We start from the raw sequence: 57112 nt of genomic DNA, 5'->3' as shown, positions 1-57112 counted from the left end.
CGCCATTCACCCTGGCAGTGGTTCGCTGGTTTCGCTATTGCGGGAAGGCCGTGTGCGCAGTGACTGCGCTGTCAGGCATCGCTATCAGCAGTGGCGGCCGGTTCTTTCGGCTTCTGCTGAGCTCGACGCATCTGGCTGCGCTGGCGTCTGGCCTGCTGCTTGGCATGCAGTGCCTGGGCCGCCGTCACCGTGCCAGCTGCCTGGCCATCCAAGTCCAGGCGCGGGGCATCTTCGATCATGCTAGCCCAGTAGCGACCGCCCCGGCACCAGGATGCCAAGCCAAGCTTGAGCTGCTCCTGGGATATGCCCAGCTTCTCCAGGTGCTGCTCGGCATCCTTGAGAATGCCTTCCTTGAGCGGAACCTTGGGGGCGGGATTGACCGGGAAGGCCAGCGGGAAGTGCTTCTGCAAACGCCAGATCGCCTCCAGCGCAGGGTCCTGCTCCTGAGTCTTTTTTGGCGAGGCAGGCTGGCGCTTGCGCGGCTTGGCAGGCTCGGTTTTCACCTGCTGCTTTTCAGCTCGCAGGCGGTCGCGTAGATCAGCTAATTGCTCAAAACCCATCGTTCAGTTAACAACTTCGTGGTTGATTGTCGGCGCAAGCTTATCCCATGCCGTCTTACAAGACAGCCTGCTGCGCACTTTGATTTTCAGCACCTCACATCTTGCATGGCACCCTGGGAATAAATTCCGTTAAGGTCGCCCGCTTGATCTGGTTTCGGAAGCCCCTTCATGAAGTCGCTGTTTCGCTTAGAGGATTTGGAATTCAGCCAGGCACAACTGCGCCTGGTGGTGGTTTTCGTCGTATCGCTCTATGCCCTGATCATGTATCCGCTGGGGCTGCTCGATGCCGAACTGCTGAAGGCGGTTCTGGTTAGCGGAACGGTGTTCACGCTGCTGTCGCTGCTAATGCTCGCCCACCTCTGGTTCTTGCCACAGCCCATGGTGTGGCGCAGGGTTGCCGCCATGCTGCTGGACAATCTGGGCGCCTGCGCGGTGATGATTCTCGGGCAGGAAACCTTGCTACCCACGTTCTGCGTCCTTTTGAGCATGACGGTTGGCAATGGCGTGCGCTTTGGCCGGCCCTATCTGATTCTCGCTACAACCTTCGGCCTTGCCTCTATCGCGCTGATTGCGGCCTTCATGCCCTTCCTGCAGGAGCACCCGGCGGTTCTGGTGATGATGGTGCTGAGCATGCTGGTGCTGCCCACCTTCAGCTACTTCCTGCTGGGGCGTTTGCAGGAGGCCATGGCGGCCGCCAAGCGTGCCGACCAGGACAAGTCGCGCTTTCTGGCGCAGGCCAGCCATGACCTGCGCCAACCCATTCACGCGATCGGCTTGTTCACCACGTGCCTGCGGGGCACCCCGCTCAATGCCGAGCAACATCAGTTGATCGATAGCGTCGACCGCTCCCTGCTAAGCGTCGAGCAGCTTTTCCGCTCGCTGCTCGACATCTACACGCTCGATCAGCAGCAGGTCTTGCCGCGCAATCAGCCGCTGGATCTGCATCGACTGTTAGCCGACCTGAAGAAGCAGAACAGCGAAGCCGCGCGCTGGGCCGGGGTGGATATCCGCATACGTGGCGCCGCCACGCTGACCTACAGCGACCCGGCGCTACTCAGCACCCTGCTGCAAAACCTGATCTCCAATGCGATCAAATACGCGCCGGGTAGCCCGTTACTCATTGCCTGCCGCCGGCGTGGTTCGACCCTCACCCTGCAACTGCATGATCGTGGCCCGGGCATTGCCCCGGAGCATCTGCCGCACCTGTTCGAAGAGTTCTATCGCGTACGCCAGGAGCGAGATCGGGATGTCGAAGGCATTGGCCTGGGCTTGAGCATCGTCAAACGCATCGCCACCCTCCTCGACTTGCGCATCAGTGTCGCCTCGCGAGTCGGCCATGGCACCTCGATCACCCTGGAAGGCCTGCCGGAAGTCATGCCTCACGGGGCGACCGCTGCGCTGCCAGCAGCCGAGCCTGTCGCCCACCTAGAAGGCATTCATGTGCTGCTCATCGAGGATGACCGTAGCGTGCTGGAGGCAATGGCTAAATTGCTGCGCTCCTGGGGATGCAAGGTGACCGCTATCGACAGCCCGCCCACTGAAGCGTTGCCCTGCGATGTGGTGGTAACGGATTTCGATTTGGGCCGTGAAGCCACAGGCGTTGAGTGCCTGGCGCAGCTCGAAAAGTGGCATGGCCGCTCGTTACCGGCGTTGATCCTCACGGGTCACGCCCCGGAAAAGATCAGATCAGCGTTACCGGACCCGAGCATACCGCTGCTGTCGAAACCAGTGCGCTCAACCGAGTTGCAGCGCGTTATCGCCGAACTGGCTGAGCGCTAGGCCACCGCACCTGACCTAGGCACCTCGATTCTGCGCACCTAGCCCATGCCGGGCGCCCAGCGCCGCGGCGGCCGCACGCGAGCTCACGCCAAGCGCACTCAGCAGCGCAGAGACATGAATGCGCACGGTAAAGGGGGAGATACGCAGCACCTGTGCGATCTCCTTGTTGCTCAGCCCAGCCGTGATGAGCTGCAGCACCTCGAATTGCCGTGCAGTGAGCGACGAGAAATGGTCGGCGGTGGCAGGTGGCTCATAGGCGGTGAAACGGCCCTGGGGCGCGCAGCGAACCACACGCTCGCCATTCAACGCGGCCGTCAACGCCTCGGCGACCTCGTGGGGAGGCAGCGATTTGCCGATAAAGGCGCTGGCCCCCTGGCTCATGATGCGCTCGACCACCAGCGGGTCTTCGCACATCGACACCACCAGCAGTAGCGAAGTGGGGAACTCCTGGCGCCAGTCCGCGATAGAGGCCCACTGGTTATCGCTCGAATACATCAGGTCCAGAAAAATGCCCGTAGGAAGCTGCGACCGAGCCAGCGTCAAGGCCTCATCCAGCGTCGCCGCCTCTTTGATCGAGGCGTCCGGTCGTGCCTGTGCTAGCAGCCGCACCAGTCCATCACGAAAAAGCGGGTGATCGTCAGCGACGATGAAAAGATCATGGGGCATCTGCGGTGAACATCCGGGTGTCTGTGATCGACACGATACCGCATCGCTCCCTGCATCGCAGCCTGGCCGTAGCTGGCGCAATGGTGCAGCGCAATACCTTAGATGCTCAGGATTTCGCTAGCAGGGAGCCGATTGGTGGTCTTCATTTCCCGCAGGGAGAGGTTGGAGCGAATACTGGAGACACCTGGCAGTGCCCTCAGCACTTTCTCGACGAACCGGCTGTAACTATCCAGATCGCGTGCCACCACCTGAAGCAGGAAGTCGGCCTCGCCAGTAGTGTTGTGGCAACTGAGCACCTGCGGCGCGGAGGCGATGATGCTTTCAAACTTGGCGGTCGCCTCTTCGCTGTGATCGGTGCAGGAAATCTGCACGAAGGCCATGACTCCAAGCCCTAATTTTTTACGGTTGAGAATGGCTTGGTATCCCTCGATAACGCCACATTCCTCAAGGCGCTTTTGTCTGCGCCAACAGGAGGCTTCGCTAAGGGCAACTTGTTGCGCGAGCTTCACGTTCGACAACCTGCCGTCACGCTGCAGCCGATCACAGATTGCAATGTCTACTTTATCAATGCCAGTCGGCATGGAAATTCCTTTCATATAAAAACGTATTAATGAAGGATCATTTCAATAACCGCGAATTGTCAATCTTATTCTGAAAGGTAATTTCAGGGCGTTTATTCATAATGAATGCAAGTTTCCATCACGCAACAATGCGGCGCAGTAGTCCGTACCGGTAATAAGCCGGTGTCCTTCCTAGCTATTGCGTACCAAGTGGTGCCGAACTGAAGTCCTAGCGATTGTTCAATCAGAGGTGCTCCATGAAAGCCGTTGTCTACGAAGCCTTTTCTCAGCCGCCGCGCGTAATGACGGTCGCTGATCCCAGCGCAGAACGCCACGGCGTGGTCATTCAGGTCAAAGGCACGGGCGTGTGCCGCAGCGACTGGCATGGCTGGAAAGGCCATGACCCGGATATCCAGTTGCCGCACGTGCCGGGGCACGAGCTGGCCGGCGTCGTGGCGGAAGTCGGCCGTGATGTGACCAAGTGGAAAGTAGGCGACCGGGTAACCGTGCCTTTCGTAGGTGGTTGCGGCGCCTGCCCCGAGTGCAACAGCGGTAATCAACAGGTCTGCCACACGCAGTTCCAGCCAGGTTTTACCCATTGGGGTTCGTTCGCGGAGTATGTGGGCATCCACCAGGCCGACCTGAATCTGGTCGCACTGCCCGAGCACATGGACTACGCAACCGCCGCCAGCCTGGGTTGCCGTTTCGTCACCTCATTTCGCGCGGTCGTCGACCAAGGCAAAGTCAGCGCCGGCCAGTGGGTAGCGGTGCACGGGTGCGGCGGTGTGGGCCTATCGGCCGTGATGATCGCCCAAGCCATTGGCGCCAATGTCATCGCTATCGACATCGCCGACGACAAGCTGGCACTGGCTCGTGCCCTAGGGGCCGTGGCGACGGTGAACGCGACCCAGGTGGCGGACGTAACCGAGGCAGTCATGGAGATTACCCACGGGGGCGCCCACGTATCGCTCGATGCGTTGGGGCACCCAACCACCTGCTTCAACTCCATCAACAACTTGCGCCGTCGTGGCAGGCACGTCCAGGTCGGCCTGATGCTCGCTGACCACGCCACGCCGGCGATCCCGATGAGCAAGGTCATCGCCCACGAGCTGGAGATTTACGGCAGCCACGGCATGCAAGCGCACCGCTATGACGCCATGTTCGAGATGATTGCGTCCGGCAAACTGGCGCCCGAGAAGCTGGTCGGCAAAACCATCAGCCTGGAGCAGTCCATCGACGCGCTGGTGAATATGGATCGCTTCGAGACCACTGGCGTTACAGTGGTGACGCAGTTCTAGAGTTTGCTGTGGCCTTCCAGCTGACACCCTAACGAAAAAGGGACGGATTTATTTAATCCGTCCCTTTTCAATTAACGCCTTTTTAGGTCACTGGTGCCACTACTACCCTCGACCGCCACGCAAACCCCAACACCATCAACAACCCCAGCCCTGCCATCGCCGCTCCGGCCAGCGAGATAGCCGGATAACCGAGCCCGGCGTTGATCACTACGCCACCGACAGCGGCACCTACGGCATTGCCCAGGTTGAAGGCGCCGATATTCACCGCCGAAGCAAGATTGGGCGCCGCCTTAGCCGCCTCCATCACGCGCATCTGCAGTGGCGGCACGATGGCGAAGCTAGCGATGCCCCAGATGAGAATGGCCACCGCGGCTGGCAGCGGCCAACGCATCAGCACGGTAAAGGCCAGCAGCACCAGGATCAGCGCACTCAGCGAGGCGATCAGGGTGCGGTCGATGGAGCGATCCGCCGCCTTGCCGCCCCACATGTTGCCAAGCGTCAGGCCCACACCGTAGAGCACCAGCATGGCGGTGATAAAGCCGGTGGACGCGTGGGTCTGTGTGCTGAGAATCGGCGCGATGTAGGTGAACACGGTGAACATCGCACTGGAGCCGACCACGGTCAGGGCCAGCGCGGCGAGCACCGGGCCACGGCCGAGCACGCGGATTTCAGCGAGTACGCCATCGCTCTTCGGCAGCTCGACGTTCGGCAAGGCGAACCACAGCGCGAGCATGGTGATCACGCCCAGGCCGGAGATGCCCCAGAACGCCGTGCGCCAGCCAAGCAACTCACCGAACCAGGCAGCCAGCGGCACGCCGCCGATGGTCGCCAGGGTCAAGCCCATGAACATCGCCGCGACCGCGCCGGCCCGTTTGTCCGGCGCAACCAGGCTGGCAGCTACCACCGAGCCAACGCCAAAGAAGGCGCCGTGGTTGAGCGAGGTGACCACACGGGCGATCAGCAGGCTGGTGTAGTCGGTGGCCAGGGCGGACATCAGGTTGCCGAGGGTGAAGATGGCCATCAGCCCGATCAGCAGGTAGCGCCGGGGAATCTTGCCGGTGGTAAGAGTCATCAGCGGCGCGCCGATCAGCACACCGATGGCATAGGCGCTGACCAGCAGGCCGGCGGCGGGAATCGACACGCCAAGATCACTGGCGATGCCGGGCAACATGCCCATGGGGGCGAACTCGGTAACGCCGATGCCGAACGCACCGGTGGCGAGCGCGACGAGGGGTGGATTGATACGCATGAGAGGCTCCTTATCTATGCCGCAAATGCTACGATCCCGACCCCAATGGCGGTAGACCGCATTTCTGGCAAACACCTTTGCTGCAGAGGCACAAATGGACGTAGGCGGCCGATCAGGCGAGATGGAAGTGCTGGTGCGCGTGGCGCAGGAAGGCAGCCTGTCGGCAGCGGCGCGTACGCTGGGCATGACGCCCTCGGCGGTCAGCCGCATCATCGCCCGCACCGAACTGCGCCTGGGCACCCGCCTGCTGCTGCGCACCACCCGGGCAATCACCTTCACGGCTGAAGGCGAGGCGTATCTGCGTGGCGCCCGGCGCATTCTCGCGGACCTGGCGGAAGTCGAAGACGCCATCGCCGACCAGAGCGTGCCCAAGGGCCGCCTGCGGGTCAGCGCTGCGCTCGGTCATGGTCGGCAGGCCATCGTGCCGCTGGTGGCGGCCTTCAGCGCGCGCTATCCGAACATCGTCGTCGACCTGACTCTCGGCGATGAGGTGGTGGACATTCTTGGCGGCCAGGCCGACGTAGCAGTGCGTTTCGGCCCCCTGCCGGACAGCCCACTGACCGCTCGCAAGATCGGCGACACCGGCCAAGTGGTGGTGGCCTCGCCCGACTACCTGGCGCGTCACGGCACGCCCCAGGCGCCGGAAGACCTGCTGCAGCACAACTGCCTGCGCTTCAACTTCCGCCGCGCCGAGCCCAACTGGCCCTTCGTGCGCGACGGCGAGGTGTTCTCCCTGAAGGTATGCGGCAACATCGAATGCAGCAGCGGCGAAGCACTGGCGCAGTTGGCCCGCGTCGGTGCCGGCATCGCCCGTATCGGCGCCTTCACGGTCAACGAGGACATCGGGCGCGGCGATCTGGTGCAACTGCTCGAAGCCTACAACCCCGGCGAGCGGGAACCGATCCACGCGGTATTCGTCGGCGGCCCGACGATGCCGGCGCGGGTGCGGCTGTTCGTGGATTTTCTGATCGAGCATCACCGCCTATAAGGGGTTCATGAGGGCTCTTCGGCGGGTGCTGGTGAAGCCAGCAGCAAACCGGGCTTGGCAGGTAAACCAAGCTGATATGATCGCCCCCATTAGTCTCATGCACACACCATCCGTGCCTGCCATGGAACCCGGAACGAAGCGCTGAACAATGAAAGATCTCGACAACTACAAAGCCATTGCCGACAGCATCGCCACGCTGCTTTTTCCTCATGCGGAAGTGGTCATTCACGACCTGGCCAGCCAGACGGTTGTGCACATCGCCAACAATATCTCCAAGCGCACACTCGGCGACGATTCGGCCCTTGAGGACATCGCGGGCGACCTCGCCTCAGCGTCCAATCTCGGCCCATACGAGAAGCTGAACTGGAACGGCCAGAAAATCCGCTCGATCAGCAGTGTGCTGCGCAACGACCAAGGCCAGCCCAAAGCGCTAATGTGCATCAACCTCAACCTGTCGGTACTCGAGCAGGCGCGTGAAGCACTCGATGCGTTCTTCCAGGTGAGCCGCATCATTGCCCAACCGGACACCCTCTTCCGGGATGACTGGCAGGAGCGGATCAACACCTTTCTTCACAGCTGGCTGCGCGACAGGCAACTGGCCCTCGGCACACTGAGCCAGAAGCACAAGAAGGAGCTGATCGAGGCGCTTTTCAACGAAGGTGCTTTTGATGGGCGTAGCGCAACGGACTACATCGCCAACGTACTGAACATGGGCCGGGCGACGGTCTACAAATACCTCAAGGCCCTGCGCGCCACCTGAGGCGGGCGAGTCATGGCAGAGACTGCAGCGCACAGCGCGCGATTTGCGCGTCCTGAATGGCGACCCCGGTCAGGTCGACGAGGGTTATTTCATCGTCATTCGCACGTCCGCTAATTCGCCCATCCAGCAAGGCGCCGATTTCACTCAACCTTCCTTCCTCGATCAGCCCGGCCTTCAAGGCATGGGACACCTCGCCGTACTGCCGGCATTGAACGATCGAGTCGACGATGATGCGATCTGCACGCGCGACCAGCAGCGGGTCGAGCTCCTGCTTACCGGGCGCATCCGCGCCGACTGCAGTGATATGCGTGCCCGGCCTGACCCACTTGTTGTCGATAAGCGCTTGTCGCGATGGCGTTGCACACACGATCAGGTTGGCACCTTGCGCCACCTCTCGCGGATCGACGGTGGTGTGAACCTCGAATCCGAGCGCGCTTGCGAAGGCTTTATAAGACGCCAGAGCAACCTCGCTGCGCCCCCAGACAATTACCCTGCGGCACGCGGTAACCGGCAGCAGCTGTTCGAGCTGCATGCGCGCCTGCATCCCCGTACCGAGAATGCCAATGGCATGCACCTCTCGCGGCGCGAGAAGCCGTGCCGCGATACGCCCAGCCAGCGCCGTGCGCATGCAGGTGAGCCAGCCTTCATCCTGCAACAGCGCGATCGGCTGGCCGTTGCTTGCCGACAGCACCAGCATCAGCCCGTCATTGCTCGCCAGCCCCTTGCCGGGGTTGTCGTAGAAGCCGGTTGAAATCTTGACGGTGAAAGTTTCGCTGCCCTCCATGAAGGCGGATTTAACGCAGCAATCACCATTGGCGCCGGTGAACGCAAAGCTCTGCACGGGCGGTACCTGCACCGTCCCATTGGAGAACGCGACGAAGCCTTCTTCGATCCACTGCACCGCCAGGTCGAGATCGATATGGGCAACGATTTGCTGCTTGTCGACGATCCTCACGCCAGCGCGCCGAGGATTTTTTCGAGGGTGATGTTGCGACCACAGATCACCACGGCAACGCGCTTGCCGCGCAACTCTGGTGCGAGCTTTTTCATCGCGGCCATGGCAACGCCGGCGGCGCCTTCGATGATCCAGCGTTCGGTTGCCGCAACATCGCGCATTGCCTCTTTGATCTCCTGCTCGGAAACCAGCACGGCGCGATCGATCAGATGCTGGCACAGCGGAAAGGTAATGCTGCCCGGCTCGACACCGCCGGCGGTACCGTCGGACAGGGTCTCGCCCTCCTCCATGTCGATAATCGCTCCGGCCTCCAGCGACTTCTGCAGCGTCGGGGCACTGGCAGGCCAGCAGGCGATGATCTGGGTTGCCGGGCTCAGGCGGTCGAGCGCGGTGCCGATGCCTGAAATCATCCCGCCGCCACCAACCGCGACGAAGACCGCATCCAGCTGCTCGGCCTGCTCATACAGCTCCATGCCGATGGTGCCCTGACCGGCGATCACCTGGGCGTCGTTGTAGGGGGAAACGAACGGCTTGCCCTGCTGCTCGGCCTGGCGGGCGGCTTCCAGCTCGACACTCAGCGGGTCCGTATCCAGGCTTACCACCTCTGCGCCCTGGGCACGTATGGCATCGAGTTTGACGCGCGAAGCCGTCGCAGTGGTGTAGACGGTGACAGGCACGCCGAGCGTCCTGCCGGCCAGCGCAAGCGCCTGGCCATGGTTACCGGACGATGCCGTGATCACGCCCGTTTTGCGCTGCGCTTCCGGCAGCAGGCGAATCTTGTTGCTGGCACCGCGAAACTTGAACGACCCGGTGTGCTGCAGGTGCTCGCACTTGAGGTAAACCTCGCAGCCTGTCATCGAGGACAACGCCGCACTGTGAACGAGCGGCGTTACCGCCACCTCCGGACGCAGCGCGACATGCGCCTCGCTGATCGCCGCGAAAAGCTGCTGCAGGTAGGTATCGTCGAGTGGCATCTGGAACCTCTAGTGTCGGAGATGATGATGCGGAAATCGGCTCTGGTAGGGGTATGCGGGTTAACAAGCCATGCATGGCGACTTGTGACCGCGGAGGCCCAAAATCAGAGCGATACAAAATATTTGTCTATATTAGATTTTTATTCCATATCCAGCAAGGTCATCAATCGCTGATGGCGGACAGGTCGGGCCGCGCAGGTGAAGCGCCAGCTACGCACCCTGACCCACCCTACTGAGAGCACCAGATGATGAGAGGAAGTCAGCTACGCGCGCCCAAAAGCCAGGCGACTAGCTGAGCAAGAAGAGGAAGATGCAGAGGATGGCGATCGACAGGACTGCGAGGGTCACGAAGCCGATGAAGGTAGGCAGGAAATACAGGTAGCTGTTGGTGTCTCTGTAACGGCCATCTGTCAATAGCTTCAATATCCATAATCCGAACAGCCGGAAACCGCGTTCGATCAGCCCACCAAGGTAGCCCAGAATCTCATCCATGCTGCCCTGCCTGTTCAGCGATTCAGGAACAGCACGAACAGCAGATACAACCCGAACGTCACTACCGGAATCAGATGCCAGAGGTTGGACAGCCACGGCGCCGAGCTGAGGTAGCCGACCACCAAAAGGCCGGCGGTGGCCAGCGATATGCCAGGGAGCAACAGCATCAGGCTCGACAGCAGGCGGTCCTGAAAGGGCGTCAACTCGCTGTTGTTGGCGATGGCCGCGCCGGAGAACACCACGATCAGGCCTTGCAGGCCTGCGAAGAAGAGCTGGGCGAACACGCCGATGATCAATGCCGTGAGCGACATGGGTTCGATTCCTTTCATTCACCCGGTTGCAGGTTGGCCAGCAGCTTGCCGGTGAGCGCATATAACTGCTGTTTTTCCTCGTCACTGAGGGCGGCCAGAACGCCTTGCAGGTTAGCAACATGAGCGGCGAGCATGCTGTCGATCAGTTCAAAGCCAGCGGCTGTCAGCGCCACCAGAATGCCGCGGCGATCGCTCGGGTGCTTGCGCCGCTCGATCAACCCGGCCTTTTCCAGGCGGTCGATGCGGCTGGTCATGCCGCCGGAGGAAATCATCGCGCTTTCGTACAACGCTGTGGGCATCAGCGCATAGGGCTCGCCAGAGCGACGAAGCGTAGCGAGCACGTCGAACTCACCGGCCTGCAGTCCGTGACTGGCGAAGAACGGCAGTAGGTGGTCGCGGCTGATCACCTGGCTCAGCTCGCCTAGTCGCCCAATCACGGCCATGGCAAAACCATCCACATCCGGACGTTGTTCACGCCACTGCTCGGTGGCCAGGTGTGCTCGATCTCGCATGTCGACCTCAATTTATCTTGCCATCAAGATACTTTTCAAAAAGAATGTTTGCATCTTAGCGTAACCCGTCAGAGGAGACACCTGCATGGCAGGCACGCAGCATCGACCCGTTTTGGCCCTGGCCCTGCTATTCACCATCGGCGCGCTAATGGGGCTCACCAGTATTCTGGTCAAGTTGGCCGGCAACGTCGGCTGGCAGCCGATGGCCTACCTGCTGTGGGGCCTGATCGGCGGCGGTCTGCTGTTATTGCTGTTCGCCTGGTGGCGTGGCGAGCGGCCTGGCATGAGCCTGCCGCAACAACGCTATTACCTGGCATCGGGCCTGCTCAGCATCGCGCTGCCGAACGCCCTGCTGTTCAGCTCAATCGGCCATGTTGGTGCCGGCTTCGCCTCGATGTGCCTGGCTTTCCCGCCCCTGTTCACCTACTTGCTGGCCCTGGTGCTGCGCATGGAGGCGCTCAGTCGTATCCGCCTGGTAGGTATCTGCATCGGCCTGTCCGGCAGCCTGTTGCTGGCCCTCGACAAGCTGCACGGCGGCGACAGCCCGGCGCTATGGGTGGTGGCCGCACTTTGCGTGCCAGTGTTCCTGGCGTTGGGCAATATCTACCGCGCCCGTTACTGGCCCATTGGCGCCGCGCCTTTGTCGCTGGCGCCCGGCATGCTGCTGGGTGGCGCGCTGCTGCTGGGGCTGACGGCCCTGTTTGGCGTGGACTTCTCGCCGAACCTAAGCAGCACCATGGGCGTCGGCCTGATGCTGGTGCAGATGCTGTTGTTCGCGGCGGTCTACGCGCTGTTCTTCATCCTCCAGAAGCTGGCGGGTACCGTATTTCTCAGCCAGATCGGCTCGGTAGCAGCGATCACCGGCGCGGCCATGGCCATTGGTCTGCTTGGCGAACAAGGCAGCCTGAGCCTGGCGCTGTCAGCCCTGTGCATCGTGGTCGGCGTACTACTGGTGGCCTGGCGCGGCGCTCAGGAGAACGCGCAATGAAAAAGCAAACCCTGTTGCTGCTGGCGATCATTCTGCTGGGCCTGAACCTGCGCCCCGTACTTGCGGCCGTGGGCCCGCTGCTCGACCGCATTCAGCTGGATACGCACCTGGGGCACGTGGGCGCCAGCCTGCTGACCAGCCTGCCAATCGTGATCATGGGCCTCGGCGCCCTGGCGGCGACCTTCTTGCGCGGAAGGCTCGGCGAACGCCGCGGCATCTGGCTCGGCACCCTGCTGATCGCCGTCGCCTGCCTGGCACGTGGACTGCTGCCGCAGGCCACGCCGCTGCTGATCAGCGCACTACTGGCCGGCGCCGGTATCGCCTTCGTGCAGGCACTGCTACCGGGGTTGATCAAGGCGCGTTTCAGCCATGACGCCGGCCGCCTGATCGGCTTCTACAGCTGCGCGATCATGGGCGGCGCGGCTTTCGGTGCGGCGCTGACGCCGTGGCTCGCGCAGTGGCTGGGCTGGTCATGGGCACTGGCGACTTGGGCCGTGCCGGCCATCGTCGCCTGCCTGGTGTGGAACCGCGCCGCGCCAGCCGACGAACCCGCTGCCGCCCAAGCAGCCGCGCCGCTCAACCCCTGGCGCTCGCCGCGCGCCTGGCTGCTGATGGCCTTCTTCGGGGTCGGCACCGCCGGCTATACGCTAGTGCTGGCCTGGCTGCCGCCCTACTACACCTCGCTGGGCTGGAGCGCCGAGGCCAGCGGCCTGTTGCTGGCCGCCCTGACGCTCTGTGAAGTCGCCGCCGGCCTGCTGGCCTCAAGCCTGCTGGCGCGCTGCCCGGATCGCCGCGTGCTGCTGGGCGTCGTGCTGGTTTGCCTGCTGCTTGGGCTGATCGCCCTGGTGCTGGCGCCACTAGCGCTGGTAGTACCGATTTGCGTGCTGATCGGCATCGGTATCGGCGCGCTGTTTCCGCTGTCGCTGGTGGTCGCTCAGGATCATCTCGACGACCCACGCCAGACTGGCGACCTGCTGGCCTTCGTGCAGGGCGGCGGCTACCTGATCGCCGCCACCTCACCGCTGCTCGCCGGCCTGCTGCGCCAATACGCCAACGACCTGCGTCTGAGTTGGCTGATGATGGCCGCTGCCACGCTGGTACTGATGCTCATGGCGACGCGTTTCAAACCGGGTAGCGGTAGGTTTCATACGCGAGGCGGCTGAGCGCCGCCTGCGGCATAATCGAAACAATGAGTGATCGAACGCCGCGCCTGTCTGAACGCGCAGCTCTCTTCTGTTTCGAGGTTACAGATGTCGCTACACCGCATTGGCTTCCCTTGTCAGTACCGCCACCCCGACCAGAGCCTGCCGGCAGGTGAGCTGAAAACCATCGAGGCGGCGTTCAATCCGCGCACCACAACGTTGCGGTGGATGGAAAGCGTCGCCACGCCTGTGGCATACGCCAAGCTGACCGAGATCGTCGAGCACAACCTGCAAGCTCAGCTGCGCCTGCTCGCCTATGTGGTGACGCTGCCAAAACCGTTGCAGATGCTGCGTTTGAGCAGCGACCTGCTGCCGTTCTATAGCCACCCGAAGGTAGCCGCCTTCTATCAGCAACCCGAGATGCAGCAGCGCCTGATCGAGGGTTTTGCGGCGATTGGTGAAGTGGCGCGCGCGGCCAATATTCGCCTGTCGATGCACCCTGGCCAGTATTGCGTGCTGGGCTCGGATCGCCCGGACGTGGTGGAAAACAGCCTCGCCGAGTTCGAGTACCACGCCGACATGATCCGCATGATGGGTTACGGGCGGACCTTTCAGGACTTCAAGTGCAATCTGCATATCGCCGGCAAGCTGGGTGGCGACGGTATTCGTGCGGTGTGGCCGCGGTTGTCCCATGAAGCGCGCCAGTGCATCACCTTCGAGAACGACGAGAAGACCTACGGCGTAGATGCCTGCCTGGGGCTGGCCGATCTCGCGCCCGTAGTGCTCGACGTACACCACTGCTGGATTCACGAGGACGACTACATCGATCCGCACAGCGAACGCGTGGCGCGGATCATCGAAAGCTGGCGCGGTGTACGCCCGACCATGCACCTTTCGCAGCCTCAGGAACGCCTGCAGGAACTCGGGCTGAGCGCCGAGCAGAAACTTGAGATGCCCGAGGTACTCAAGGTCGCGCCCAAGCGCGAGCTGTACGGCCACAGCGCGCGGATGTGGAACCACTGGACCAACGAGTACGTGCTGCAGTTTCTAGATCGCTTCGACATCATGTTCGAAGCCAAGGACAAGAATGTGGCAACTATCGAGTTTTACGAGCGGTATCTGAAAGACGCCTGACTTGTAGCCTGGCGTTGGACGCAGCGAGACCCAGGTTGATTCCCGGGTTTCGCTGCGCTCAACGCCAGGCTACGGAATCGAACAGCTCGATCCCCACAACGCAAAAGGCCCTGCGATGCAGGGCCTTTTGCTACGGCGCGAAGGGTTACTTCTTGCCGAGTTTCTTCAGCTCTTCGTCGCGCAGTTCGCGGCGCAGGATCTTGCCGACGTTGGTGGTCGGCAGGCTTTCGCGGAACTCGACCTGCTTGGGTCGTTTGTAGCCGGTGAGGTTGTCGTGCATGTGCTGCATGACCTGCTCTTTGGTCAGGGTCATGCCCGGTTTGACCACCACGAACACCTTGATCGACTCGCCCGAACGCTCGTCCGGCACACCGATGGCCGCGCACTGCAGCACGCCAGGCAGGGTCACCAGCACTTCTTCGAGCTCGTTCGGGTAGACGTTGAAGCCGGACACCAGAATCATGTCCTTCTTGCGGTCGACGATACGGATGTAGCCGTCGGGCTGGATGATGCCGATGTCGCCGGTCTTGAACCAGCCGTTGGCGTCGATCACTTCATCGGTGGCTTCCTGGCGCTGCCAGTAGCCCTTCATCACCTGCGGGCCCTTGATGCACAGCTCGCCGGTTTCGCCCAAATCAAGGTCATTGCCCTGATCATCGATCACCTTGAACAGGGTAGACGGTGCCGGAATACCGATGGTACCCAGCTGGTTGTGGGTTACCGGGTTGACCGACGCTACCGGGCTGGTCTCGGTCAAGCCGTAGCCTTCGCAAATCGCGCAGCCGGTAACCTGTTTCCAGCGCTCGGCGGCCGCCTGCTGCAGCGCCATGCCACCGGACAGGGTGACCTTGAGCTTGGAGAAGTCGAGTTTCTGGAAACCCTCGTTATTGCTCAGCGCCACGAACAGGGTGTTGAGGCCGACGAAACCACTGAACTTGAACTTGGACAGGTCCTTGATCATGGTCGGCAGATCACGCGGGTTGGTGATCAGCAGGTTGTGGTTGCCGCAATGCATCATCGCCATGCAGTGAAAGGTGAAGGCGTAGATGTGATAAAGCGGCAACGGCGCGACCAGAATCTCGCTGCCCTCGTTGAGGTTGGAACCCATCAGCTCGCGGCACTGCAACATGTTGGCGATCAGGTTGCGGTGCGTGAGCATCGCGCCCTTGGCCACGCCGGTAGTGCCACCGGTGTACTGCAGCACGGCAACATCCTGCGCGTCTGGGCTGGCCTCGTTGATCGCCTTGCCACGGCCTTGGCTCAGAGCATCGGTGAATTTGACGGCGCTCGGCAGGTTATAGGCCGGCACCATCTTCTTCACGTACTTGACAACGGCATTGACCAACAGACGCTTGAGCGGCGATAGCATATCGCCGACCTCGGTGACGATCACGGTCTTCACGTCGGTCTTGGGCACAACCTGCTCGGCCAGGTGCGCCATGTTCGCCAGGCACACCAGCGCCTTGGCGCCGGAATCCTTGAACTGGTGTTCCATTTCCCGTGCGGTGTACAGCGGGTTGGTGTTGACCACCACCAGGCCGGCACGCATGGCGCCGAACACCACGACCGGATATTGCAGAACGTTGGGCAGTTGCACGGCGATGCGGTCGCCGGGCTTGAGATCGGTGTGCTGCTGCAGATAGGCCGCGAAGTGGCCGGACTGCTCGTACATCTCACCATAGGTGAGGGTCTTGCCCAGGTTGGTAAACGCGGGCTTGTCGGCAAAACGCTGGCAGGACTGCTTCAGTACCGCTTGAACGTTGGGGTACTGGTCGGGATCGATCTCGGCCGCGATCCCCTCGGGATATTTGTCCGTCCAGAAGTTTTCGGTCATGGACACCCACTCCTAAGCAACAGCTTGTCTTCACCGCGTATGCGGTTGTTTGTTGTATGTATGCCTGGCAGTTCGCCTCTGTGAGGCGCAAAGCGGGGCCGAGAGTAGCAGAGTTGCCAGATACCGACCAGAGCTCGAAAAGGCCGATCAGTATTGAAAGTGACCGATATAAAAGAATAAGTCACAAAGCATTTTACTGCCGCTGATTGACGGGCAGAATTCATCGTCAGCTGACAGGCAACGCCCATGATAGACGCCTGCGGCCTTTTTTGCCGGTTCGGATTGGCAATGGGAGAAGTGATGTAAAACCTGGAAGGCGGCGCGTCGTGACGGCAATACAAGCTTTTGTAGCCAGGCTACGAATTTGAGACGACGCTATCTGCCACGAAGCAAAAGGCCCCGCAATGCAGGGCCCTCGTGGTTGAGTCATGCCGCTGACTAAGTCCTGCCAAGCTTCTTCAACTCTTCGTCGCGCAGCTCGCGGCGTAGGATCTTGCCAACGTTGGTCATGGGCAGGGAGTCGCGGAAAACGATATGCCGCGGCACTTTGTAGCCGGTGAAGTTCTCCTTGCAGTAGGCCTTGAGCTCTTCGGCGGTGAGGCTCTCATCGCGCTTGACCACGAATAGCTTCACCGCCTCCCCGGATTTTTCGTCCGGCACACCGATGGCTGCACAACTGGCCACCTTGCTGTGGGCCATCACCACGTCCTCGATCTCGTTAGGGTACACGTTGAAGCCAGAGACAATGATCATGTCCTTCTTGCGGTCGACGATCCGCACGAATCCGTCTTCGTCGATTACCGCGATGTCGCCGGACTTGAACCAGCCTTCAGCGTCCAGCACCTCGGCGGTGGCGTCGGGACGATTCCAGTAACCCTTCATCACCTGTGGGCCCTTGATGCACAGCTCGCCCCGCTCGCCCAGCGGCAGCTCGTTGCCGTCATCATCGATGACCTTGAACGCCGTGCCCGGCACCGGAATGCCGACGGTGCCCAAGCGCGCCAAGTCGCCACTGGGGTTGGCGCTGGCGATTGGCGAGGTTTCGGTGAGCCCGTAGCCTTCCACCACTGTGCAGCCGGTCAGGTGTTTCCAGCGCTCGGCGGTGGTCTTGACCAGCGCCGTGCCGCCTGAGTTGGTGACTTTGAGGTGGCTGAAGTCGAGCTTGTCGAAATCCGGGTGATCCATCAGTGCCACGAACAGGGTGTTGAGACCCAGCAGTGCGGAAAACTGCCACTTGCCCAGTTCCTTGACGAAACCGGGGATATCGCGTGGGTTGGTGATCAGCACGTTGTGGTTGCCGTTGACCATCATGCACATGCAATTCATGGTGAAGGCATAGATGTGGTACAGCGGCAGCGGCGCGATCATCACTTCTTGACCGGGCTTCATCAGCGGCGTGCCATCGGGGCCGTGCTGCAACATGCAGGCATTGGCCTGCAGCATGTTGGCGATCAGGTTTGCGTGGGTAAGCATGGTGCCCTTGGCCACGCCGGTGGTGCCGCCTGTGTACTGCAGCACGGCGATATCGTCCTGGCCGGCGGTGAGCGGGCGCGCCGTAAGGCTAGCGCCATCGCGAAGCACCTGTTTGAACGACAGCGCCTGGGGCAGATAGTAGGGAGGCACCATCTTCTTGACCTTATTCACCACGGTGTTGATGAGCCAGCCCTTGAGCGTAGGCAGCATATCGCCCATGCGCGCTTCGATCAGGTATTCGATCTCGCTGTCGGGCAGCACTTCCTGCACCAGTTTGCCGAACATGTTCAGGTACACCAGGGCACGCACCCCGGCGTCCTTGAACTGATGGCGCATTTCGCGGGAGGTATACAGCGGGTTGGTGTTGACCACGATCAGCCCAGCACGCATCGCCCCGAACACGGCAATCGGGTACTGCAGCACATTGGGCATCTGCACGGCGATGCGGTCGCCGGGCTTGAGGTTGGTGTGCTTCTGCAGGTAGGCGGCAAACGCGCCGGACAGTTTGTCCAGCTCGCCGTAGGTCAGCGTTCTGCCCAGATTGCTGAATGCGGGCCGGTCGGCGAAGGTCTTGCAGGAGCGTTCGAACACCTCGAGCACCGACTGATAAGCCGTCATGTCGATGTCGTTGGCCACGCCGGGGGCGCGTTTGTCGTTCCAGAAATCGGGCTGCATTGTTGTTATCCCTTGTTTTCCGACGGTGATATCACCCGGACGAACTTAGCAGCCGGCCACAGCCTGGCAAAGCCACAATCAATACCGTGAATTTCAGTACCTGCAGGGTCTACAATGCAGAGCATTCGCAGGCTCAAGGGAATCGCCATGCAGCACCGCAGCTTCTGGCTCGACAGCAGTGATGGCGTGCCTCTGTACGCCAACCACTGGTGCCCCGCGCACGAGCCCAAGGCAGTGGTGATGCTCGCCCATGGCATGGCCGAACACAGCGGCCGCTATGCCCGTTTCGCTGAGGCGCTGGTAGCTGCAGGTTTCGAGTTCTACGCGATCGACCAGCGCGGCCATGGGCAAACCGCGCAGCATGGCCTGCTTGGCCAGTTTGCCGATGAAAATGGCTGGGGCCATGTGGTCGGCGACCTGTCCACGCTCAACCACCATATTCGCCACCAGCGGCCGCACACGCCGATTTTCCTGCTCGGACACAGCATGGGCAGCTTTATCGCCATCGCGTACCTGATGCACCACAGCAGCAGCGTGCAGGGCGCCATTCTTGGCGGCTCCAATTACGGCAGGCTCAGCGCGTACCAGGCCGCCGCACTGGTCGCCCGTTTCGAGCGCTGGCGCCAGGGTGCGACCGGGCGCAGCGCGCTGATCGAGTGGCTGTCGTTCGGCACCTTCAACAAGGCTTTCAAGCCTGTACGCACGCCGTTCGACTGGCTGAGCCGTGACAGCGAGGAAGTCGACCGTTACATTGCTGACCCTTTGTGCGGTTTCCGTTGTACCAACGGGTTGTGGCTCGACCTGCTGCATGGCCTGCAGCAGATCACGCCGCAGGCCGCGTTGAAGCAAATTGCGCCGCAGTTGCCGATTCTGATCATCGGCGGCGACAGCGACCCGGTCAGCCAGGGCAATGGCCTGCAACGCCTGGCCAACGCGCTGGCTCAAGCAGGACATACCCGCACGACACTCAAATGCTATTCACAGGCCCGCCACGAACTACTCAACGAGCTGAACCGTGACGAGGTCACCCGCGACCTGATCGACTGGCTGGAACAGACGCTCTCGCAGCCCCAGCAGCGACCATTACATTCTCAGGAACCCCATCCATGACGCAAAGCAGCAACACGCCTTACGAAGCCCTCGAAGTCGGCCAGACCGCTACCTACAGCAAGACCGTGGAAGAACGCGACATCCTGCTGTTCGCCGCCGTTTCCGGTGACCACAACCCGGTACACCTGGACGCCGAATACGCTGCCACCACCATGTTCAAGGAGCGCATCGCCCACGGCATGTTCAGCGGCGCACTGATCAGCGCCGCCGTGGCCTGCACCCTGCCCGGCCCCGGCACCATCTACGTAGGCCAGCAGATGAGCTTCCAGAAGCCGGTCAAACTCGGCGACACCCTGACCGTGCGCCTGGAAATTCTCGAGAAACTGCCGAAATTCCGCGTACGCATCGCCACCCGCGTGTTCAACCAGAACGAAGAACTGGTGGTCGACGGCGAAGCTGAAATCATCGCGCCACGTAAAGCCTTTACTGTCGAGCTGGCGACCCTGCCGCCGATCAGCATCGGTTAACAGGTTGTTGAAAAACTACCTGCGTTGCCATGGCTTGAGTTTTTCAAGCGCCTGCTCGGTTCCTGTCACCCCGTAGGAAGGGGGAAACCCATCCTACGGTTATCAGGCAACGGTCCTTCGGCCTGCGCCTCCCCGTCTTCCACTGGAGCACACCATGTCCCTGTCCATGCATTCCATTTCCATCCCGGTATTCACCCGTCAGCTGACCAATCTGTCGACCATTCTCGGCATCGCTGCGGCCAACGCCGAAACCCGCAAGATCGAACAGAGCGTGCTGCTCGGCTCACGCCTGGCGCCGGATATGTTCCCGCTGAGCCGCCAGGTGCAGATCGCCTGCGACACCGTCAAAGCTGGCGCTGCCCTGCTGGCCGGCGTCGAAGCGCCGAGCCATGCCGATGACGAAACCAGCTTCGCCGACCTGCAAGCGCGCATTGCCAAGACGCTGGAGTTCGTGCAGGGCATCAGCGCCGCGCAGCTCGACGGTAGCGAAGACCGCACCGTGACCCTCAAGCGCCGAGACAAGGAAACCCACTTTCAGGGCCAGGCCTTTCTGCTCGATCACGTGCTGCCGAACCTGTACTTCCACATCACCACCACCTACGCAATCCTGCGTCACAATGGCGTGGAACTGGGCAAGCGCGACTTCCTCGGCACCCGCTGAGCGCTCTCGCGGTCTTCTGTAACCCCTGTGAAGCCACTGCTACAAGGCGCAAGCGGCCCGTCGTAGGGTGGACGACGCCTCATCCGTCCACCGCTCTGCGATCGCAATGGTGGATGAAAAGAGCGTCATCCACCCTACATATAGCGAACGGCTGCACCCGCCAAATAGCAGGCAAAAGCGTATTGAGTCGCCCCGTGACCTCTTGGTGCATGCCCTGTCGGCATCGCACCAAGACAGGTCAAACCTGTTCATTTCACACAACGATAATCCGCATAAAAGCTTAAAAAGCTTTTCTCATTGTGCACATCGCACAACCCGCTCTGTACGTGCTGCCGAACCGATCAGTTGGCACGTCGCCTGCTATAGCCATGACTTCCCTAACCTTGTGGAGCCTGGCAATGACTCACCCCACTACCGATAGCGACTACCCCTTGAGCGAAGTGCCGGCCGGCGCACGCAAGGGGCTGTTCTCCACCACCATCCTGCTGTTCGGCTTCACCTTCTTCACTGCCACCATGTTCGCCGGCGGTAAGATCGGCATGGCGTTCGATTTCAAGACGCTGATCTGGGCCGCGGTGGTCGGCAACCTGCTACTCGGCACCTACGCCGCCATTCTTGGCCTGATCGCCTGCCGCAGCGGCCTCAACTCGGTGCTGATGGGGCGTTTCTGCTTCGGCGAAGTGGGCAGCAAGCTCTCCGACGTGCTGCTCGGATTCACCCAGATCGGGTGGTACGCCTGGGGCACGGCGACCATCGCCATCGTGCTGGTGAAGATTCTCGGCCTACCCGAAGGCCTGACTATCCCGCTGATGGTGATTTTCGGCTTCGGTTTCTGCCTCACCGCTTTCATCGGCTACAAAGGTCTGGACCTGCTTTCGCGCATCGCCGTGCCGGCTATGTTGGTGCTGCTGGTCGTCTCACTGTGGATCGCCACCCGTGACATCGGCGGCCTGGCTGGCCTGCTGGCGGTCGAACCCAAGGAGACCATGAGCATGAGCGTGGCCATCACCCTGGTGTTCGGTACCTTCGTCAGCGGCGCGACGCAAGCCACCAACTGGACCCGCTTTGCCAAGAGCGGCCGCGTTGCGGTGCTGTCGAGCCTGTTCGGTTTCTTCATCGGCAACGGCCTGATGATCGTCGCCGGCGCCTACGGCGCCATCGTCTACCAGCAACCGGACATCGTCGAAGTGCTGGTGCTGCAAGGCCTGTCCATGGCAGCCGTGGTGATGCTGTTCCTCAACCTGTGGACCACCCAGGACAACACCATCTACAACTTCGCCGCCGCTGGCTGCAACCTGCTGCGCACCGAGCGCCGCAAGACGGTAACGATCGCGGGCGCCGGCATCGGCACCCTGTTGGCCATCGGCGGTATGTACGAAATGCTGATTCCCTTCCTGATCCTGCTCGGCTCGATCATCCCGCCAATTGGTGGCGTGATCATGGCGGACTACTTCTACGGCCATAAGAGCCGCTACCCGCTGCTCGCCGAAGCCCGCCTGCCGAAATTCAACTGGGTCGGCCTCGGCGCCTACGGCACCGGCGCGCTGTGCGCCTACCTGTCGCCCTGGGTCGCGCCGCTGGTCGGTATCGCCGTCGCCGCGTTGGCGTACATCGTTCTGTTCGAAGCGAAAAAAGTCTTCGCCACCCGTGGCCAGGTCGCTCGCGCATGACCCTGAGCCTTGCCGATGTCCTCGCCTTGCCTGGCCTGCAGGAACTGCGTCTGCGCGCCGGCCACGCGGCACTGGATAATCCGGTGCGCTGGCCCTATGTGGCCGAGAACGAGGATATCGCCGACTGGGTGATGGGCGGCGAGCTGGTGTTCGTCACCGGCATCAACCATCCCCGTGATGAAGCCAACCTGCTGCTTCTCGTGCGCCAGGCGGTCGAGCGGGCCACCGCAGGGCTGGTGATCCTCACCGGCGCCGAATTCATCCAGGCGATACCGCCAGCGGTGATCACTGAGGCCGAGCGCCTGGGTCTGCCGCTGCTGGAGCAGCCCTACGGGCTGAAGATGGTGGTGGTCACCCAGGCCATCGGCACGGCACTGGTGCAACAGCAAATGATCGGCAGCTCGCGCCAGCACGTGCTGGAGCAACTGTTGGAAGGCGATTACCAGTCCCTGGACGTGCTGCTGCAGCGCGCTGCCAGCCTGGATTTGCCGCTGAGCGTGCCGCGCCAGGTCGCCCTGCTACGCCTGCAGAACAGCGAGCAACTGTTCGATGGTGAGGCAGCGACCAGCGGCGAGCGCCTGCTGCGCGACAACCGCCAGTGCCTGCAGCAGCGTCTCGAACAGTGCCTGCAACAATTGGGCGACGCCCTGCCGCTGATCAGCCAAGGCGAACACTGGATCGCCCTGCTGCCCTGCATTGGCAGCCAGGACGAGCAACGCAACCGCAAAGTCTTAATGGCCCTGCTCAGCGAGCTGGATGAACGCCTTCAGCCGCAGCGCCTGTTTCTCGGCCTGAGCAGTGGCAATCATCCCCCCAAACACTTCGCCCGGGCGATCGGTCAGGCCCGTCAGGCACTGGTCGCTGCCCAGGCCTTTCCCGAACGCTTGGGGCTGTGCAGCTTCAACGAACTGGGCGTGATCGAGCTGCTCGCCGCGATACGCGACCGCAGCCTGCTCGAGCGCTTCGTCGAGCGTACCCTGGGTCCGCTGATCGGCGATGATTCACGCCACGAGCCGGTGCTGATGCCAACCCTGGAAGCCTGGTTCTTCGAGAACGCCAACCTCGCCCTGGCCGCGCAACGCCTCGGCGTACACCGCAACACCCTGAGCTACCGTGTACAGCGTATCGAAGCGCTGACCGGTTGCTCGTTCGATGATCCTCACGACCGGCTGAACATCAGCATCGCCCTGCTGATCCGTCGCCTGTCGTCTCATAGCCTGCCAAGGAGTACCCCATGAACATCGTCAACGCCCGCCTGCGTGGCCGCGAAGGTCTTTTCCACATCGCCCTGGACGGCTCGCAGATTGCCGCCATCAGCGAGCAGCCGGCGATGGTCAGCGCCAGCGCAGGCGATCTCGACGCCGCCAACAACCTGGTGGTCGCCCCCTTCGTCGAGCCGCACATTCACCTCGACGCCACCCTGACCGCCGGCGAGCCGGCCTGGAACATGAGCGGTACGCTGTTCGAGGGCATCGAGCGCTGGGCCGAGCGCAAGGCGCTCGTCACCCATGAAGACACCAAGACCCGCGCCAAGAAGACCATCGACATGCTGGTCGATCACGGTATCCAGCACGTGCGCACCCACGTCGACGTCACCGACCCGACCCTGGCTGCGCTTAAAGCGATGATCGAGGTGCGCGAGGAAACCCGTCACCTGATCGACCTGCAGATCGTCGCCTTTCCTCAGGAGGGCATCGAGTCCTACGCGGGTGGTCGCACGCTGATGGAGCAGGCTGTGGCGCTGGGTGCTGATGTGGTGGGCGGCATTCCACACTTCGAGAACACCCGTGATCAGGGCGTCAGCTCTATCAAATTCCTGATGGACCTGGCCGAGCGCACCGGCTGCCTGGTGGACGTGCACTGCGACGAAACCGACGACCCGCAGTCGCGCTTTCTCGAAGTGCTGGCCGAAGAGGCCCGGGTGCGCGGCATGGGCGAACGGGTCACCGCCAGCCACACCACCGCCATGGGCTCCTACGACAACGCTTACTGCTCCAAGCTGTTTCGCCTGCTGAAGCAGTCGAAGATCAACTTCATCTCCTGCCCCACCGAGAGCATTCACCTGCAGGGCCGTTTCGATAACTACCCGAAACGCCGCGGCTTGACTCGTGTGGCGGAGATCGACCGCGCCGGCATGAACATCTGCTTCGGCCAGGATTCCATCGTCGATCCCTGGTATCCGCTGGGCAATGGCAACATCCTGCGCGTCCTCGAAGCCGGGCTGCATATCTGCCATATGCTTGGCTACGAAGACCTCAAGCGCAGCCTCGACCTGATCACTGACAACAGCGCCCGCACCCTGCACCTGGGTGAGCGCTACGGCGTGGAAGTGGGTCGTCCGGCCAACCTGCTGATCCTCTCGGCGCCCGACGATTACGAGATGATCCGTACACAGGGTTACGCCCTGGTATCGGTACGCAACGGTGAAGTGCTAATGCGCCGCACACCGGCACAGATAGAGCGCGCCTGATCAGGTGCATTTGGCCGTAGGGTGGATGACGCTTTTTTCATCCACCATTGCGTCAGTCCAAGCGGTGGACAAGCTTCGCGTTGTCCACCCTACGAACTGACGCTAAAACGTGGGAGGGGCTTTAGCCGCGACACCCCCATGAAGACCTCGCGGCTGAAGCCGCTCCTACAACTGCGAAAGCGCCCTACTCCACCCGCACGCTGGCGGTCATGCCAGCGCTGAGTTGGACGCTCTCAGGCATGGCATCAAGCTTGATGCGCACCGGAATGCGCTGGGCCAAGCGCACCCAGTTGAAGGTCGGTTCGACATTGGCCAGCAACTGGCCGTCCGGGCTGGCATTGCGGTCGGTGATGCCGCGGCTGATGCCTTCCACCTGACCACGAATCTCCTGCTCACCGCCCATCAACCAGACTTCCACCGGCGCGCCGACCTGAATGCGTGGCAGCTTGGTTTCCTCGAAATAGGCCTGCACGTAGAACGAGCCGGTATCGACCAGGGCCATCACCGCCTGCCCGGCCGTCACGTAGTTGCCTTGGGCCAGCCTCAGGTTGGTGATCTGGCCGTCGCGCGGCGCGCGCACTTCGCTGCGCTCCAGATTGAGCTGGGCGATGCGAAGGTCGGCCTGGGCCTCGCGGTATTCACTGCGCGCCATCTCGGCATTGATCTGCGCGTTCTCGCGCAGCTCGGCACTGATCGCCTGGCTGCCCAGCTGCGCACGGCGCGAGGCTTCGTGCTCGCGCAGGCTGAGCTGCTGCTTGCGGATGTCGACCACGGCCTGGGCCTTTTCCAACGCGGCCTGGTAGCGGTCACGGTCGATGGTCATCAGCAGATCGCCGGCCTTCACCTGCTGATTGTCATGCACCTTGAGTTCGAGCACCCAGCCGGAAACGTCCGGGGCGATGGTCACCACATCGGCGCGCACGCGGGCGTCGCGGGTCCACGGCGAATACATGTAGTGCTGCCAGATCCAGGCGCCAGCAAAGATCGCCGCTACCACCACAGCCAGGGTAATGCCGACGCGAATGGTCGAACGCATGCTTTTCTCCTCAAGTCGCCAGGACGGCAATAACCGCCGCCAGGACGCAAACAAACAGGGCGCAGTCGAACAAGGCCTCGTGCCAGATCCACTGCGCCAGTCCAACGCGCTGCAGGCCCAGGCGTACCACGCCGGTGAGCAGCAGCGCCAAAACCGCGTAAGCCGCCATGGGGCTCAGCAATACGCCGCCCAGCGACCATTCATGTAAACCCATTTGCTTCTCCCTCCAGAACCAGTGTACGACCTGCTGCGCGTCGGCCCTGCTGCGTTAAAAACAGGCTCAGACTGCTCATTTACCGCTTGTAAACTCCGCGTCTTCGCCTGTTTTTGCCTTGCAGGGCTCTAGCTCGCTAGGCCCTACACAGGTTCTGAGCTGACACCAGTGGCGCCAGCCGTTCTGCAATTGCAACAGCGCCGCTTCGGCCAGGCGCTTGTCGATGCTCGGCGTGCAGGCGCGCAGGGCTTCCTGCAGCTCGGCCACTGGCGTATTCAGGTCATCCTCGCGGCCGGGTGCCGGGCCTCGCTCCAGGGCGTCATCGAGGCGCTGCAGAAAGCGCCGCTGCGAACGGGCCAGGCCGGCGTCGGCTTTGGCCAGACAGGCACGCAGGTGCAGCAACTCGTCGCCAAGGTCGAGCCCGGCGACACCTTCGTCCCAACGGCTGCGCGCCTGATCAGGGCGCGCCGGGTAGTGCCGCGCCAGCTGCAGCAAGCGATCAGCCATACGCCCGCCAAACCAGTTTTCCGCCCGACCGAGATCACGGCGGGTGAGCCGGCCGAGGTCGACCAGCATGGCATGCACCAGGCGCCGGCCATGCCACACCGGGTTGCGCAGCACCACCAGCCGGAAGGCCATCACCGCGACGCCGACGCCCATCAACAAGCCTGGCGCTTCGTTGAGAAAGAACTCCACGTTGTAACCCACGCCTGGAGCCGGCAGGCACAGCACGATGAAGTGCAGGCAAAAAGCAGTCGAGGTGGCGGCAATCGGCGGCTTGGCCATGCCCAGCACGCCAAAGAACAGTGGCACGCCAAGTACCATAAAAAGCATCACGAAACCGTCGATCTGCGGCATCAGAATCTGCCCGACGAAGAACGCCACCGGTAGTGCGTAGAGGATGCCGCGCAAGAACATCATGCCGATCTGCGGCGCTGCCTCCAGGCGGGCAAACAGGCTGCACACCACACAGGCCAGCAGCATGGCGCCGACTGCGTGGGTCCAGCCGGTGGCCAGCCAGAAACTCGCCAGGGTCAGGAATGCCAGGGCACTGCGAGAACCGAATACCAGCGCGCTCTGCCAGTCGTAGTGCCAGGACAGCGCCCGTGGTGCATCCACCGGCGCCTTGCCCTGCTCGACGGCGAGCAGCGCGCGGCTGGCGTCCTCGATGCGCAGCAACAGCACCGCCATGCGCTCCAGACAAAGCTGCTGGCCGCCGTTGAACTCGTCGTCCTCAGCAGCCTGACGCAAACGCTCGATCAGTTGTGGGCGGTCGCTCGCCTCATGCTGCAGGCGCTCATCCACTTCCTGCAGCCAAGGCGCCACGGCTTGCGCTTCGTGGCTGCTCAGCTGCCGCCACTGGCGCGCCACGCCGCGCGCCAGGCGCAGTACACCAAGCAGATCGCGGCTCAGCACTCGCAGCGCGATGGCACGCTGGCGACCGCGCTCACCCTCGAACCAGGCGTGCTCGCGCTGAGCATCCACGGCAACGATACGTGACAAGGCTTCGAGCAGCCCCTGGCGCGCCTCCTCCTCGCCGGTCAACGCCTGGCGCGCCGCCTTGAGGCCAGTCTGCCAGGCGTCGCGGGCCTGCTGAGCGAGCTGACGCTCGACCCGCTGTGGCCAAAGCAGCGCGCTGCTCAGGGTGGCGCAGACGATACCCAGGCAGATTTCCGTGGAACGGGCGATGGCTTCATCGAAGATCACCTGGGGCTTGCCAATCGCCGGCAGACCGATGATCGCCACCGTGTAACCGGCCAGCACGAAGGCATAGGACCAGGCGCTGCGCAGCATGGTCGAGGCTGCCGTGCATAGGCCCAGCCAGAGCGCGAACGCCAGCACGAACAGCAGCGGCATCTGCGCGAACAGCGCCATCATCACCACCGCCATGAAGGTGCCAACCAGGGTGCCCAGCAGGCGCGCCAGGCCCTTCTGCACCACCATGCCGGAGAGTGGCTGGGCGACGATAAAGGCAGTCATGAACGCCCACTGCGGCTGCTCGAGGCCTAAACGCAGGGCGAGCCAGAGCGCCAGACCGCCGCCAAGCAGGGTCTTGATCGCAAACTGAAGGGCTTGAGTGCTCGGCGCAATGAACGCCAGCAAAGAATCACGCACGATGCTTACCTGAAAACGTCTCAGCTCTGAACATAGCCGCAGCCAAAGGGTTCCGCCTCCGTGCAGGGGGCAAATTATTAGCTAGCTAAGCATATACTGTCCAGCAATCGACCAACGCTCAAGCCCGTGCAAACGCAAAAACGCAGACGAAAAAAAGGGCGACCGAAGTCGCCCCAATGCCTTGCGTGCTCGTTAGCCCGGATATCACTGCGGCTTTTTCTTGCTCGCATCCTTCCAGACGAAATACGTGAACCCGAAGCCAAACAGAATCATCAGTCCGACAGTGCCGATACCGGCCAGAACCACCACATCTAAGAACATGCTGCCTCCTTGCACCTGTTGTCTCTCGGGTATGGGACTACGTTAACAGCCACGCGCTGCCCGCCATTGACCCAGGTCAAGGGTGGAGCCGCAGCGTGTGCAGATAGGGTTCAGATGGTGACCCGGATCAACGGAATACATACAGCAGAGCGCTGCTGGCATTTGGGAGAGGCTGCAACAGAGAAAAGGCGCAGTAGCGAACCGAGTAGGAAACCGCTCAGCGTTTCTTCGGTTTGCTCTTGGACTTCTTCTTGCCCTTGGGCAACGGCAGCGCCTGCTCGAAGGCGTTGCGCATATCTTCGAGCTTCTTGTCGTGCAGGTCGTGGATGCGTTTGTCGCGCTCGGCGGCGAAATCGATCAGTTTCACATCATTGCTCATAGCGGCGCCCGGATCAGACGAAACGTAAGGTTCAGGCGTGGCGCGCAAGGCTTGCGCGTTTTCGCCACCTGATGCTGCCAATGATGCTGCGTCTGGCCGCTCATGACCAGTAGCGAGCCGTGTTCGAGCTGCAGCGAATGTTCGATACGGCTGTGGCCCTTGCGACGCAGATCGAAACGCCGCTCACCGCCCAGGCTCAATGACGCTACCAAAGGCTCGACGCCCAGCTCTCGCTCATCGTCGCTGTGCCAGCCCATGGAGTCCTGGCCGTCGCGGTAGTAGTTGAGCAGCGCGCCATTGAGCGGCTGTCCCAGCGCATTGACCAGGCGATTGCGAATCTCGGCGAGTAAAGGTGCCCAGGGCAACGGCTGGTGGGTCATACCGGAATAACGATAACTGGCTTCACTGTCGCCATACCAGGCGAGCAGGCGAGGCACCGGATGGCGACGGCCGAATAGCAGCACTTCGGGTTGTTGCCAGGGCGTTTGCTCGACCAGCGTTTGCAGCCAGTGATCGGCCGTGGCGCGGTCGATCCAGGCTGGTAAGTAACTGAGCTCGGCATCCGGCAGCTGCAGCCCTGCGTGATCGAACAGGCCAGCCTGCGGAGTTTCCACGTGCGTCAAACTTCTACGTCCACCCAAAGACCCTGTCGCGGCAATTGATCGATGGCTGGCTCATCCGCCTCATCGACCTCGCCTTCGGCCAGCTCGGCCGCGGTATAGCCACGCCGCTGCCGACGGCGCTGCTCTTCACGCAGTCGCTCTTCGACTTCCTGCGGATGGCGCTTGTCGAGGCCGACCGCATCCTCCTGAGCCGTTTCGGCGGTTGGGGTTACCGGAGCGATTTCCGGGCGCGACTTGACCACGTCCTGCTGGGCAGTGACCGGAACCAGGCTGTGGGGAATCGGCGGCAACATAGGTGACCTCTCTTTGCAGCTTTATCGGCAGCGTAGCGGGCGACTTTATGGCTGCGTTACTACACTGTCTGACCGGACGCGCGTCGGTAAGTGCCAAAACAGGCGTGATGCACCTTTGGTCAGGCCTGGCACTGCGGTAACATAGCCGGCTTTTTTACAGGTGGAGACAGGCAGCATGGCGGAGTATCAACCGGGGCAACGCTGGATCAGCGACAGCGAAGCGGAACTGGGCTTGGGCACCATCCTCATGCAGGACGGCCGCATGCTCACCGTGCTCTACCCCGCCACCGGCGAAACCCGCCAGTACGCCGCGCGTAACGCGCCGCTGACCCGCGTACGCTTCTCGCCGGGCGACGAGATCACCCACTTCGAAGGTTGGAAACTGACCGTACGCGAAGTCGACGATGTCGATGGCCTGCTGGTCTACCACGGCCTCGACGCCAAGAACCAGGCTGTCACCCTGCCGGAAACCCAGCTGTCCAACTTCATCCAGTTCCGCCTGGCCAGCGACCGCCTGTTCGCCGGACAGATCGACCCGCTGCCGTGGTTCTCGCTGCGTTATCGCACCCTGGAGTTCACCAGCAAGCAGGTGCAGTCCTCGCTGTGGGGCTTGGGCGGCGTACGTGCGCAACCTATCGCTCACCAGTTGCACATCGCCCGTGAAGTGGCCGACCGTATCGCCCCGCGCGTACTGCTGGCCGACGAAGTGGGTCTCGGCAAGACCATCGAAGCAGGCCTGGTTATCCATCGCCAGCTGCTCTCCGGGCGCGCCAACCGCGTGCTGATCTTGGTGCCGGAAAACCTGCAGCACCAGTGGCTGGTGGAAATGCGCCGCCGCTTCAACCTGGAAGTGGCGCTGTTCGATGCCGAACGCTTTATCGAAAGCGATGCCAGTAACCCGTTCGAAGACGCGCAACTGGCACTGGTCGCCCTCGAGTGGCTGTGCGAAGACGAAAAGGCTCAGGACGCACTATTCGCAGCCGGCTGGGACCTGATGGTCGTCGACGAAGCCCACCACCTAGTCTGGCACCCGGAAAAGGCCAGCCGCGAATACAGCCTGGTCGAGCAACTGGCCGAAGTCATCCCTGGTGTACTGCTGCTAACCGCCACCCCTGAACAGCTTGGCCAGGACAGCCACTTCGCGCGCCTGCGCCTGCTCGACCCGAATCGCTTCCATGACCTGCAAGCCTTCCGCGCCGAGAGCGCCAGCTACCAACCGGTGGCCGAGGCGGTGCAGGAACTGCTTGACCAGGGCCAGCTGAGCGCCCAGGCCCGCGACGCCATCGGCAGCTTCCTGGGCGATGAAAGCCGCGAACTGCTCGACGCCGCCGACGGTGGCGACACCGACGCCCGCGCCCGCCTGGTACGCGAACTGCTCGACCGCCACGGCACCGGCCGTCTGCTGTTCCGCAACACCCGCGCCGCCGTGCAGGGCTTCCCCGAGCGCGAGCTGCACGCTTACCCGCTGCCGAGCCCGGACGAGTACATGGAGCTGCCGCTGGGCGAGCATGCAGAGCTGTACCCGGAAGTCAGCTATCAGGGCCAGGCCGATATCGAGGAAGACCAACGGTGGTGGCGCTTCGACCCGCGCGTCGAATGGCTGATCGACACCCTGAAGATGCTCAAGAAATTCAAGGTACTGGTGATCTGCGCCCACGCCGAAACCGCCATGGACCTGGAAGATGCCCTGCGCGTGCGCTCCGGCATCCCGGCCACCGTGTTCCACGAGGGCATGAGCATCCTCGAGCGTGACCGCGCCGCTGCCTACTTCGCCGATGAAGAATTCGGTGCCCAGGTACTGATCTGTTCGGAAATCGGCTCCGAAGGCCGCAACTTCCAGTTTGCCCACCACCTGGTACTGTTCGATCTGCCGGCCCACCCGGACCTGCTCGAGCAACGTATCGGTCGCCTCGACCGGATCGGCCAGAAGCACAAGATCCAGCTGCACGTGCCGTACCTGGAAAACAGCCCGCAGGAGCGTCTGTTCCAGTGGTACCACGGGGCGCTGAATGCCTTCCTGGCCACTTGCCCGACCGGCAACGCCCTGCAGCACCAGTTCGGCAGCCGCCTGCTACCAATGCTGGAAAATGCCGACGACGGCCAGTGGCAGGCGCTTATCGACGAAGCCACCACCGAACGCCAGCGCCTGGAAGGCGAGCTGCACGCCGGTCGCGACCGCCTGCTGGAGCTCAACTCCGGCGGCGCCGGTGAAGGCGAAGCGCTGGTCGAGGCGATCCTCGAGCAGGACGATCAGTTCGCCCTGCCGATGTACATGGAGCAGCTGTTCGACGCCTTTGGTATCGACAGCGAAGACCATTCGGACAACGCACTGATCCTGCGCCCCAGCGAGAAGATGCTCGACGCCAGCTTCCCGCTCGGCGACGACGAAGGCGTGACCATCACCTACGACCGCGACCTGGCACTGTCCCGTGAGGACATGCAGTTCCTCACCTGGGAACACCCCATGGTGCAGGGCGGCATGGACTTGGTGCGCTCTGGCTCGATGGGCAACACCTCGGTGGCACTGATCAAGAACAAGGCGCTCAAGCCTGGCACCGTGCTGCTGGAGCTGCTGTATGTCAGCGAAGTGGTCGCGCCGCGCAGCCTGCAACTCGGCCGCTATCTGCCGCCGGCTGCGCTGCGTTGCCTGCTCGACGGCAATGGCAACGACCTGGCCTCGAAGGTCTCGTTCGAGACTCTCAACGACCAACTCGAAGCCGTGCCACGCGCCAGCGCCAACAAGTTCGTACAGGCCCAACGCGATGCACTGACGCCGAAGATCGCCGCCGGTGAAACAAAGATCTCGCCGCGCCACGTCGAACGCGTCACCGAAGCCAAACGCCGTCTGGCTGCGGAGCTGGACGAAGAGCTGGCCCGACTGACTGCCCTGCAAGCGGTCAACCCGAGCGTGCGTGACAGCGAGCTGGAGGCGCTGCGCGAGCAGCGCGAGCAAGGCCTGGCCATGCTAGACAAGGCCGCCCTGCGCCTGGAAGCTATTCGAGTGTTGGTTGCGGGTTGAGATAAAACCAGTTATCCCGCCAAACCATTGATGGGTTTCACCCATCCTAGAAGGCCTAGGGTTTTATCTACGCGGCCCGCCCCATCCTACAAAATGTAGGATGGGTGCAACCCATCAAATGGCGATAAGCCTCACCTTGGATTCTTTGACTGGCTGCGCCTAAATAGCCTTGTGGGAGCGGGCCATGCCCGCGAAGCCGCCGCGCGCATGGCGCGCTCCCACTGAATCACCCCACGGCTCTCTGGCGCGCTTTCCTAGCCTATCTAGCTCAGCCCCTCTTCAGAAAAAATCCCTTACACCATCTGCAACCGCTGCTTGCGCGTCGGCGCCGGGTAGGCGCTGTCGATCATCTGCAGGTCGTCAGCGCTGAGCTGCAGCTCGGCGGCCGCGGCGTTTTCGGCCAGGTGCCGGGGGTCACTGGCCTTGGGGATCACCAGCACATTGGGCTGGCGTAGCGCCCAGGCCAGGGCGACCTGGGCGGTGGTCACGCCGTGCCGCTGCGCGACGCGTTGCAGCGCTGCATCCGCCAGTAACGCACCGCCCTGCCCCAGCGGACAGTAGGCCATCAACGGCATGTTCTGGCGCTGCTGCCATGGCAACAGCTCGAACTCCACACCACGTTCCTCGGGGTTGTAGAGCACCTGATTGGTCGCACAGGCCGGCTCGACGAGTTCTTGCAGATCATCCAGATCGAAATTGGACACGCCCCAGCGGCCGATCTTGCCTTGCTCACGCAGGCGCTCGAAGGCTTCGACCGTTTCGTCCAACGGGTGCTGGCCACGCCAGTGCAGCAGATAGAGATCGATATGCTCGGTGCCCAGGCGCCTGAGGCTGCGTTCACAGGCCGCGGCGACGTCCGTGCGGCTGGCGTTGTGCGGGTAGACCTTGCTGACCAGAAACACCTGATCGCGCTTGCCGGCCATCGCTTCGCCGACGACCTCTTCTGCGCCGCCTTCGCCGTACATCTCAGCAGTGTCGATCAAGCACAAACCGCGCTCGATGCCTTCGCGTAGCGCGGCGACTTCGCCTTTGCGCCGATCGCGGTTTTCACCCATGCGCCAGGTACCCTGGCCTATCACCGGCACCTGAACGCCGGCCAATTCGAGTGTGCGCATCATGCTTCCTCCTGTGATTGCATCCTGACCTGCCCATATAGCCCAGGTTCAGGCCCATGATCCAAACATAGGCGTATGTAAAGACTGGCTTTTTTTGACCGATCGCTCGGACAGCGCGCGCTTGAGCGGCTACGCTGTGGGGACAGGACAAGCCAGGGCCAATTAACGATGGGCGCACTATGGCGATCCGACTCCGCACCGCCTGTCCGCGAACACAAAGTCGCGACCGCGGTGCCGCGCAAACCCCAGCCCGGCAAGCATCGCGTGCGCTGGCTGGTTGGCTCGACGCTGTTGCTCGGGCTCATAGGTATCACGGGGCTTGTGGTCTTTGAGCTGCGCACCGCCCACTTCCAATCCAGTGAACTGAGCCGCTATGCCGCCACGCTGACGTTCGCGCTAGAAGACGGCCCCAGCGACGCCATCGTCTACCCCGGCAACGGCCCCTTCGATCAGCGCCAGGGCTACAGCCGCCTGCCGACTTTCATCGAACGCCTGCAAAGTCGCGGCTTCGAGGTGCTGCAGCAAAGCCGCTTCTCGCCCGCGCTGACCGACTACGCCGAACGCGGCTTCTTCCCGCCTTTCGCCGAGAAAGCGCAAACCGGTGTGAACATCGAGGATTGCCGCGGTACGCCCTTCTACACCATGCGCAACCCGCGCCAGCGGTACACCAGTTTCGCCGCCATTCCGCCATTGGTGATCGGCAGCCTGCTGTTCATCGAGGACCGCCAATTGCTGGCCGCAGAACCCGCCGAAGCCAACCCGGCGGTGGACTGGCCGCGCTTCGTGATGGCGGCGCTGTCTCAGGTCGGCAAGTACGCTGGCATGCAGGATCAGTCCGCTGGCGGCAGCACTCTGGCCACCCAACTGGAGAAGTACCGCCACTCGCCGGACGGCATCACCCACGCACCGGCCGAGAAGCTGCGGCAGATGGTGTCCGCCAGCGTACGTGCTTATCAGGGGGGGCCAAAGACCCTCGAAGCCCGGCAGAACATCGTGCGCGACTACCTCAACAGCGTGCCGCTCTCGGCCGCACCAGGCCACGGCGAGGTGCATGGCCTGGCCGACGGCCTGCGCATCTGGTACGGCGCCGACTTCATCACCACCAACCGCCTGCTCGATCCCGCCAATGCCAGCGATGCCAACCTGGCCGAACGAGGCATAGCACTGCGCCAGGTGCTGTCGCTGATGATCGCCCAACGTCGGCCTTCGTACTATTTGTCCCAGGGGCGTGCAGAGCTGGCTGCGCTGGTCGACAGTCACCTGCGCCTGCTCGCCGATGGCGGCGTGCTGGATGCGAAGTTACGCGATTCAGCGCTGGCCCAGCAGGTGAAATACCGCGACTGGCAGACCGATCCCAACCTGCAACGCATCGACAGCGACAAAGGCATCAGCATGGCGAGGGCGCGGCTGGCCGGGCTGCTAAACGTCTCCTACTACGAGCTCGACAGGCTCGATCTGGAGGCTCGCTCCAGCCTCAATTCGGATCTGCAGCAGCAGGTCAGCCTCTATCTGGAGCAGCTCGCCGACCCTGCGTTTGCCGAAAGCGTGGGCCTGTTCGGCGACCGCCTTCTGTCGCCGAACAAGACTGGCGACGTTAGCTACAGCTTCACCCTCCTAGAGCGCACGCCGAACGGCAATCAGGTGCGCGTGCAGACCGACAATACCCACCAGCCCTTCGATATCAACGAGAGCAGCAAACTGGAACTGGGCTCTACCGCCAAGCTACGGGTGATGGCGACCTACCTAGAGGTGATCGCCGAGCTGCATGGCCGGCTGGCCGGCATGAGCCCCGCGCAACTGCGCGGCCAGGACATCGCCGATCAGGATCTGCTCAGTCGCTGGGCCGTCGACTACCTGCTGCGCAATCCGGGCGCCGACCTGGCCAGCATGCTCGACGCCGCCCTGGAACGTCGCTATTCGGCCAGCCCAGCGGAGCGCTTCTTTACCGGCGGCGGCTTACATACCTTTGGCAACTTCCGACGCGAGGACGACGGCAGGCTGCCCACCCTGCGTGAGTCGCTGCGCGAATCGATCAACCTGCCCTTCGTGCGCCTGATGCGCGACCTGGTGCGCTATAGCACCTACCAAGCGCCAGGCAACAGCGCCGAGCTGCTCAAGGATGATAAGGATCCACGACGCCAGGAATACCTGAGCCGCTTCGCCGACCGCGAGGGCACCACCTTCATGTTGCGCTTCTGGCGCAAGTATCAGGGCCAGTCCGCCCAGGAACGCCTGGACACCTTTATCGGCGGCCTGCGCCTGACCGACACGCGCCTGGCGGCGGTGCACCGCTACCTGATGCCCGAGGTCGATCAGGCCACCTTTGGCAACTTCATCAAGGCTCATCTGCCGGGCGTGCGGATCAGCGACAAGCGTATCGACGAGCTCTACCGGCGCTATGGCCCTGGCGCCTTCAACCTGCCGGACCAAGGCTATATCGCCCGCGTACATCCGCTGGAGCTGTGGCTGCTGAAATACCTGATCGACCACCCGCAGACCTCGTTCACCGACGCGGTGACCGCCAGCGCCGAGCAGCGCCAGGAGGTCTACGGCTGGCTGTTCAAGAGCCGCCACAAGAGCGCCCGAGATAGCCGCATTCGCATCATGCTGGAGGTCGAAGCCTTCTTGGATATTCACCAGCGTTGGCAGAACCTCGGCTACCCGTTCGAGTACCTGGTACCGTCCTTGGCCACCGCCTTGGGCAGCTCGGGCGACCGCCCTGCTGCCCTGGCCGAGCTGATCGGTATCATCCAGAACGACGGTATTCGCCTGCCCACAGTGCGTATCGACAGCCTGCACTTCGCGGGCGGAACGCCTTATGAAACACGCCTGGGACACGTGCTCGAATCGGGCAAACGGGTGATGGCCCCGGAGGTCGCCGTAGCGCTGCGCGAGGCCTTATCACAGGTAGTGGATGGCGGTACCGCGCGGCGCTTGCAGGGCGCCTTTACCCTGGCCGACGGCAGCCCACTGATCCTCGGCGGCAAGACCGGCACCGGCGACAACCGCATGACCAGCGTCGGTCGCGGCGGCCAAGTGATCAGCTCGCGGGTACAGAACCGCACCGCAACCTTCGTATTCTTTCTCGGCCCCGATCACTTCGGCACCCTCACCGCGTTCGTACCCGGCCGCGCCGCCGAGAACTTCCGCTTCACCTCGGCTCTGCCGGTGCAGGTACTCAAGGGTATGCAACCGATCCTGGCGCCCTACCTGCAAACCGGCACCCGCACGCAATGTGCGCCGCCACCGCAGCAACAGATGGCGCAGGTGATGCACTAGAGCCTGATGTAAAAGAATAGGTCGACACACACCTGTGGGAGCGGGCCATGCCCGCGAAAAAGTCACGGGCATGGCCCGTTTCCACAGGTACAGCAACGATGCCCGCTTGTGCCTTGTTCACGCCTGGCGCTATTGCCAACGAACCCTAGCGCTTCTGCCTCAGATACAACGCCTCCACCTTCTCCCGTGCCCACGGCGTTTTGCGCAGGAAGGTCAGGCTCGACTTGATGCTCGGGTCGCTCTTGAAGCAGCGGATATCTATGCGTTGGGCCAGGCCGTCCCAGCCATAGTGCTCTACCAGCTCGGTAAGAATGGCCTGCAAAGTGATACCGTGCAGCGGGTCTTTGGATGGGGTCATGGCGGGCTCCTGATGGCTGGGCGGCAAGCTTACCAGCAGGCACCAACGAAAAGGCCCGGACAATGTCCGGGCCTTTGTTCAACAGCCTACGCAGGTACGATCAGAGATGCGCGTCCTGGTACTCCTTCTCGGCCTCGTCGAAGCGCTTGACCATGGTCGGCGTTGCCGGGCGACCGATCTTGCTGAACACCACGATGGCCAGGGTAGCGAGAATGAAGCCTGGGATGATTTCGTACAGACCCAGCCCGATGAAGTTCTTCCACACCACCACGGTTACCGCACCGACCACCATACCGGCCAACGCGCCGTTACGGGTCATGCCTTTCCAGACCAGCGAAAGAATCACCACCGGACCGAAGGCCGCACCGAAACCGGCCCACGCGTAAGACACCAGGCCCAGCACTTTGCTATCCGGATTGGAGGCAATACCGATGGCCACCAACGCGATCAACAGCACCATGCCACGACCGACCCAGACCAGTTCGGTCTGACTGGCATCCTTGCGCAGGAATGCCTTGTAGAAGTCTTCGGTCAGGGCACTGGAGGACACCAGCAGCTGACAGCTCAGGGTGCTCATCACCGCCGCCAGGATGGCAGACAGGATCAGGCCGGCAACCCAGGGATTGAAGAGAATCTTGGTTAACTCGATGAACACGCGTTCGCTATTCTCGGTAACCGGGCCGGCCAGCGCCGGGTTGTTGGCGAAGTAGGCGATACCGAAGAACCCAACGGCTACCGCACCACCCAGGCTGAGGATCATCCAGGTCATACCGATGCGGCGGGCAGCCGGAATCGACTTCACCGAATCAGCAGCCATGAAGCGCACCAGAATGTGCGGCTGGCCGAAATAGCCCAGCCCCCAGGCCAGCAACGAGATGATGGCAACGAAGGACAGGCCGCGGAACATGTCGAAATTGGCCGGATTGGCCTGCTCGATGGTCACCATGGCAGCATCGAAATCGCCAAGAGCGAGGATGACGAATACCGGGGTGATCAGCAGCGCGAAAATCATCAGCGTTGCCTGCACGGTGTCAGTCCAGCTCACGGCAAGGAAGCCGCCTACAAATACATAGAGGATGGTCGCCGCCGCACCGACCCAAAGCGCCGTGTCGTAGCTCAGGCCGAAGGTGGATTCGAACAGACGCGCACCTGCCACCACGCCCGAGGCGCAATAGATGGTGAAGAACACCAGGATCACCAGCGCCGAGAAGATGCGCAGCAGCTTGCTGTTGTCTTCGAAACGGTGGGTGAAGAAGTCCGGCAGGGTCAGCGCATTGTTGTTGTGCTCGGTGTGCACACGCAGGCGGCCAGCCACGAATAGCCAGTTCAGCCAGGCACCGAGGATCAGGCCAATGGCGATCCAACTTTCCGAGATACCGGCGATGAAAATGGCGCCCGGCAGGCCCATCAGCAGCCAGCCGCTCATGTCCGAGGCACCGGCGGACAGCGCAGTGACGAAACTGCCGAGACTGCGGCCGCCGAGGATGTAGTCGGAGAAGTTCTTGGTCGCACGGTAGGCAATGAAACCAATCAGCACCATGGCCAGGATATAGACCACGAAGGTGACCAGCATGGGAGTACTTGCAGTCATTGGGGAATGCCCCTCTCGTTTGTTTTTATTCGAACCGGGATTACCGATCCAGTTGGCACATCACGACTACGGTCGTGCTCCAGGTACGCCACTCTTATGGTGGCGTTACCGATTCGGGGCAAAGGCCCCCAATAGCAAAACGGGCAGAAATCTCATCGACTCCCACCCGTTGTCTGTTACTCGTCGCCCAGCGACAGCAGTGAGGCATTACCGCCCACCGCCGTGGTGTTCACCGAGGTGGTGCGCTCGTTGACGAAGCGCAAAAGGTAGCTCGGGCCACCGGCTTTCGGGCCGGTGCCGGACAGGCCGCAGCCGCCGAACGGCTGTACGCCGACCACCGCACCGATCTGGTTGCGGTTCACGTACAGGTTGCCGACACGCGCCAGGGCTTCGATGCGGGCGGCAGTTTCCTCGTTTCGGCTGTGAATGCCAAGGGTCAATCCATAGCCGGTGGCGTTGATCGCAGCCACGACCTTCTCCAGGTCGCCGGCGTCGTAGCGCACCACGTGTAGCACCGGGCCGAACTGCTCCTTCTTGAGTTCGTGAATGCCGCCGATCTCGAAGGCTACCGGGGCGATGAAGTGACCGTTCAGATCAGCACGCAACGAGGCTTCGGCAATCAGCTTGCCCTCGCCCTTGAGCTGGTTGATGTGCGCCAGCAGGCCTTCGCGGGCCTCGGCATCGATCACCGGGCCAATATCGTTTTCACGCAGGTGAGTCGGGCCGATCTTCAGTTCGGCCATGGCGCCTTTGAGCAGATCGATCACCCGGTCGGCAATATCGCGCTGCACGTACAGCACGCGCAGGGCCGAACAACGCTGGCCGGCACTGGTGAAAGCCGAACCGACGGCATCCTTGACCACCTGCTCGGGCAGCGCGGTGGAGTCGACGATCATCGCATTCTGGCCACCGGTCTCGGCGATCAGGGTGGCGATCATGCCGTCCTTCTCAGCCAGCTGGCGGTTGATGATGCGGGCGGTATCAGTGGAACCGGTGAAGCACACGCCAGCGACACGCGGGTCACGGCAAAACACCCCGCCCAGGGTCGCGCCGTCACCCGGCAGAAAGGCGATCACGTCCTTAGGCAGGCCGGCTTCGAACATCAGTTCCAGGGCGCGGGCGGCAATCAGGCTAGTCTGCTCGGCCGGCTTGGCCAGCACCACGTTGCCGGCCACCAGCGCGGCGCTGATCTGGCCGAGGTAGATGGCCAGCGGGAAGTTCCACGGGCTCACGCAGACGAAGATGCCGCGGCCTTCATGGAACAGCTCGTTGCGCTCGCCGGTCGGGCCCTTGAGTTCTTCACGGCCCAATTTCAAGCGTGCCTGCTGGGCGTAGTAACGGCAGAAGTCCACCGCCTCGCGCACTTCGTCGATACCGTCCTGCATGGATTTGCCGGCTTCCACGGTGCACAGTGCCATGAGTTCGGGGCGATGTTTCTCCAGCAGGTCAGCAAGGCGCTCGAGCACGCTGGCACGGGCGTCGATGGTGGTGGCATTCCAGCTCGGCCAGGCAGCGCTCAGGCCATCCAGCGCCTGGGCGGCCTGGGCGGCGGTGGCGAACTGGGCGGTGCCGACCCGCTTGTTCAGATCAAAGGGGCAACGAACCTCCTGGGCGGTGCCGCTCAGGGTCTGGCCGTTGATCACCGGCGCGGCCTGCCACTGGCGATCCAGTTGTGGCCGGTAGGCATTTTCGAGTTCGGTCAGCGATTTCTGGATGTTCATGTTGATGCCCTGGGAGTTTTTCCGGGTGGCCCCGTACAGCGCAGGCGGCAGCGGGATTTTGTTATTGGCGAGGCTGGCGAACTTACGCAGCTGGGTGACCGGGTGATCGATCAGCGACTCGACCGGCACGCTCGGGTCGACCAGCTGGTGCACGAACGACGAGTTGGCGCCGTTCTCCAGCAGGCGCCGCACCAGGTACGGCAGCAGGTCCTTGTGGGCGCCGACCGGTGCGTAGATGCGCACGGTCTTGCGGTGCTTCTCCAGCACGGTGTCGTACAGCGCATCGCCCATGCCGTGCAGGCGCTGGAACTCGAACTCGCGCGGCGAAGACTGCTCGGCGGCCATAGCCAGGATGCAGCTGACGGTGTGGGCGTTGTGGCTGGCGAACTGCGGGTAGATGACGCCGCGGGTGAAGTCGCTGAGCAGGTAGCGCGCGCAGGCCAGATAGGAGGTATCTGTGCCTTCCTTGCGGGTGAACACCGGGTAGCCGTCGAGGCCCCATACTTGGCACTGCTTGATCTCGCTGTCCCAGTAGGCGCCCTTGACCAGGCGCAGCGGCATCTTCTCACCGAGTTCTTTGCCCAGCAGGGTCAGCCACACCAGTACCGGCAGACAGCGCTTGGAGTAGGCCTGGATGACCAGACCGAACTCGCCCCAGCCTGCCACGGCCGGGTCACGCAGCAGTTTCTCGTACAGCTCCAGAGACAGCTCAAGGCGATCCGCCTCTTCGGCGTCCACCGAGATACCGACATTGAGCTTGCGGGCGCGGATGGCCAGCTCGCGCACGTTGGCGAACAGCTCGCTGAGCACGCGCTCGCGCTGGGCCGTTTCATAACGCGGGTGCAGCGCGGACAGCTTGATCGAGATCGACGGCTTCGGGCCTGGGCCGACCTGCGGCTCGGCGCCGACGGTGTCGATGGCCTTGCGGTAGTCGGCCATGTATTTCTCGGCGTCTTCGGCGGTCAGCGCCGCTTCGCCAAGCATGTCGAAGGAATAGGTGTAGCCCTTCTCGCGCTCCGGGCGACCGTTCTTCAGCGCTTCGCTGATGGTGCGGCCGAGCACGAACTGCTTGCCCATGAGCTTCATGGCCTGGTTCATCGCCGCGCGAATCACCGGTTCGCCGGAGCGCTGGATCAGGCGGCCGAGCACCTTCTTCGGGCGCCCGTCCGCGGCTTGCGGGTCGACCACCTTGCCGGTCATCACCAGGCCCCAGGCCGCGAAGTTGACCAGCACGTTGTCGCTCTTGCCCAAGTGCCGCTCCCACTCGGCGGCGCTGAGCTTGTCGCGGATCAGCGCATCGGCAGTGGCGGCATCTGGCACGCGCAGCAGCGCTTCGGCCAGGCACATCAGCATCAGGCCTTCCTGGGTATCCAGGCTGTACTGGCGCAGCAGCGCATCTAGGGTGTCGACCGCATTGTCGCGACCACGCACATCTTGAATCAGGCTGCGCGCCTGCTGACGAATGCTGTCGATGCCCGCAGCGCCAGGGTCGGCCAGCTGCAGCAGCTCCTCGAGGTATGCGGCTTCGTCAACGTTGTAGTTGGCACTGATGGCGGGGAAAAAATCGGCGGACTTTTCTGCGCAGATTCGCGACAGGAACTCCGGCTGCAAGACCTGGCTGGCTTTGAACATCACGCCCATCCTCTTGTAGGGATTATGTATGGGGTACCCCTGCTTTGGGTCTAGCCCAGATACGAGGATCTGGCGATCACAGGCTTGCAGAAGCGGATGGCGGAATTTAGAGGCAGATGGACTTCGGTTTCTTGCGAAAACCTCTGGAGTTTTTGCGAAAACCTCCAGACCACAGGTAAACGGCCACGGCCGCGTATTGGCTGCTTGCCCGCACCGCTGAGGCCAGTTCCTGGCAAGCGAGCAAAGGGTAAAAACCGTTGTTGCGGATGGCCAGGCGTGAACGCCTCACTGCCCAGAGAAAGCAGGCTTGGGCGATTTTTACGTTTATTTTATGCCTTGCCGACAGAGCTGAATGGAGACTTTACGGGCATCGATCCAACAATGCTTTCGTCGCCATTTCGGCATCGCAGGCACGGATCATGACTGAATTTCTCTTCGTTTTTGGCTTGGCCATTGCGCTGGCATGGCCACTGGGTAGCTACCTGGCGGCCGTTATGCGCGGTGCGCCGATGCGCGGGGATCGGCTGTTTGCGTGGGTGGAGCGCCCGCTGTATCGACTGCTCGGTGTAAACCCCGCTCATGGCATGGGCTGGAAGACCTACGCCGGCGCCTTTCTGCTGAGCAACCTGATTCTCGGCCTGCTGGTCTGGCTGATGCTGATGACCCAGCAGTGGCTGCCGCTCAACCCCAACGCGGTGCCCAATATGCGCTGGGATCTGGCGCTGCACACCGCCGTTTCATTTCTCACCAACACCAACCAGCAGCATTATTCCGGGCAGGCGCAGCTTTCCTACCTGGCGCAAATGAGCGCCATCGTCGGCCTGCAGGTGATCACCCCGATGATGGGCCTGGCGCTGGTGGTGGCGACGCTGCGTGGCCTGTTTGGCGGGCGCCGGCAGGTTGGCAAGGATGAGGCTGCCGATGTTGGCAACTTCTGGGCTGACCTTATCCGCCCGACGGTGCGCCTGTTCCTGCCGCTGTGCCTGGTACTTTCGGTATTGCTGACCTGGCAAGGGGTGCCGGCCACCCTGGATGGCGGGCCGCTGGCGAAACCGCTGGATGGCGCCGCGCAGATGAGCGAGCAGAAGATCCCGCTCGGCCCGGTCGCCGCCATGGTCGCGACCAAGCAGTTGGGTACCAACGGTGGTGGCTGGTACGGCCCCAATAGCGCCGCGCCGCTGGAGAATCCGACGCCGCTGAGCAACCTGCTGGAGACGCTGGCCATCATTCTGCTGCCGATCAGCGTGGTGTTCATGGTCGGCAGCCTGACCGGCCGAGCCAAGCTCAGCGCCCTTATCTTCGGCTGCATGCTGAGCATGTCGCTGATGTCGGCTGGTATCGCGCTGTGGTCCGAGGGGCATTCGGCGACCAGCAGCGACAGTGCCTTGCTGGAAGGCAAGGAAGTACGCTTCGGCGCCGACGCCTCGGCGCTCTGGGCAGCGCTGACCACCCAGACCAGCAACGGCTCGGTCAACGCCATGCATGATTCCCTGGCGCCGCTGACCGGCATGGTAACCATCGCCAACATGCTGGTGAACGCGATCTGGGGCGGCGTGGGCTGTGGCCTGCAGCAGTTTCTCGTGTACCTGCTGCTGAGCGTGTTCCTGGCAGGCCTGATGACCGGCCGTACGCCTGAACTGCTGGGCCGCAAGATCGAGGCGCCGGAAGTGAAGTGCCTGGCCGTGCTGATCCTGTTGCAGCCGCTGGTGGTTCTTGGCTTCACCGCGCTCACGCTGCTACTGCCGGATCTGGCCAGCAACTCCAACCCCGGCGCCCATGCGATCAGCCAGGTGCTCTACGAGTACACCTCGGCCTTCGCCAACAACGGTTCGGGTTTCGAGGGGCTGGGCGATGCCACCTACTGGTGGAACCTCACTTGCGTGGTGGCGCTGATTCTCGGCCGCTACCCGGCGCTGATCCTGCCGCTGATCATCGCCGCGATGCTGGCGCGCAAACGGGTGACGCCGGAAGGCCCGGGCACCCTGCAGATCGAGACGCCGACCTTCGCGCTCACACTGATGGCCATCATCGCCATCCTCACCCTGCTGCAATTCATGCCCGTGCTGGTACTGGGGCCCGTGGCCGACCACCTGCAGTTCATCACCCGTTGAGGCTGATTTACATGACTCAGATAACCCAACATTCCGCTGCGGCCAAACGCCCGGCGCTGCTCGACAGCGCTGGCATGAAGGGCGCCGCGCTGGCCGCCTTCGCTAAGCTCGCTCCGAATAACGCGTTCAGGAACCCGGTGATGGCCGTGGTCTGGGCCGGCACGCTGCTGTGCGCCGTGCTGACCCTGATGGGCAAGAGCACGCCCGCCATTGGCTGGAGCGTAACCTTGCTGCTGCTGGTCACGGTGCTGTTCGCCAACTTCGCCGAGGCGGTAGCCGAGGCCCGCGGGCGCGGCCAGGCCGATTCGCTGCGCAAGGCCCGCAAGGATCTGGTCGCCCTTCGCCTGAAGAGCCTGAGCGAGCGCGGTGCGCCGCAGCGCATCGCCGCCAGCGAACTGCGCCCGGGCGATCTGGTGATCGTTACGCAGGGCGAGATCATTCCCGCCGATGGCGAGATCATCGAGGGGCTGGCGAGCATCAACGAGTCGGCGGTTACCGGTGAATCCGCGCCGGTGCTGCGTGAGGCTGGCACCGACCGCTCCGGGGTGATCGGCGGCACCAAGGTGCTGTCCGACCAGATCATCGTCGAGGTCACCGCCCAGCCGGGCGACAGCTTCCTGGACCGCATGATCGCCCTGGTCGAAGGCGCCAACCGGCAGAAGACGCCCAACGAAATCGCCCTGGGCCTGCTGCTGACCACCATGACCCTGACCTTTCTGATCGTGGTCATCACGCTGCCCGCCATCGCCGCCTCCGTCGGCATCAGGATCGATCCGCTGCTGCTGATCGCACTCTTGGTGTGCCTGATCCCGACCACCATCGGCGGCCTGTTGCCGGCCATCGGCATCGCCGGCATGAACCGCGCGCTGTCCGCCAACCTGCTGGCCAAGTCCGGCAAGGCTGTGGAGGTCGCCGGCGACGTCGACGTGCTGCTGCTCGACAAGACCGGGACCATCACCCACGGCGACCGCCAGGCCACGCAGTTCCATGCGCTGCCGGGCATGCAGCTTGGGCGTCTGCAGGAAGCCGCGCTGCTGTCGTCGCTGGCCGACCCGACCCCGGAAGGCAAATCCATCGTCAAGCTGGCGCGGCAAAACGGCGTCAACGCTGAAGCGCCGAAGGACGCCACCTTCATTCCCTTCAGCGCCCAGACTCGCCTGTCCGGCCTCGATATGGTCGACGGTCGGGTGATCCGTAAGGGCGCCATCGATGCCATTCGCCGCCGTGTGCTGGCGGTGTCCGGCTCGGTGCCGCCGCAACTGCAGGAACTGGTCGATCAGGTCGCGCGCAAGGGTGCCACACCGCTGGTGGTCGCTGATGGGCGCCAGGTGCTGGGCGTGATCGAGCTCAGCGACGTGGTCAAGCACGGCATCAGGGAGAAGTTCGCCAAGCTGCGCGCCATGGGTATTCGCACCGTGATGATCACCGGCGACAACCCGCTGACCGCGGCGGCCATCGCTGCCGAGGCGGGCGTCGATGACTACATTGCCGAGGCCCGCCCGGAAGACAAGCTGGCGCGCATTCGCCAGGAGCAGGAGCGCGGCCACCTGGTGGCCATGGTCGGCGACGGCACCAACGACGCGCCGGCGCTGGCTCAGGCGGATGTCGGCCTGGCCATGAACTCCGGCACCCAGGCCGCCAAGGAGGCAGGCAACATGGTCGACCTGGATTCCGATCCGGCCAAGCTGCTGGCCGTGGTGGAGGTGGGCAAGCAGCAATTGATCACCCGCGGCGCGCTGACCACCTTTTCGCTGGCCAACGACGTGTCCAAGTATTTCGCCATCCTGCCAGCGCTGTTCGCCGGGGCGATTCCGGCCCTGGCCGGGCTCAACCTGATGCAGCTGTCCAGCCCGACCAATGCGGTGCTGTCGGCGCTGATCTTCAATGCGCTGATCATTCCGCTGTTGATTCCGCTGGCCATGCGCGGTGTGCGCGTGCGCGCCGCCAATGCCACGGCGCTGCTGCGCCGCAACATGCTGGTCTACGGCATCGGTGGGGTGTTGCTGCCGTTTCCGGCCATCAAACTGATCGACATGCTGCTGTCGGCAACCATCGGCGTATAGACGACTACATTGGGTGAACGAGATGACCAACCAAACGACTATGCCCCAGGGCAATCTGCTGCGTCCGGCCTGCGTCCTGGCGCTGATCAGCCTGCTGGGCTTCGGCCTGAGCTATTCGCTGCTCGCCACCGGCATCGGCAACGGCCTGTTTCCCGAGCAGGCGAACGGCAACCTCATCGAGGGCAACGGTACCGTCATCGGTTCCGAATGGGTGGCGCAGCCCTTCACCAGCCCCGGCTATTTCCAGGCACGAGCCTCGGCCGCCAGCTATGATCCGATGGCCATGGCCGGCAGCAACCAGGCGCGCAGCAACCCGGCGCTGCGCCAACGCATCGACGAGCAGCGAGCCGCCATTGCTGCCCGGGAAGGCGTCGAGCTGGGCGCCGTACCGGGCGATCTGCTCACCCAGTCCGGCGGCGGCATCGATCCGCACATCAGCCCGGAAGCGGCGCAGATCCAGGTCGCCCGAGTGGCGCGCGAGCGCGGCATGTCGCCAGGCGAGGTGCAAACCCTGGTGGGTGCCTACACCGAGGGCCAGCAATGGGGGCTGTTCGGTGAGCCCAGGGTCAATGTGCTGTTGCTCAACCTGGCACTCGACGAAGCCCACAACAGGTAGCCGGTATGCAGGAAAACCGTGAAGCACGCGCCGATGCCCTGGCCGGTGAGCTACGCCGCCAGGACAGCGGCCACCTGACCCTGTTTCTCGGCGCGGCGCCTGGCGTGGGCAAGACCTACGCCATGCTGTCCCGCGCCCGGGAGCTGGGTCGGCAAGGCGTCGACCTGGTGATCGGCGTGGTGGAAACCCATGGGCGCAGTGAAACGGCGGCGCTGATCGACGGCCATGAGCTAATCCCGCGTCGGCAGATCGAGTACCAGGGCCACCGGCTGGACGAGATGGACCTGGATGCCATCGTGCAGCGCCAGCCCCGTATCGTGCTGGTCGACGAACTGGCCCATCGCAACGCACCCGGCAGCCGCCACGAACGGCGCTGGCAGGACGTTCTGGAACTGCTGGACAAGGGCATCGACGTCTACAGTACGGTGAACATCCAGCACCTGGAAAGCCTCAACGACATCGTGCACCGCATCACCGGCATCCGGGTCAGCGAGACAGTGCCCGATGCGGTGCTCGACCGGCTGCGCGACATCCGCCTGGTCGACCTGCCGCCGGGCGAGCTGATCGAGCGGCTGCACCAGGGCAAGATCTACCTGCCGGAGATGGCCGAACAGGCGCTGCAGCGTTTCTTCGCGGCGCCCAACCTGGCGGCGCTGCGCGAGCTGGCCATGCAGACGGCGGCCGACCATATCGAAGACCACCTGCGCGAAGCCCAGACGGCCCAGGGCATCAGCGGGCTGGCCTTGCGCCGGCGGGTGCTGATCGCCATCGACGGCAGCGGCAACTCGGAGTACCTGGTGCGGGCTGGCCGGCGGCTTGCCGAACGCCGCGACGCGCCCTGGAGCGTGGTCACCGTGCAGCGCGCCGGGCGCCTCGCCCCTCAGAGGCAGGCCGAACTGGACCGCGCCTTCGCCCTGGCGCGCAACCTGGGCGCCGATACCCAGGTGCTACATGGCAACGCCATCGCCGACACGCTGCTCGACCATGCCGCCCATGATGGGGTGTCCACCCTGGTGGTCGGGCGCAGCCGCGAGCGGCCCATCGCCCGCATGTTCAACCGCACCCTGACCCAGCGCCTGCTGCAGCACGGCGCCCATTATGAGCTGGTGATCCTCAGTTCCCCGCACGCGCGCGCTCAGGCGCGGGCCCGCTGGCGGCCTGTTGCCCCAGCGCGCTGGCTGTCCTATCGGGATGCGCTGTACGCCAGCCTCTGCGCCTTAGCGGCGACGGGATTTGGATGGCTGGCAGAGCAGTGGGTCGGCCTGACGGATCTGTCGATGATCTTCATCGTCGCCGTGGTCGTGGTGGCGGCGCGCACCCGCATGTCGGCGGCGATTCTGGCAGCCATCCTGTGCTTTCTGGCCTACAACTTCTTCTTTATCGAGCCCCGTTACACGCTGATCATCGCCGCGCCCTGGGGCATCACCACGGTGGTGCTGTTCCTGCTCACCGCGCTGGTAGCCGGGCGGCTCGCCTCGCAACTGCGCATGCAAGTGCTGACCTTGCGCGCCGCCAACAACCAGGCCTCGGTGCTGCAGCACCTGGGCCGGCAACTGAGCGCCGCCGCCGATCTGGATCAGGTGCTGCAGGCCGGGCGCAGCACTCTGGAGCGCGCCTTCGGGGCGACGGCCATGTTGCAGGTCGGCGCCTCTCAGATCTCCCCACACGGCTTGCAGCTCGCCCAGTTGGACAGGGCCGCTGCCGATTGGGCCTTGAGCCACGGGCAACCAGCTGGCCGCCACACGCAAACCCTGGCCGGCGCTGCCTGGTGGTTCATACCGCTGTTGGGTAACGATCAGGCAATCGGCGTCGTCGGTTTGCAGGAAAACACCGAGCAACGGCAACTGAGCACCGAAAACCGCCGCCTTGCCGAAGCTATCTGTACCGACATCGCCCAGGCCGCGCTGCGTACCACGCTGGTGGCGGAGCTAGAAGCGGCGCGGGTCAACAATGAAACCGAACGCCTACGCTCGGCCTTGCTCTCGTCGGTTTCCCACGACCTGCGCTCGCCACTGGCCGCGATGATGGGTTCGGCCGGTAGCCTGATCAGCTATTCGGCAGCGATGAATGAGGAAGATCGCCTCAGCCTGTTGCAGACCATCCAGCAGGAGGGCGAGCGCCTCGACCGTTACATCCAGAACCTGCTGGACATGACGCGCCTGGGCCACGAGGGCCTGACCCTGCAGCGCAGCTGGATCGGCGTCGACGAGCTGGTCGGCTCAGCGACCGGCCGCCTGCGCCGTTATCGCCCGCAGGTGGTGGTCGACCTGCAGCTGGACGCCGACTTGCCGCCGCTATGGGTACACCCGGCGCTGGTCGAGCAGAGCCTGTTCAACGTGCTGGAGAACGCCGCCAAGTTCTCGCCGGCCGGCGCAAGCATCCAGGTATTCGCCAGGCAGGTCGACGGCCACCTGCAGCTGGACGTACAGGACCGCGGCCCGGGTATCGCCGAAGAGGAGCGCGGGCGGATCTTCGATATGTTCTACAGCATCGAGCGCGGTGACTGCGGCAAGCAGGGAACCGGCCTGGGGCTGACCATCGCCCAGGGCATGATCGGCGCCCACGGCGGCAGCGTCAGCGCCTTCTCCGGCGAAGGCGACCAAGGTACGCTGATCCGCCTGAGCATCCCGCTGACCGAGCCGGACAGTCCACTAAAGGCAATCGATGATGGCGATTGAACCCTCCTCTAGCCAGACACGCATCCTGATCATCGACGATGAGCCGCAGATCAGGCGGCTGCTCGACATCAGCCTGCGTGCCCAGGGCTACGAAGTCCGTCAGGCGGAAGATGGCCACTCAGGCCTGCAGAGCCTGGCACAGGACAACGCCGACCTGATCCTGCTGGACATAGGCCTGCCGGACATGGACGGTCATCAAGTGCTGAAACAGCTACGCGAATGGAGCGCGGTGCCCGTCATCATGCTCACGGTGCGCGATGCCGAAACGGAAAAGGTGGCTGCCCTGGACGCCGGAGCCAACGACTACGTGACCAAGCCGTTCGGCACCCGCGAACTGATGGCGCGTATTCGCGTGCTACTGCGTCACAGCGACACACAAAAAAGTGTGGCCACTGTCTACGATGATGGCGTGCTGCATATAGACCTGGGCCGGCGGGATGTGCTGCTGCGCGGCGAGCGTCTGCAATTGGCGCGCAAGGAATATGCGCTGCTGGCCTTGCTGGTGAAGAACAGCGACCGAGTGGTTACACAGCCGCAGATCTTGCGCGAGATCTGGGGCAAGGCGCACGACGACGATCTGCACTACGTACGGGTGCTGGTCGGCAAACTGCGCCAGCGCCTTGGGGACAACGCCGCCTCGCCGCGCTGGCTGGCGACCGAGCCCGGAGTGGGCTTGCGATTCATCTCGCAGGCACTCTGACCAGGCGTGCGGCCTTTAATGCTGGCAGAACCCTGGACCTCATCACGGCTTCAAAGCGGCGCGCGTAGCGGTCGAGCGCGCAAGCTGCCAGACCGACCGGACGGCGTGCCCTGCTCAGCCACTACACGTCAACGCTCAGCGAGAGGCCTCAGGCAGTCAGACGCGTCAACGCTTCGCGGTACTTGTCGGCGGTCTTCTGGGCGACATCAGCCGGCACGGCCGGGGCCGGTGGCTCCTTGTTCCAGCCGGTGGACTCCAGCCAGTTGCGCACGAACTGCTTGTCGAAGCTCGGCGGGTTGGTGCCTTCGGCGTAGCTGTCGGCAGGCCAGAAGCGGCTGGAGTCAGGCGTCAGCACTTCGTCCATCAGGGTCAGGGCGCCGTTTTCATCGAGGCCGAATTCGAACTTGGTGTCGGCGATGATGATGCCGCGGGTGGCGGCGTATTCCACAGCCGCAACGTACAGAGCAATGGAGGTGTCGCGCACCTTGGCAGCCAGTTCGGTACCAATGATCGCCTCGCACTGGGCGAAGCTGATGTTCTCATCATGGTCGCCTACGGCGGCCTTGGTCGACGGGGTGAAGATCGGTTGCGGCAGCTTAGCCGCTTCCTTCAAACCAGCGGGCAGCTGAATGCCGCACACGGTGCCGCTCTTCTGGTACTCCTTCCAGCCGGAACCGACGATATAGCCGCGCACGATGGCTTCCACAGCAACCGGCTTGAGGCGTTTGGCAACCACCGCGCGGCCCTCGACCAGCGGCAGCTCGGCAGCCGGCACCACGTCTTCGACGCGGTCACCCGTGAAGTGGTTGGGCACCACATGAGCGAGCTTGTCGAACCAGAAGTTGGAGATGGCGGTAAGAATCTTGCCCTTGTCCGGAATCGGCTGTTCGAGAATCACGTCGAAGGCCGACAGGCGATCGGTGGCGACCATCAGCATGCGCTTGTCGTCGATCTCGTAGAGGTCGCGGACTTTGCCCGAATAGATTTTTTTCAGGCTCAGGGAAGGTGTGGTCATGTCGAGATTCCGCCTTGTCGCATGAAAGTCGCGCCGCGCTGCGTCAAGGCTGACGATCCACGGCTATGAAAGTCGGCAGGGAAACGCCCTGCCTGTGAAAAGAAAAGGCGAAACCCCATGAGGTTTCGCCTATCGCCAACCACGTGCCAGGAATGCCTAGCCGAGGTTCTCCTGGATCATGTCCAGCACCTTGCGGGCCACATCGGCCGGCGCCACGGTATTGATGTCTTTCTCGACGGTCACCTGCACGGTGTCACCCACGGCAGTCAGGCGTACCTGATAGCGCTCGGCGCGTGCTTCGATGGCCTCTTTGTCTTCCGAGCCGCCGAACATGCGCTTGAACAGGCCAGGCTTCTCGTTGCTACGTTGCGGGCCTTCGGCCAGGTTGACGTAGTAGACGCCCAGGGTGCGGTTGATGTCGTCGACGCGCAGGTCAGCCATACGCAGCGAGCGGCCAACCCCGGACCAGGCGCGGTCGAAGTCGGTGCTCAGGTTCAGCACCGGGTTGCCGTTGCCATCCTGGGACAGTGCTACACGGTTCGGTGCGTCGAAGTCGCGGCCGGCCAGCAGCGAAACCGAACCACCCTGCTCTGTGCTGCGGGTCAGGCTCGCCTGCAGTTCGTCGAGCAGTGCGGCGTCGAGGGTCTTATTGACGCTACGTTCGGTGAACGGTACGTCGGTGCTGCTGCCAGCGGGACGCTGCGCAGTGACCACGAAGATTTCGCTGGTATTGCGCTGCACGCCTGGCTCGAGGCGCACGTGCACACGAGTTTCAGTGTTGCTGTCGAGGCCACCGACGCGGCCGGTCAGGCGGCTCTGCATGCTGCTGGACAGGGCATCGAAGCGCTGCCAGTCGGTGCTGAATTCGCCGGTTTGCGGGCGTTCGTCGACGATGCGGAAGCCGCCGTCTTCGAAGAACTGGCGCGCGCCTGGCCAGACTTCAGCCGGTACGCGCTGGGCGACCAGCCAGCTGGAGTCGCCGCTGTTCTGCATGCTGAATTCGCTGACGTTATCGCTGACGGCGAGCGCCTGCGGACGCGGCACTTCGTATTCGCCCTTGGCGTCGCTGTCGCGAATCTGCTGGGGAACCGGCAACAGAGGATCAAGGCGCTTGGCCTCGACGTCGGCTGGCAGCTTCATCGGCGCCGTCTGCCGTGCGGTCAGGTAGTCACTGCCGCGGTCGCGGAAGTAGCCATTTTCGCCCCAGATCCAGCCACAGCCACCTGTGCTGGTGATGATCAGAGCAAGTGCGGAAAGTCCGGCCAGTCGCTTCATGCGTCGTAATTCCTCGATTAGACCAATACACCGGACTGGCGCAGGGCCTGACGCAGCGGTTCGTGACAACGGGGGCTCAACCAGGTCAGCGGCAAGCGAATGCCGTCGGCCATCATGCCCATTTCATTCAGGGCCCACTTCACCGGAATCGGATTGGCTTCGATGAACAGGTTTTTGTGCAGGGGCATCATACGGTCGTTGATGGCCCGGGCAATCGCCGCTTCGCCGCGCATGGCTGCCGAGCACATATCGCTCATCGCCCGCGGCGCCACGTTGGCGGTCACCGAAATATTTCCTTTGCCGCCGAGCAGGATCAGTTCGACTGCAGTCGGATCGTCGCCGGAGTACAGGTGAAAGTTCGAGCTGACGCGGTCGAGGATGTCACGGGCACGCTGCAGGTCGCCAGTGGCTTCCTTGATGCCGATGATGTTGTCGACCTTGGAAAGGCGCTCGACGGTCTCCGGCAGCATGTCGCAGGCGGTACGGCCCGGCACGTTATAGAGAATCTGCGGGATTGCCACGGCTTCGGCGATATGGCGGAAGTGCAGGTACAGGCCTTCCTGGGTCGGCCGGTTGTAGTACGGCGTGACCAGCAGGCAGGCATCAGCACCGGCAGTCTTGGCGTTCTGGGTCAGCTCGACCGCTTCACGGGTGGAGTTTGCGCCAGTGCCGGCGATGACCGGGATGCGCCCGGCGACCTGATCCACCACACGGCGGATGACTTCGATGTGCTCGTTGACATCGAGCGTCGCCGACTCGCCGGTAGTGCCGACCGCGACGATGGCATGGGTGCCCTCTTGCAGGTGGAAGTCCACCAGTTTGCTCAGGGCATCCCAATCGAGATTACCCTGTGCATCCATGGGCGTGACCAGTGCCACCATACTGCCCGCAATCATGCAACCGCTCCTGCCAAAAAAGAGAGCGGTAATGGTACTGGCGCCACCAGCCTTGCACAAGCGACCAAGTGGCTGTGATTGCTGGCATTACGCGCGCCCGACCGCATCTGGTCATTCCCCTGGCGGGCGCTTTTCGCTACCCTGCGAGTTTGTTTGGCGCTGTCTATAGCGCCGAGCGTTCAACGTTTAGGAAGGCTGCATGTCCACCCCCCCAGTTCGCGAACAATTTCTCGTCATCAGCGCACTTGGCAGCAACGCCATGGAGCTGACCAACGTGCTGTGCCGAGCCAGCCATGAAAACCGCTGCGCGGTGATCAGCACGCGCCTGAGCCGCCACGGCGAGCTCAGCGCACTGGTGCTGCAGATCTCCGGAAACTGGGATGCCCTGGCTCGCCTCGAGACAGGCCTGCCGGCGCTGGCCAAGAAGCACGAGTTCACCGCCAACGTGATCCGCAGTGCCGCTCAGGAAGTGCGCCCGCAGGCACTGCCTTATGTTGCCTACGTAAGCTCGGTGTACCGCCCGGACATCCTCAACGAGCTGTGCCAGTTCTTCATCGACCACCGTGTCGAGCTGGAAGCCCTGACCTGCGATACCTACCAGGCACCGCAGACCGGCGGCACCATGCTCAACGCCACGTTGACCGTCACCCTGCCAGCCGGCACCCAGATCAGCTGGTTGCGCGACCAGTTCCTCGACTTCGCCGACGCGCTGAATCTGGATGCCCTGATCGAACCCTGGCGCCCGCAGAATCCATAAGGAGTCTAACCATGGCCATCGCTATCGATTCCCCTGTTCCCGATTTCAGCGCTCCGGCAACGGGCGGTGACTTCAACCTGGCGGCTTACAAAGGCAAGCATCTGGTGATCTATTTCTACCCGAAGGACAACACCCCAGGCTGCACCACTCAGGGCCAGGGGTTTCGTGATGCCAACGAGGCGTTCGCCGCCGCCAATACGGTGATCGTCGGTGTTTCCCGCGACAGCCTGAAGACCCACGAGAACTTCAAGGCCAAGCAGGGCTTTCCCTTCGAGCTGATCTCTGACAAGGACGAAAGCGTCTGCGGCCTGTTCGACGTGATCAAGCTCAAGAAGCTCTACGGAAAGGAATACCTGGGTATCGACCGCAGCACCTTCCTGATCGACAAGGCTGGCGTACTGCGCCAGGAATGGCGGGGAGTGAAAGTGCCTGGCCATGTCGACGAAGTGCTAGCCGCAGCACAAGCGCTGAACAAAGCCTGATACACATAAAAAATGCCGCTCTTGAGCGGCATTTTTCATTCAGTGCGCTGCACGCGCATCACGCCTTGCGCAACCAGTAGCGAAACACCTCGCCCTCGACTTCTTCGCGCAACAACTCGTGCCCGGCCAGGCGTGCAAAGGCACGAAAGTCGCGCTGCGACCCGGCATCCGTGGCCGACACCTTGAGCACCTCACCGCTGGCCAGCGCATTGAGCGCCACCTTGGCCTTGAGCAGCGGCAGCGGGCAGTTCAGCCCACAGGCGTCCAGCTGGGCCTGATGCTCACCCTGCCAACCCGACACATCACTCATAACACCCTCCATTTTCCAGGCGACAGCATAACCCAAGGCCCGTCGGCGCTGGTCAGGCAAGTGCCTGCCCAGCTACAGTACCGCACTGATCAAACAAGAGCCTTGTGCATGAATGTTCTGCGCCCCACCCTGCTGACGCTCGCCTGCTTGCTGGCACAACCGGCCATGGCCAGCGACCTGCCCTCCCTCGGCGACGCCAGCTCCGCCATGGTGTCCCCGCAACAGGAATACCAGTTGGGCCGCGCCTGGCTGAGCATCGTCCGTGGTCAGGTCAGTCAACTGTCGGATCCGCAGCTCAAGGACTTCGTAGAAAGCAGCGTCTACCGTCTGGCCGAGACCAGCCAGGTGCAGGACCGTCGCCTCGAGTTCGTATTACTCAACAGCCCGCAGATCAACGCCTTCGCCGCCCCCGGCGGGATCATCGGCGTCAACGGCGGCCTGTTCCTTTACGCGCAGACCGAAGGCGAATACGCCTCGGTACTGGCCCACGAACTCGCTCACTTGTCGCAACGCCACTTCGCCCGAGGCCTGGAAGCCCAGCAGCGCATGCAATTGCCGGTGATGGCCGCCATGCTCGCCGGTATCGTTGCCGCAGCTGCTGGCGCCGGTGACGCGGGCATCGCCGCTATCGCATCGACACAAGCGGCGGCAATTCAGGAACAACGCCGCTTTTCCCGCCAGAACGAGCAGGAGGCCGACCGTATCGGCCTGGTGAACCTGGAGAAAGCCGGCTACGACCCACGCTCGATGCCGAGCATGTTCGAACGCCTGATGCGCCAGTATCGCTACGACCGCATGCCACCGGAATTTCTGCTCACTCATCCGGTTTCCGAGTCGCGTATCGCCGATACCCGTAACCGCGCCGAGCAATTTCCCGGTGGCGGCACCGAAGACAGCCTGCGATACCAGCTGATGCGCGCACGCGTGCAACTGACTTATGAAGAAACGCCCGGCATTGCTGCCAAGCGCCTCCGTGCTCAGCTCGATGAAAACCCAGACATGGATGCCGCGCGCTACGGCCTAGCCATCGCCCTGATCAAAGGCAGCCAGTTCGACGAAGCACGTGATGTGCTGGCGCCGCTGCTGCAGAAAGCGCCGAACGACATCATCTACAACCTGGCGCAGATCAGCCTGGACTCGGCTGCAAACCGCCTGCCCGCCACCGAGCAACGCGTTACCCGCATGCTCGACCTGTACCCCAACAATTATCCGCTAAACCAGGCGCGAATCGACCTGCTGCTCAAGCAGCGCAAGGTTCCGGCCGCCGAACAGGCGCTCAACGACCTGCTTAAACGACGCATGAAAGATCCGGATGTCTGGTATCAGGTGGCGGAAGTCCGCGGGCTGGGCGGCAATACCATTGGCCTGCACCAGGCCCGTGCCGAATACTTCGCACTGGTCGGCGACTTCAATCAGGCGATCGAGCAACTCGACTTCGCCAAGCGTCGCGCAGCCAACAACTTCCAGGTGGCGTCGCGCATTGATGCACGCCAGAAGGAATTGATCGAAGAGAAGCGGATGACCGAGGAAATGCTGCGCGGTTAATGACGCAGCGCGCGGCCCGAAACGCTACCGGCTGATTAGCGTTTCGGGCTCGGCGATCAGGCGTTGCCGGCCAGTTTCAGGCGGGCAGCCTGGGTGAAGTCCAGCATGCGCTGGAGCGGCTTGATAGCGCGCGGAATCAACGCCGGATCCACAAACACCTCGTTGCTACCTTCGCGCAGGCACTGCAGCGTGCGCTGCAGCGTGTTCATGGCCATCCACGGGCAGTTGGCGCAGCTACGG

At 63.0% G+C, this 57112-nt stretch carries 50 protein-coding genes (1 of these 50 only partly in view); 23 read left to right on the top strand and 27 right to left on the bottom strand.

What is annotated here, in order from left to right; translation table 11 throughout:
• Positions 1 to 71: 71 nt before the first annotated feature.
• Complete coding sequence (locus tag BUC40_RS11710; protein WP_073265804.1) at positions 72 to 560, bottom strand: ProQ/FinO family protein; 489 nt, start codon at positions 558 to 560, stop codon at positions 72 to 74.
• 168 nt (positions 561 to 728) lie between these two features.
• Here BUC40_RS11710 and BUC40_RS11705 point away from each other — a divergent pair, with 168 nt between their 5' ends.
• Positions 729 to 2339 carry a hybrid sensor histidine kinase/response regulator gene (locus BUC40_RS11705; RefSeq protein ID WP_073265802.1) on the top strand — a complete coding sequence of 537 codons (1611 nt, stop codon included), beginning with the start codon at positions 729 to 731 and terminating at the stop codon, positions 2337 to 2339.
• 15 nt (positions 2340 to 2354) lie between these two features.
• On the opposite strand, the gene BUC40_RS11700 is transcribed toward BUC40_RS11705, so the two are convergent.
• Positions 2355 to 3005: a response regulator transcription factor gene (locus BUC40_RS11700; protein ID WP_073265800.1), complete on the bottom strand. Its 651-nt coding sequence runs from the start codon at positions 3003 to 3005 to the stop codon at positions 2355 to 2357.
• A gap of 98 nt (positions 3006 to 3103) precedes the next feature.
• Positions 3104 to 3586: an Lrp/AsnC family transcriptional regulator gene (locus BUC40_RS11695; RefSeq protein ID WP_073265798.1), complete on the bottom strand. Its 483-nt coding sequence runs from the start codon at positions 3584 to 3586 to the stop codon at positions 3104 to 3106.
• Positions 3587 to 3822: 236 nt separating this feature from the next.
• Between BUC40_RS11695 and BUC40_RS11690 the strand changes: the two genes are divergently transcribed.
• On the top strand, positions 3823 to 4863 hold the full coding sequence (locus tag BUC40_RS11690) for a zinc-dependent alcohol dehydrogenase family protein (protein ID WP_073265797.1): 1041 nt from the start codon (positions 3823 to 3825) through the stop codon (positions 4861 to 4863).
• An 82-nt stretch (positions 4864 to 4945) separates the two neighbouring features.
• Here BUC40_RS11690 and BUC40_RS11685 read toward each other — a convergent pair whose 3' ends face one another.
• Positions 4946 to 6112: an MFS transporter gene (locus BUC40_RS11685; protein WP_073265795.1), complete on the bottom strand. Its 1167-nt coding sequence runs from the start codon at positions 6110 to 6112 to the stop codon at positions 4946 to 4948.
• 94 nt (positions 6113 to 6206) lie between these two features.
• Here BUC40_RS11685 and BUC40_RS11680 point away from each other — a divergent pair, with 94 nt between their 5' ends.
• Together BUC40_RS11680 and BUC40_RS11675 are read left to right on the top strand one after the other, a co-directional pair.
• Positions 6207 to 7100, top strand: coding sequence for a LysR family transcriptional regulator (locus BUC40_RS11680; protein ID WP_073265793.1), 894 nt, complete (start codon positions 6207 to 6209; stop codon positions 7098 to 7100).
• A gap of 148 nt (positions 7101 to 7248) precedes the next feature.
• The gene (locus BUC40_RS11675; protein ID WP_073265791.1) at positions 7249 to 7860 is read left to right on the top strand and encodes a helix-turn-helix transcriptional regulator; all 612 of its coding nucleotides are present in this window, start codon (positions 7249 to 7251) and stop codon (positions 7858 to 7860) included.
• Positions 7861 to 7870: 10 nt separating this feature from the next.
• On the opposite strand, the gene BUC40_RS11670 is transcribed toward BUC40_RS11675, so the two are convergent.
• From BUC40_RS11670 to BUC40_RS11650, 5 genes are all read right to left on the bottom strand, one after another.
• Complete coding sequence (locus BUC40_RS11670) at positions 7871 to 8815, bottom strand: ornithine cyclodeaminase family protein (RefSeq protein WP_073265789.1); 945 nt, start codon at positions 8813 to 8815, stop codon at positions 7871 to 7873.
• Positions 8812 to 9789, bottom strand: a complete 978-nt coding sequence (locus BUC40_RS11665; RefSeq protein ID WP_073265787.1) for a threonine/serine dehydratase — start codon at positions 9787 to 9789, stop codon at positions 8812 to 8814. Before BUC40_RS11665 ends, BUC40_RS11670 begins: the two co-directional genes overlap by 4 nt.
• Positions 9790 to 10077: 288 nt before the next feature.
• Positions 10078 to 10281 carry a hypothetical protein gene (locus BUC40_RS11660; protein WP_073265785.1) on the bottom strand — a complete coding sequence of 68 codons (204 nt, stop codon included), beginning with the start codon at positions 10279 to 10281 and terminating at the stop codon, positions 10078 to 10080.
• Between the two features lie 14 nt (positions 10282 to 10295).
• On the bottom strand, positions 10296 to 10592 hold the full coding sequence (locus BUC40_RS11655; RefSeq protein ID WP_073265783.1) for a hypothetical protein: 297 nt from the start codon (positions 10590 to 10592) through the stop codon (positions 10296 to 10298).
• Between the two features lie 14 nt (positions 10593 to 10606).
• Positions 10607 to 11104: a MarR family winged helix-turn-helix transcriptional regulator gene (locus BUC40_RS11650; RefSeq protein ID WP_073265781.1), complete on the bottom strand. Its 498-nt coding sequence runs from the start codon at positions 11102 to 11104 to the stop codon at positions 10607 to 10609.
• An 85-nt stretch (positions 11105 to 11189) separates the two neighbouring features.
• Here BUC40_RS11650 and BUC40_RS11645 point away from each other — a divergent pair, with 85 nt between their 5' ends.
• From BUC40_RS11645 to BUC40_RS11635, 3 genes are all read left to right on the top strand, one after another.
• Positions 11190 to 12092 carry a DMT family transporter gene (locus BUC40_RS11645; protein WP_073265779.1) on the top strand — a complete coding sequence of 301 codons (903 nt, stop codon included), beginning with the start codon at positions 11190 to 11192 and terminating at the stop codon, positions 12090 to 12092.
• Positions 12089 to 13255 carry a cyanate transporter gene (locus BUC40_RS11640; RefSeq protein WP_073265777.1) on the top strand — a complete coding sequence of 389 codons (1167 nt, stop codon included), beginning with the start codon at positions 12089 to 12091 and terminating at the stop codon, positions 13253 to 13255. Before BUC40_RS11645 ends, BUC40_RS11640 begins: the two co-directional genes overlap by 4 nt.
• A gap of 87 nt (positions 13256 to 13342) precedes the next feature.
• Positions 13343 to 14368 carry an apurinic/apyrimidinic endonuclease family protein gene (locus BUC40_RS11635; RefSeq protein WP_073265775.1) on the top strand — a complete coding sequence of 342 codons (1026 nt, stop codon included), beginning with the start codon at positions 13343 to 13345 and terminating at the stop codon, positions 14366 to 14368.
• 145 nt (positions 14369 to 14513) lie between these two features.
• On the opposite strand, the gene fadD1 is transcribed toward BUC40_RS11635, so the two are convergent.
• Both fadD1 and fadD2 read right to left on the bottom strand, forming a co-directional pair.
• Positions 14514 to 16202: a long-chain-fatty-acid--CoA ligase FadD1 gene (fadD1, locus tag BUC40_RS11630; RefSeq protein ID WP_073265773.1), complete on the bottom strand. Its 1689-nt coding sequence runs from the start codon at positions 16200 to 16202 to the stop codon at positions 14514 to 14516.
• Positions 16203 to 16640: 438 nt separating this feature from the next.
• Positions 16641 to 18350: a long-chain-fatty-acid--CoA ligase FadD2 gene (fadD2, locus tag BUC40_RS11625; protein ID WP_073265771.1), complete on the bottom strand. Its 1710-nt coding sequence runs from the start codon at positions 18348 to 18350 to the stop codon at positions 16641 to 16643.
• Between the two features lie 147 nt (positions 18351 to 18497).
• On the opposite strand from fadD2, the gene BUC40_RS11620 reads away from it, so the two are divergent.
• From BUC40_RS11620 to codA, 6 genes are all read left to right on the top strand, one after another.
• A complete protein-coding gene (locus BUC40_RS11620) occupies positions 18498 to 19460 on the top strand; it encodes an alpha/beta hydrolase (RefSeq protein WP_073266231.1) in 963 nt (320 codons plus the stop codon).
• Entirely contained in the window at positions 19457 to 19927 is a 471-nt protein-coding gene (locus BUC40_RS11615; protein WP_073265769.1) for a MaoC family dehydratase, read from the top strand. Before BUC40_RS11620 ends, BUC40_RS11615 begins: the two co-directional genes overlap by 4 nt.
• 154 nt (positions 19928 to 20081) lie before the next feature.
• A complete protein-coding gene (locus tag BUC40_RS11610) occupies positions 20082 to 20588 on the top strand; it encodes a DUF1993 domain-containing protein (protein ID WP_073265767.1) in 507 nt (168 codons plus the stop codon).
• Between the two features lie 398 nt (positions 20589 to 20986).
• Complete coding sequence (gene codB, locus BUC40_RS11605; protein ID WP_073265765.1) at positions 20987 to 22258, top strand: cytosine permease; 1272 nt, start codon at positions 20987 to 20989, stop codon at positions 22256 to 22258.
• The gene (locus tag BUC40_RS11600; RefSeq protein WP_073265763.1) at positions 22255 to 23496 is read left to right on the top strand and encodes a PucR family transcriptional regulator; all 1242 of its coding nucleotides are present in this window, start codon (positions 22255 to 22257) and stop codon (positions 23494 to 23496) included. Before codB ends, BUC40_RS11600 begins: the two co-directional genes overlap by 4 nt.
• Complete coding sequence (codA, locus tag BUC40_RS11595; RefSeq protein WP_073265761.1) at positions 23493 to 24728, top strand: cytosine deaminase; 1236 nt, start codon at positions 23493 to 23495, stop codon at positions 24726 to 24728. Before BUC40_RS11600 ends, codA begins: the two co-directional genes overlap by 4 nt.
• A 184-nt stretch (positions 24729 to 24912) precedes the next feature.
• Here the strand turns inward: codA and BUC40_RS11590 are convergent, their stop codons facing one another.
• The 7 genes from BUC40_RS11590 to BUC40_RS11570 form a co-directional block, all read right to left on the bottom strand.
• Positions 24913 to 25764, bottom strand: a complete 852-nt coding sequence (locus tag BUC40_RS11590) for an efflux RND transporter periplasmic adaptor subunit (RefSeq protein WP_073265759.1) — start codon at positions 25762 to 25764, stop codon at positions 24913 to 24915.
• Between the two features lie 10 nt (positions 25765 to 25774).
• On the bottom strand, positions 25775 to 25978 hold the full coding sequence (locus tag BUC40_RS11585; RefSeq protein WP_027909621.1) for a DUF1656 domain-containing protein: 204 nt from the start codon (positions 25976 to 25978) through the stop codon (positions 25775 to 25777).
• Between the two features lie 75 nt (positions 25979 to 26053).
• Positions 26054 to 28093, bottom strand: coding sequence for an FUSC family protein (locus tag BUC40_RS11580; protein WP_244160634.1), 2040 nt, complete (start codon positions 28091 to 28093; stop codon positions 26054 to 26056).
• 204 nt (positions 28094 to 28297) lie between these two features.
• Entirely contained in the window at positions 28298 to 28414 is a 117-nt protein-coding gene (gene ccoM / locus BUC40_RS23240) for a cytochrome c oxidase subunit CcoM (protein ID WP_279627144.1), read from the bottom strand.
• Positions 28415 to 28631: 217 nt separating this feature from the next.
• Positions 28632 to 28781, bottom strand: a complete 150-nt coding sequence (locus tag BUC40_RS22890) for a hypothetical protein (protein WP_167369150.1) — start codon at positions 28779 to 28781, stop codon at positions 28632 to 28634.
• Positions 28782 to 28789: 8 nt separating this feature from the next.
• Positions 28790 to 29407, bottom strand: a complete 618-nt coding sequence (locus tag BUC40_RS11575) for an alpha-ketoglutarate-dependent dioxygenase AlkB family protein (protein ID WP_244160633.1) — start codon at positions 29405 to 29407, stop codon at positions 28790 to 28792.
• Between the two features lie 5 nt (positions 29408 to 29412).
• Positions 29413 to 29709 (bottom strand): aspartate-semialdehyde dehydrogenase, encoded by a 297-nt coding sequence (locus tag BUC40_RS11570; protein ID WP_073265757.1) that lies wholly within the window; start codon positions 29707 to 29709, stop codon positions 29413 to 29415.
• A gap of 175 nt (positions 29710 to 29884) precedes the next feature.
• Here BUC40_RS11570 and rapA point away from each other — a divergent pair, with 175 nt between their 5' ends.
• Complete coding sequence (rapA, locus tag BUC40_RS11565; protein ID WP_073265755.1) at positions 29885 to 32728, top strand: RNA polymerase-associated protein RapA; 2844 nt, start codon at positions 29885 to 29887, stop codon at positions 32726 to 32728.
• Positions 32729 to 33021: 293 nt separating this feature from the next.
• On the opposite strand, the gene BUC40_RS11560 is transcribed toward rapA, so the two are convergent.
• Positions 33022 to 33843 (bottom strand): aldo/keto reductase, encoded by an 822-nt coding sequence (locus tag BUC40_RS11560; protein ID WP_073266227.1) that lies wholly within the window; start codon positions 33841 to 33843, stop codon positions 33022 to 33024.
• Between the two features lie 168 nt (positions 33844 to 34011).
• Here BUC40_RS11560 and BUC40_RS11555 point away from each other — a divergent pair, with 168 nt between their 5' ends.
• Positions 34012 to 37122 carry a transglycosylase domain-containing protein gene (locus tag BUC40_RS11555; protein WP_073265753.1) on the top strand — a complete coding sequence of 1037 codons (3111 nt, stop codon included), beginning with the start codon at positions 34012 to 34014 and terminating at the stop codon, positions 37120 to 37122.
• A gap of 145 nt (positions 37123 to 37267) precedes the next feature.
• Here the strand turns inward: BUC40_RS11555 and BUC40_RS11550 are convergent, their stop codons facing one another.
• The 3 genes from BUC40_RS11550 to putA form a co-directional block, all read right to left on the bottom strand.
• Positions 37268 to 37480: a VF530 family protein gene (locus BUC40_RS11550; RefSeq protein ID WP_073265751.1), complete on the bottom strand. Its 213-nt coding sequence runs from the start codon at positions 37478 to 37480 to the stop codon at positions 37268 to 37270.
• Between the two features lie 100 nt (positions 37481 to 37580).
• Complete coding sequence (gene putP, locus BUC40_RS11545; RefSeq protein WP_073265749.1) at positions 37581 to 39071, bottom strand: sodium/proline symporter PutP; 1491 nt, start codon at positions 39069 to 39071, stop codon at positions 37581 to 37583.
• 176 nt (positions 39072 to 39247) lie between these two features.
• Complete coding sequence (putA, locus tag BUC40_RS11540; RefSeq protein WP_073265747.1) at positions 39248 to 42424, bottom strand: bifunctional proline dehydrogenase/L-glutamate gamma-semialdehyde dehydrogenase PutA; 3177 nt, start codon at positions 42422 to 42424, stop codon at positions 39248 to 39250.
• A gap of 419 nt (positions 42425 to 42843) precedes the next feature.
• Here putA and kdpA point away from each other — a divergent pair, with 419 nt between their 5' ends.
• From kdpA to BUC40_RS11515, 5 genes are read left to right on the top strand one after another with little or no spacing between them, the layout of a single operon-like run.
• Complete coding sequence (gene kdpA, locus BUC40_RS11535) at positions 42844 to 44535, top strand: potassium-transporting ATPase subunit KdpA (RefSeq protein WP_073265745.1); 1692 nt, start codon at positions 42844 to 42846, stop codon at positions 44533 to 44535.
• Between the two features lie 11 nt (positions 44536 to 44546).
• Positions 44547 to 46598 (top strand): potassium-transporting ATPase subunit KdpB, encoded by a 2052-nt coding sequence (kdpB, locus tag BUC40_RS11530; protein ID WP_073265743.1) that lies wholly within the window; start codon positions 44547 to 44549, stop codon positions 46596 to 46598.
• A gap of 22 nt (positions 46599 to 46620) precedes the next feature.
• Positions 46621 to 47214: a potassium-transporting ATPase subunit KdpC gene (gene kdpC / locus BUC40_RS11525; protein ID WP_073265741.1), complete on the top strand. Its 594-nt coding sequence runs from the start codon at positions 46621 to 46623 to the stop codon at positions 47212 to 47214.
• A 5-nt stretch (positions 47215 to 47219) separates the two neighbouring features.
• Entirely contained in the window at positions 47220 to 49892 is a 2673-nt protein-coding gene (locus tag BUC40_RS11520) for a sensor histidine kinase (RefSeq protein ID WP_073265739.1), read from the top strand.
• The gene (locus BUC40_RS11515; protein ID WP_073265737.1) at positions 49882 to 50592 is read left to right on the top strand and encodes a response regulator transcription factor; all 711 of its coding nucleotides are present in this window, start codon (positions 49882 to 49884) and stop codon (positions 50590 to 50592) included. The genes BUC40_RS11520 and BUC40_RS11515 overlap by 11 nt, the downstream gene beginning before the upstream one ends.
• Positions 50593 to 50740: 148 nt before the next feature.
• Here the strand turns inward: BUC40_RS11515 and BUC40_RS11510 are convergent, their stop codons facing one another.
• From BUC40_RS11510 to dapA, 3 genes are all read right to left on the bottom strand, one after another.
• Complete coding sequence (locus tag BUC40_RS11510; protein WP_073265735.1) at positions 50741 to 51607, bottom strand: phosphoribosylaminoimidazolesuccinocarboxamide synthase; 867 nt, start codon at positions 51605 to 51607, stop codon at positions 50741 to 50743.
• Between the two features lie 156 nt (positions 51608 to 51763).
• Positions 51764 to 52882 (bottom strand): outer membrane protein assembly factor BamC, encoded by a 1119-nt coding sequence (gene bamC, locus BUC40_RS11505; protein ID WP_073265733.1) that lies wholly within the window; start codon positions 52880 to 52882, stop codon positions 51764 to 51766.
• 17 nt (positions 52883 to 52899) lie between these two features.
• Positions 52900 to 53778 carry a 4-hydroxy-tetrahydrodipicolinate synthase gene (gene dapA / locus BUC40_RS11500; protein ID WP_073265731.1) on the bottom strand — a complete coding sequence of 293 codons (879 nt, stop codon included), beginning with the start codon at positions 53776 to 53778 and terminating at the stop codon, positions 52900 to 52902.
• A 199-nt stretch (positions 53779 to 53977) separates the two neighbouring features.
• Between dapA and BUC40_RS11495 the strand changes: the two genes are divergently transcribed.
• Together BUC40_RS11495 and BUC40_RS11490 are read left to right on the top strand one after the other, a co-directional pair.
• A complete protein-coding gene (locus tag BUC40_RS11495; RefSeq protein ID WP_073265729.1) occupies positions 53978 to 54535 on the top strand; it encodes a glycine cleavage system transcriptional repressor in 558 nt (185 codons plus the stop codon).
• Between the two features lie 11 nt (positions 54536 to 54546).
• Positions 54547 to 55017, top strand: a complete 471-nt coding sequence (locus tag BUC40_RS11490) for a peroxiredoxin (RefSeq protein WP_073265727.1) — start codon at positions 54547 to 54549, stop codon at positions 55015 to 55017.
• Between the two features lie 58 nt (positions 55018 to 55075).
• Here BUC40_RS11490 and BUC40_RS11485 read toward each other — a convergent pair whose 3' ends face one another.
• The gene (locus BUC40_RS11485) at positions 55076 to 55327 is read right to left on the bottom strand and encodes a sulfurtransferase TusA family protein (RefSeq protein WP_073265725.1); all 252 of its coding nucleotides are present in this window, start codon (positions 55325 to 55327) and stop codon (positions 55076 to 55078) included.
• 108 nt (positions 55328 to 55435) lie between these two features.
• Between BUC40_RS11485 and BUC40_RS11480 the strand changes: the two genes are divergently transcribed.
• Positions 55436 to 56872: a M48 family metalloprotease gene (locus tag BUC40_RS11480; RefSeq protein ID WP_073265723.1), complete on the top strand. Its 1437-nt coding sequence runs from the start codon at positions 55436 to 55438 to the stop codon at positions 56870 to 56872.
• A 56-nt stretch (positions 56873 to 56928) separates the two neighbouring features.
• On the opposite strand, the gene nadA is transcribed toward BUC40_RS11480, so the two are convergent.
• Positions 56929 to 57112 carry the 3' portion of a quinolinate synthase NadA gene (nadA, locus tag BUC40_RS11475; RefSeq protein WP_073265721.1) on the bottom strand. 875 nt of this gene lie beyond the right edge of the window, so 184 of the gene's 1059 nt are visible here — the last part of the coding sequence; its start codon lies off the right edge, out of view; its stop codon occupies positions 56929 to 56931.

The organism is Phytopseudomonas punonensis (assembly GCF_900142655.1).
In the GTDB taxonomy this organism is placed as follows: Bacteria; Pseudomonadota; Gammaproteobacteria; order Pseudomonadales; family Pseudomonadaceae; genus Aquipseudomonas; species Aquipseudomonas punonensis.
Note: the sequence above shows the minus strand (reverse complement) of the source record. Positions and strands in the feature narration are given on the sequence as shown.

Coding starts and splice junctions, on each gene's coding strand:
- BUC40_RS11485 (WP_073265725.1), bottom strand. CDS start 55,327: ATGAGTGATGTGTCGGGTTGGCAGGGTGAGCATCAGGCCCAGCTGGAC.
- BUC40_RS11585 (WP_027909621.1), bottom strand. CDS start 25,978: ATGGGTTTACATGAATGGTCGCTGGGCGGCGTATTGCTGAGCCCCATG.
- kdpC (WP_073265741.1), top strand. CDS start 46,621: ATGACCAACCAAACGACTATGCCCCAGGGCAATCTGCTGCGTCCGGCC.
- BUC40_RS11480 (WP_073265723.1), top strand. CDS start 55,436: ATGAATGTTCTGCGCCCCACCCTGCTGACGCTCGCCTGCTTGCTGGCA.
- BUC40_RS11510 (WP_073265735.1), bottom strand. CDS start 51,607: ATGACCACACCTTCCCTGAGCCTGAAAAAAATCTATTCGGGCAAAGTC.
- BUC40_RS11645 (WP_073265779.1), top strand. CDS start 11,190: ATGGCAGGCACGCAGCATCGACCCGTTTTGGCCCTGGCCCTGCTATTC.
- kdpB (WP_073265743.1), top strand. CDS start 44,547: ATGACTCAGATAACCCAACATTCCGCTGCGGCCAAACGCCCGGCGCTG.
- kdpA (WP_073265745.1), top strand. CDS start 42,844: ATGACTGAATTTCTCTTCGTTTTTGGCTTGGCCATTGCGCTGGCATGG.
- BUC40_RS11610 (WP_073265767.1), top strand. CDS start 20,082: ATGTCCCTGTCCATGCATTCCATTTCCATCCCGGTATTCACCCGTCAG.
- BUC40_RS11660 (WP_073265785.1), bottom strand. CDS start 10,281: ATGGATGAGATTCTGGGCTACCTTGGTGGGCTGATCGAACGCGGTTTC.
- BUC40_RS11590 (WP_073265759.1), bottom strand. CDS start 25,764: ATGCGTTCGACCATTCGCGTCGGCATTACCCTGGCTGTGGTGGTAGCG.
- BUC40_RS11550 (WP_073265751.1), bottom strand. CDS start 37,480: ATGACCCCATCCAAAGACCCGCTGCACGGTATCACTTTGCAGGCCATT.
- BUC40_RS11685 (WP_073265795.1), bottom strand. CDS start 6,112: ATGCGTATCAATCCACCCCTCGTCGCGCTCGCCACCGGTGCGTTCGGC.
- BUC40_RS11600 (WP_073265763.1), top strand. CDS start 22,255: ATGACCCTGAGCCTTGCCGATGTCCTCGCCTTGCCTGGCCTGCAGGAA.
- BUC40_RS11515 (WP_073265737.1), top strand. CDS start 49,882: ATGGCGATTGAACCCTCCTCTAGCCAGACACGCATCCTGATCATCGAC.
- fadD1 (WP_073265773.1), bottom strand. CDS start 16,202: ATGACCGAAAACTTCTGGACGGACAAATATCCCGAGGGGATCGCGGCC.
- BUC40_RS11690 (WP_073265797.1), top strand. CDS start 3,823: ATGAAAGCCGTTGTCTACGAAGCCTTTTCTCAGCCGCCGCGCGTAATG.
- dapA (WP_073265731.1), bottom strand. CDS start 53,778: ATGATTGCGGGCAGTATGGTGGCACTGGTCACGCCCATGGATGCACAG.
- BUC40_RS11680 (WP_073265793.1), top strand. CDS start 6,207: ATGGACGTAGGCGGCCGATCAGGCGAGATGGAAGTGCTGGTGCGCGTG.
- BUC40_RS11635 (WP_073265775.1), top strand. CDS start 13,343: ATGTCGCTACACCGCATTGGCTTCCCTTGTCAGTACCGCCACCCCGAC.
- BUC40_RS11705 (WP_073265802.1), top strand. CDS start 729: ATGAAGTCGCTGTTTCGCTTAGAGGATTTGGAATTCAGCCAGGCACAA.
- codA (WP_073265761.1), top strand. CDS start 23,493: ATGAACATCGTCAACGCCCGCCTGCGTGGCCGCGAAGGTCTTTTCCAC.
- BUC40_RS11495 (WP_073265729.1), top strand. CDS start 53,978: ATGTCCACCCCCCCAGTTCGCGAACAATTTCTCGTCATCAGCGCACTT.
- BUC40_RS11620 (WP_073266231.1), top strand. CDS start 18,498: ATGCAGCACCGCAGCTTCTGGCTCGACAGCAGTGATGGCGTGCCTCTG.
- BUC40_RS11695 (WP_073265798.1), bottom strand. CDS start 3,586: ATGCCGACTGGCATTGATAAAGTAGACATTGCAATCTGTGATCGGCTG.
- ccoM (WP_279627144.1), bottom strand. CDS start 28,414: ATGTTCTTAGATGTGGTGGTTCTGGCCGGTATCGGCACTGTCGGACTG.
- BUC40_RS11490 (WP_073265727.1), top strand. CDS start 54,547: ATGGCCATCGCTATCGATTCCCCTGTTCCCGATTTCAGCGCTCCGGCA.
- BUC40_RS11665 (WP_073265787.1), bottom strand. CDS start 9,789: ATGCCACTCGACGATACCTACCTGCAGCAGCTTTTCGCGGCGATCAGC.
- BUC40_RS11615 (WP_073265769.1), top strand. CDS start 19,457: ATGACGCAAAGCAGCAACACGCCTTACGAAGCCCTCGAAGTCGGCCAG.
- putP (WP_073265749.1), bottom strand. CDS start 39,071: ATGACTGCAAGTACTCCCATGCTGGTCACCTTCGTGGTCTATATCCTG.
- rapA (WP_073265755.1), top strand. CDS start 29,885: ATGGCGGAGTATCAACCGGGGCAACGCTGGATCAGCGACAGCGAAGCG.
- BUC40_RS11655 (WP_073265783.1), bottom strand. CDS start 10,592: ATGTCGCTCACGGCATTGATCATCGGCGTGTTCGCCCAGCTCTTCTTC.
- BUC40_RS11560 (WP_073266227.1), bottom strand. CDS start 33,843: ATGCGCACACTCGAATTGGCCGGCGTTCAGGTGCCGGTGATAGGCCAG.
- BUC40_RS11570 (WP_073265757.1), bottom strand. CDS start 29,709: ATGTTGCCGCCGATTCCCCACAGCCTGGTTCCGGTCACTGCCCAGCAG.
- BUC40_RS11520 (WP_073265739.1), top strand. CDS start 47,220: ATGCAGGAAAACCGTGAAGCACGCGCCGATGCCCTGGCCGGTGAGCTA.
- bamC (WP_073265733.1), bottom strand. CDS start 52,882: ATGAAGCGACTGGCCGGACTTTCCGCACTTGCTCTGATCATCACCAGC.
- putA (WP_073265747.1), bottom strand. CDS start 42,424: ATGTTCAAAGCCAGCCAGGTCTTGCAGCCGGAGTTCCTGTCGCGAATC.
- codB (WP_073265765.1), top strand. CDS start 20,987: ATGACTCACCCCACTACCGATAGCGACTACCCCTTGAGCGAAGTGCCG.
- BUC40_RS11675 (WP_073265791.1), top strand. CDS start 7,249: ATGAAAGATCTCGACAACTACAAAGCCATTGCCGACAGCATCGCCACG.
- BUC40_RS11710 (WP_073265804.1), bottom strand. CDS start 560: ATGGGTTTTGAGCAATTAGCTGATCTACGCGACCGCCTGCGAGCTGAA.
- BUC40_RS11640 (WP_073265777.1), top strand. CDS start 12,089: ATGAAAAAGCAAACCCTGTTGCTGCTGGCGATCATTCTGCTGGGCCTG.
- BUC40_RS11650 (WP_073265781.1), bottom strand. CDS start 11,104: ATGCGAGATCGAGCACACCTGGCCACCGAGCAGTGGCGTGAACAACGT.
- BUC40_RS11555 (WP_073265753.1), top strand. CDS start 34,012: ATGGGCGCACTATGGCGATCCGACTCCGCACCGCCTGTCCGCGAACAC.
- fadD2 (WP_073265771.1), bottom strand. CDS start 18,350: ATGCAGCCCGATTTCTGGAACGACAAACGCGCCCCCGGCGTGGCCAAC.
- BUC40_RS11700 (WP_073265800.1), bottom strand. CDS start 3,005: ATGCCCCATGATCTTTTCATCGTCGCTGACGATCACCCGCTTTTTCGT.